37 protein-coding genes are annotated in these 53,077 nt (G+C 65.7%); 17 read left to right on the top strand and 20 right to left on the bottom strand.

Translation table 11 applies throughout. The features are described 5' to 3' along the window. Window positions 1-217 precede the first annotated feature (217 nt). Window positions 218-820, bottom strand: a complete 603-nt coding sequence (locus tag K1X74_20255) for an HAD family hydrolase (protein ID MBX7168680.1) — start codon at window positions 818-820, stop codon at window positions 218-220. Window positions 821-954: 134 nt separating this feature from the next. On the opposite strand from K1X74_20255, the gene K1X74_20250 reads away from it, so the two are divergent. Next, window positions 955-2,118 carry a glycosyltransferase gene (locus K1X74_20250; protein MBX7168679.1) on the top strand — a complete coding sequence of 388 codons (1,164 nt, stop codon included), beginning with the start codon at window positions 955-957 and terminating at the stop codon, window positions 2,116-2,118. Window positions 2,119-2,139: 21 nt separating this feature from the next. Here the strand turns inward: K1X74_20250 and speA are convergent, their stop codons facing one another. From speA to K1X74_20235, 3 genes are all read right to left on the bottom strand, one after another. Further along, entirely contained in the window at window positions 2,140-4,056 is a 1,917-nt protein-coding gene (speA, locus tag K1X74_20245) for a biosynthetic arginine decarboxylase (GenBank protein ID MBX7168678.1), read from the bottom strand. A gap of 263 nt (window positions 4,057-4,319) precedes the next feature. Continuing rightward, a complete protein-coding gene (locus tag K1X74_20240) occupies window positions 4,320-8,045 on the bottom strand; it encodes a beta-propeller fold lactonase family protein (protein ID MBX7168677.1) in 3,726 nt (1,241 codons plus the stop codon). 182 nt (window positions 8,046-8,227) lie between these two features. Beyond that, window positions 8,228-9,337, bottom strand: coding sequence for a hypothetical protein (locus K1X74_20235; protein MBX7168676.1), 1,110 nt, complete (start codon window positions 9,335-9,337; stop codon window positions 8,228-8,230). 360 nt (window positions 9,338-9,697) lie between these two features. Here K1X74_20235 and K1X74_20230 point away from each other — a divergent pair, with 360 nt between their 5' ends. Further along, window positions 9,698-10,597 carry a hypothetical protein gene (locus tag K1X74_20230; protein MBX7168675.1) on the top strand — a complete coding sequence of 300 codons (900 nt, stop codon included), beginning with the start codon at window positions 9,698-9,700 and terminating at the stop codon, window positions 10,595-10,597. A 13-nt stretch (window positions 10,598-10,610) separates the two neighbouring features. Here the strand turns inward: K1X74_20230 and K1X74_20225 are convergent, their stop codons facing one another. Beyond that, a complete protein-coding gene (locus tag K1X74_20225; GenBank protein ID MBX7168674.1) occupies window positions 10,611-11,675 on the bottom strand; it encodes a cyclase family protein in 1,065 nt (354 codons plus the stop codon). A gap of 133 nt (window positions 11,676-11,808) precedes the next feature. On the opposite strand from K1X74_20225, the gene K1X74_20220 reads away from it, so the two are divergent. The 5 genes from K1X74_20220 to K1X74_20200 all read left to right on the top strand — a co-directional run bounded on the left by K1X74_20220 (window position 11,809) and on the right by K1X74_20200 (window position 18,376). Then, window positions 11,809-12,531, top strand: a complete 723-nt coding sequence (locus K1X74_20220; protein MBX7168673.1) for a (Fe-S)-binding protein — start codon at window positions 11,809-11,811, stop codon at window positions 12,529-12,531. A 148-nt stretch (window positions 12,532-12,679) separates the two neighbouring features. Continuing rightward, on the top strand, window positions 12,680-13,144 hold the full coding sequence (locus K1X74_20215; GenBank protein MBX7168672.1) for an Rrf2 family transcriptional regulator: 465 nt from the start codon (window positions 12,680-12,682) through the stop codon (window positions 13,142-13,144). A 49-nt stretch (window positions 13,145-13,193) separates the two neighbouring features. Then, complete coding sequence (locus K1X74_20210; protein MBX7168671.1) at window positions 13,194-13,742, top strand: DUF3365 domain-containing protein; 549 nt, start codon at window positions 13,194-13,196, stop codon at window positions 13,740-13,742. A gap of 198 nt (window positions 13,743-13,940) precedes the next feature. Next, window positions 13,941-15,176 carry an efflux RND transporter periplasmic adaptor subunit gene (locus tag K1X74_20205; protein MBX7168670.1) on the top strand — a complete coding sequence of 412 codons (1,236 nt, stop codon included), beginning with the start codon at window positions 13,941-13,943 and terminating at the stop codon, window positions 15,174-15,176. After that, a complete protein-coding gene (locus K1X74_20200) occupies window positions 15,176-18,376 on the top strand; it encodes a multidrug efflux RND transporter permease subunit (protein ID MBX7168669.1) in 3,201 nt (1,066 codons plus the stop codon). The genes K1X74_20205 and K1X74_20200 overlap by 1 nt, the downstream gene beginning before the upstream one ends. Window positions 18,377-18,385: 9 nt before the next feature. Here the strand turns inward: K1X74_20200 and K1X74_20195 are convergent, their stop codons facing one another. The 3 genes from K1X74_20195 to K1X74_20185 form a co-directional block, all read right to left on the bottom strand. Continuing rightward, complete coding sequence (locus K1X74_20195; GenBank protein MBX7168668.1) at window positions 18,386-18,724, bottom strand: hypothetical protein; 339 nt, start codon at window positions 18,722-18,724, stop codon at window positions 18,386-18,388. Window positions 18,725-18,754: 30 nt separating this feature from the next. Next, on the bottom strand, window positions 18,755-19,471 hold the full coding sequence (locus K1X74_20190) for a DJ-1/PfpI family protein (protein ID MBX7168667.1): 717 nt from the start codon (window positions 19,469-19,471) through the stop codon (window positions 18,755-18,757). 116 nt (window positions 19,472-19,587) lie between these two features. After that, window positions 19,588-21,513 (bottom strand): redoxin domain-containing protein, encoded by a 1,926-nt coding sequence (locus tag K1X74_20185; protein MBX7168666.1) that lies wholly within the window; start codon window positions 21,511-21,513, stop codon window positions 19,588-19,590. A 211-nt stretch (window positions 21,514-21,724) separates the two neighbouring features. Between K1X74_20185 and K1X74_20180 the strand changes: the two genes are divergently transcribed. Then, a complete protein-coding gene (locus tag K1X74_20180; GenBank protein MBX7168665.1) occupies window positions 21,725-22,327 on the top strand; it encodes a TetR/AcrR family transcriptional regulator in 603 nt (200 codons plus the stop codon). Window positions 22,328-22,375: 48 nt separating this feature from the next. After that, window positions 22,376-24,487, top strand: coding sequence for a tetratricopeptide repeat protein (locus K1X74_20175; GenBank protein MBX7168664.1), 2,112 nt, complete (start codon window positions 22,376-22,378; stop codon window positions 24,485-24,487). A gap of 30 nt (window positions 24,488-24,517) precedes the next feature. Here K1X74_20175 and K1X74_20170 read toward each other — a convergent pair whose 3' ends face one another. The 4 genes from K1X74_20170 to K1X74_20155 all read right to left on the bottom strand — a co-directional run bounded on the left by K1X74_20170 (window position 24,518) and on the right by K1X74_20155 (window position 33,786). Next, window positions 24,518-25,951, bottom strand: a complete 1,434-nt coding sequence (locus K1X74_20170; protein MBX7168663.1) for a DUF1501 domain-containing protein — start codon at window positions 25,949-25,951, stop codon at window positions 24,518-24,520. A gap of 126 nt (window positions 25,952-26,077) precedes the next feature. Further along, entirely contained in the window at window positions 26,078-28,117 is a 2,040-nt protein-coding gene (locus K1X74_20165; protein ID MBX7168662.1) for a redoxin domain-containing protein, read from the bottom strand. A 180-nt stretch (window positions 28,118-28,297) separates the two neighbouring features. Next, window positions 28,298-29,560, bottom strand: coding sequence for a DUF1552 domain-containing protein (locus K1X74_20160; GenBank protein ID MBX7168661.1), 1,263 nt, complete (start codon window positions 29,558-29,560; stop codon window positions 28,298-28,300). Between the two features lie 95 nt (window positions 29,561-29,655). Further along, window positions 29,656-33,786, bottom strand: a complete 4,131-nt coding sequence (locus K1X74_20155) for a DUF1592 domain-containing protein (protein MBX7168660.1) — start codon at window positions 33,784-33,786, stop codon at window positions 29,656-29,658. A 250-nt stretch (window positions 33,787-34,036) separates the two neighbouring features. Between K1X74_20155 and K1X74_20150 the strand changes: the two genes are divergently transcribed. Beyond that, a complete protein-coding gene (locus tag K1X74_20150; GenBank protein ID MBX7168659.1) occupies window positions 34,037-34,846 on the top strand; it encodes a fumarylacetoacetate hydrolase family protein in 810 nt (269 codons plus the stop codon). Between the two features lie 343 nt (window positions 34,847-35,189). On the opposite strand, the gene K1X74_20145 is transcribed toward K1X74_20150, so the two are convergent. Next, window positions 35,190-35,891 (bottom strand): transposase, encoded by a 702-nt coding sequence (locus tag K1X74_20145; GenBank protein ID MBX7168658.1) that lies wholly within the window; start codon window positions 35,889-35,891, stop codon window positions 35,190-35,192. A 122-nt stretch (window positions 35,892-36,013) separates the two neighbouring features. Here K1X74_20145 and K1X74_20140 point away from each other — a divergent pair, with 122 nt between their 5' ends. Continuing rightward, window positions 36,014-36,208, top strand: a complete 195-nt coding sequence (locus tag K1X74_20140; GenBank protein MBX7168657.1) for a hypothetical protein — start codon at window positions 36,014-36,016, stop codon at window positions 36,206-36,208. Window positions 36,209-36,465: 257 nt separating this feature from the next. Beyond that, window positions 36,466-38,748, top strand: a complete 2,283-nt coding sequence (locus K1X74_20135; GenBank protein ID MBX7168656.1) for a hypothetical protein — start codon at window positions 36,466-36,468, stop codon at window positions 38,746-38,748. On the opposite strand, the gene K1X74_20130 is transcribed toward K1X74_20135, so the two are convergent. The 7 genes from K1X74_20130 to infC form a co-directional block, all read right to left on the bottom strand. Next, window positions 38,668-40,035: a PQQ-like beta-propeller repeat protein gene (locus K1X74_20130; protein MBX7168655.1), complete on the bottom strand. Its 1,368-nt coding sequence runs from the start codon at window positions 40,033-40,035 to the stop codon at window positions 38,668-38,670. The two genes, K1X74_20135 and K1X74_20130, sit on opposite strands and share 81 nt — an antisense overlap. A gap of 131 nt (window positions 40,036-40,166) precedes the next feature. Next, a complete protein-coding gene (locus tag K1X74_20125; GenBank protein ID MBX7168654.1) occupies window positions 40,167-41,726 on the bottom strand; it encodes a hypothetical protein in 1,560 nt (519 codons plus the stop codon). Window positions 41,727-41,920: 194 nt separating this feature from the next. Next, window positions 41,921-43,939 carry a phenylalanine--tRNA ligase subunit beta gene (gene pheT / locus K1X74_20120; GenBank protein ID MBX7168653.1) on the bottom strand — a complete coding sequence of 673 codons (2,019 nt, stop codon included), beginning with the start codon at window positions 43,937-43,939 and terminating at the stop codon, window positions 41,921-41,923. 49 nt (window positions 43,940-43,988) lie between these two features. Then, window positions 43,989-45,002 (bottom strand): phenylalanine--tRNA ligase subunit alpha, encoded by a 1,014-nt coding sequence (gene pheS, locus K1X74_20115; GenBank protein ID MBX7168652.1) that lies wholly within the window; start codon window positions 45,000-45,002, stop codon window positions 43,989-43,991. 119 nt (window positions 45,003-45,121) lie between these two features. After that, complete coding sequence (rplT, locus tag K1X74_20110) at window positions 45,122-45,478, bottom strand: 50S ribosomal protein L20 (protein MBX7168651.1); 357 nt, start codon at window positions 45,476-45,478, stop codon at window positions 45,122-45,124. A 152-nt stretch (window positions 45,479-45,630) separates the two neighbouring features. Beyond that, window positions 45,631-45,834, bottom strand: a complete 204-nt coding sequence (rpmI, locus tag K1X74_20105; protein ID MBX7168650.1) for a 50S ribosomal protein L35 — start codon at window positions 45,832-45,834, stop codon at window positions 45,631-45,633. A gap of 242 nt (window positions 45,835-46,076) precedes the next feature. Beyond that, window positions 46,077-46,595 carry a translation initiation factor IF-3 gene (gene infC / locus K1X74_20100; protein ID MBX7168649.1) on the bottom strand — a complete coding sequence of 173 codons (519 nt, stop codon included), beginning with the start codon at window positions 46,593-46,595 and terminating at the stop codon, window positions 46,077-46,079. Between the two features lie 288 nt (window positions 46,596-46,883). Here infC and hpt point away from each other — a divergent pair, with 288 nt between their 5' ends. From hpt to glgC, 5 genes are all read left to right on the top strand, one after another. Further along, on the top strand, window positions 46,884-47,420 hold the full coding sequence (gene hpt, locus K1X74_20095) for a hypoxanthine phosphoribosyltransferase (GenBank protein MBX7168648.1): 537 nt from the start codon (window positions 46,884-46,886) through the stop codon (window positions 47,418-47,420). A 5-nt stretch (window positions 47,421-47,425) separates the two neighbouring features. Next, on the top strand, window positions 47,426-48,616 hold the full coding sequence (locus K1X74_20090; GenBank protein ID MBX7168647.1) for a glycosyltransferase family 4 protein: 1,191 nt from the start codon (window positions 47,426-47,428) through the stop codon (window positions 48,614-48,616). Further along, window positions 48,616-49,725, top strand: coding sequence for a glycosyltransferase (locus tag K1X74_20085; protein MBX7168646.1), 1,110 nt, complete (start codon window positions 48,616-48,618; stop codon window positions 49,723-49,725). Before K1X74_20090 ends, K1X74_20085 begins: the two co-directional genes overlap by 1 nt. A gap of 11 nt (window positions 49,726-49,736) precedes the next feature. Next, the gene (gene asnB / locus K1X74_20080; GenBank protein ID MBX7168645.1) at window positions 49,737-51,692 is read left to right on the top strand and encodes an asparagine synthase (glutamine-hydrolyzing); all 1,956 of its coding nucleotides are present in this window, start codon (window positions 49,737-49,739) and stop codon (window positions 51,690-51,692) included. A gap of 190 nt (window positions 51,693-51,882) precedes the next feature. Beyond that, window positions 51,883-53,077: glucose-1-phosphate adenylyltransferase (glgC, locus tag K1X74_20075; protein MBX7168644.1), on the top strand; the 1,195-nt coding region annotated here is incomplete at its 3' end.

Raw genomic sequence — 53,077 nt, 5'->3', positions numbered from 1 at the left:
GCGGTTGCTGCGCCTCGGCTACCGCGGCCACGCCCAACAGCAGCCCCAGCACCCACCCATGCACGCGCAGATTTCCGGTATGCGTCACGAGAACATCCTTGCCCAGGAAAGAGACCGCTTGCCCTGAGAACGACGCGGCTGCGCTCGGCGCGGCCGCGACATTCGGGGCGAGAGTCTAACGATCGCCCCGCGGGCAACCTAGACCGGTTGCGCGCGGCTAACCGGGTCGCTCGAACCATGCCAGCAACGCATCGACGTCGGCCAGCGACGCGACGACCAGGTCGGCCGTCGCGTCGAAGGGGAGCGCCGCGGGATCGCGCCCGCGGGTATAGAGCACGGTGCGCGTGCCGGCGCGGCGGCCGGCCTCGATGTCGAAGACATAATCGCCAACGACGGCCACCTCGTGCGGCACAAATTCCCATTGCCGGCAAATCGTCGCGACCGCCGCAGGATCGGGTTTCGGCGGGGCGTCGTCCCGGGTCAGGACGATTTCGAACTCCAATCCCAACCGCGCCAACGTGGCCAGGGTCACGTCGCGCCGGTTGCGCGTCACCAGCGCCAGGCGCATGCCGCGCTGTGCCAGCATTGCCAGCAGCTCACCCGCGCCCGCCATCAACGTGGCTTGCTGGGCGCCTTCCCATTCGTGCCGCGTGAGCACCGCTTCGCCCCGGACCCGCGCTTCGCCCGACAGCCGCGCCAGACCTTCCAACAGGGGCGTGCCGTCTGGCAGCCCGATCTCGCGACGCATCGCGGCGAAGTCGAGCCTGGAGTCGACCAGCGTGCCGTCCAGGTCGAAGATCACACCGCGAATCGCCGGCATACTGCGTAATACCCGAGAGTGAAGGACGGCACGATCCCGCGAATCGAGCCTGGGCATTCTAGTCGGCACCGCGTATAACTCGAACATGCCCAGTCGCCGCTCTGCACTCGGGCGCACGACAAGGACGTCGGCCTGTGAAGATTGCCTTGGTTCATGATTGGCTGACCGGTATGCGCGGCGGCGAGAAGTGCCTTGCTGCGCTGTGCGAGCAACTGCCCGAGGCCCCGCTCTTCACGCTGGTCCACGTCCCCGGCACGGTCAGCCCGACGATCGCCGCGCGACCGATCCATACGAGCTGGCTCAATCGCTTGCCCGGGGTACGGCACTATTACCGCGGTCTGTTGCCTTGGATGCGCGGCGCGATCCGGCGGTTCGAAATCGCCGAAGACGTCGATTGCGTGCTCAGCCTGAGCCATGCCGTGGCCGCGCAATTCCGCGTGCCTTCCGGCGTGCCGCACGTGTGCTACTGCTTCACGCCGATCCGCTACGCCTGGCATCTGCGCGACGATTATCTGCGCCACGCGCCACGGCTCGCTCGCCCGCTGCAACAGCGGCTGCTCGATCGCGTTCGCGAGGACGACCGCCGCGGCGCCGCCGCCGTGACGCGGTACATCGCGTGCAGCCGCACGGTGTCGCGTCGGATCGCCGAGGCGTACGGCCGGGCGAGCGAAGTCATCTACCCGCCGGTCGACACCGAGTTCTTCAGCCCGGCCGAGGTCGAGCGCGAGGATTACTACCTGTGCGTCTCGGCCCTGGTGCCCTACAAGCGGCTCGACCTGGCCATCGAAGCTTGTTCGCGCACCGGGCGCCGGCTCAAGATCGTCGGCACCGGGCCGCAGCGCCGCGAGCTGGCCCGTCGCGCAGGACCAACCGTCGAATGGCTCGGCTGGTGCGACGCGATCACGCTCCGCGAACACCTGCGGCGCTGCCGCGCGTTGATCTTCCCGGGGCGCGAGGATTTCGGCATCGTCCCGGTCGAGGCACAGGCCTGCGGCGCGCCGGTCGTGGCCCTGGCGGTCGACGGAGCGCTCGAAACGCTGATTCCCGCGCAACACCAGGCGCCCGGCACGGCGGTGATGTTCGACGCGCCCGAGGTCGACGCGCTGGTCGCGGCGCTCGAGCGGCTGGAAAGCGGCACGGCCCGCCTGTTGCCGGATCTGGCGCGCCGGCAGGCCGAGCGGTTTGCCGCGCCGCGGTTTGCCGACGAGGTGCTGCGCCTGGTCCGCCGCACGGTACACGATCAGCGCACCGAGCAACGCGGGCCACGCGCCCGGTTGCGCCAACCGGTCGGGGTCTGACGTGCCACGGGAGCCGGGGCGCTAGTGTTCCGGCTCTTCGAGGTACGTGTAGCCGCCGAGGCCTTCCTCGTAGAACTTGAGAAACTGGCCGGCTTGCTGGAAATCGATCCGGCCTTCGCGGACGGCCAGCTCGACGTCCGTGCGCAATTGGCGCACCAACTGGTTGGAGTCGAACTCCACGTAGTCGAGCACCTCGCGGACCGTGTCGCCCTTGATCACGGCTTCGAGCACGCACTCACCGGCGTCGTTCACCGTCACGTGCACGGCGTTCGTGTCGCCGAACAGGTTGTGCAGATCGCCGAGAATCTCCTGATAGGCGCCGATCAAGAAGGCCCCCAGGTAATACGGTTCGCCGTTGAAGCTGTGCAGCGGCAGCACGCGTTTGACGTCGCGGCGATCGATGAACTGGTCGATCTTGCCGTCCGAGTCGCAGGTGATGTCGCCGAGCACCGCGTGCGTCGAAGGCCGCTCGTTCAGCCGGTGGATCGGCATCACCGGAAACAATTGCTTGATCGCCCAACTGTCGGGCATCGATTGGAACAGCGAAAAGTTGCAGAAGTAGGTGTCCGACAGCAACTCGTCGAGTCCTTGGAGCTCCTCGGGCACATAGTCCATCTGCCGCGTCAGGCGTTGCATCTTGCGGCAAATGGCCCAGAACAAGTTTTCGGCCAGGCACCGCTGTTCGAGCGGCAGGTAGCCGCCGCTGAACAGGTTCATCGCCATGTCGAGCGCCTGCTGAGCGTCGTGGTAGCTCTCCTGGGCATTGCGGACCGTCAGGTTCTTGAACGTGTCGAGCAGGTCGATCAGCGGCTGCTCGGCGTCGTCCGCCACCTGCGGCGGCACACTGCTATCGCCCAGGCCCGAGACGCCCAGCACGTTGAACACCAGCGCACTGTGATAGGCCACGACGGCCCGCCCGCTTTCGGAGACGATCGTCGGGTGCTCGACTTCGCATTCGTCGCAGATCGCCTGAATGTGATAGACGACGTCGTTGGCGTATTCCTGCAGCGTATAGTTGGCGCTCGACTCGAAATTCGTCTGCGAGCCGTCGTAATCGACGCCCAGGCCGCCGCCGACGTCGAGATATTCCAGGCCCGCTCCGCCGCGCTTCAGCTCGCAGTAAATCCGGGCCGCCTCGTTGAGCGCGCCCTTGATGATCCGGATGTTGGGAATCTGGCTGCCCAGGTGGAAGTGCAACAGCTTGAGACAATCGCCCATGCCCCGCGATTGCAGCTCCTGCAAGGCGCGCAGCGCCTCGCTCACGGTGAGCCCGAATTTCGAGCGATATCCGGCCGACGACTGCCAACGGCCGCCGCCGCGGGCAGCCAGCTTGACGCGGACGCCGATTTGCGGACGGACGCCGATCTTTTCGGCGTACTCGAGGATCAATCCCAGTTCGGTGAATTTCTCCACCACTGGGATGATCTTGCGGCCGATCTTCTGGCCGATCATCGCCGTTTCGATGAATTCGGCGTCCTTGAAGCCGTTGCAGATGATCGGTGTCTCGTTGTCGGCCAGCGCCACCACGGCCAACAGCTCAGGCTTCGAGCCCGCCTCAAGGCCGAACCGATACGGCCGTCCGAAATCGAGCACTTCTTCGACGACCTGCCGCTGCTGGTTGACCTTGATCGGATACACGCAGCAGTAGCCGCCGCGGTAGTGGTGCTGCTGAATCGCCTCGGCGAACGCGTCGTGAATCTCGCGCAGCCGGTGCTTCAAGATCCCGGCGAAGCGCACCAGGATCGGCAGATCGATGCCGCGCATCTGTAGCTCGTCGACCAGCTTTTTCAGGTCGATTTGCCGGTGCGACTCTTTGGCCGGATGTACGAGCAGATTGCCCGTGGCCCGATCGACCGAAAAATAGCCCTTTCCCCAACGTTCGACCTCGTACAGCTCGCTGGCGTCGGTGGTTGTCCAGGGCTTCACCTCTTCGATCATCTTCTCACGGCTCCCAGGCCCAATTCGCCCATGGCAACCGCCGCGTAAGCCCGCGGCGGCAAGGAGTTGCGCATCGGCGCGACGAAGCTTTTGAATATAATCCCTCGTGCGGCGCCGTCGATGGCAATTCGCCCCGCGGCCGCCGCCACAAATGGGATGTTCCTGCCTTGCCGGTCCTTCCGCAATGCACCAAGGCGATCGGGAGATGGTTCGACCAATGCGGCGTAGTTTGGGCGTTGAGACCGGCCGCTTCCGGGGCTGATTTACAGCGAACTGACGATTTCGCCGCTTTCCAGGTCGCTGACCTCGAGGTAGCCGAGGGCCTGGTCGTAGAGCATCGAGATGAACCAATCGAGCCCAGCCCCGCCGATCAGCACGTCGACGGAGGTGTCCTCGTGAAATTCGGTGCCCGTGACTTCGATGTCGCCGGTGACGATCGCCAGAATGGCGTCGATGCGGTCGTTATAGGCCGTGGCCACGTCGGCCCAATTGCCGAGCACGTCGAACCACTGCAACTCCCAATCGTAAAACTCGACGCCGCCACCCCACAGCAGGTCGTCTCCGGCGCCACCGTCGAGGGTGTCAATTCCGCGGCCGCCGTACAGCACGTCGTTGCCGTCTTGACCATACAGAATGTCGCCGACATCCGATGACGTGGCCGGACCATCCCAGCCGATCAGATTGTCGTCCCCGCCTCCGCCAAACAACGTGTCGCGTCGGGTGCCGCCGATGATCAAATCGATGCCCGAGCCTCCGTAGACCTGTTGGGCGACGTCTCGAACCTGGCCGCCATAAAACGCGTTGACATAGCCCCCTTGCAAATACGCAATGAGATTTCCCGAAATCGACGCCTTGGGGACGCTGTAGGCGACAGCCGTGGTCAAGAACACCCCATCGGAGGCCAGTACGAACAACTGCAAGTCGGTGCCGTAATCCAATGTGGCGAGGCGGTCATAGCCATCCACTTCAAGGATCGAAGACGAATTCTCATCTGGCTCCGTCCCGCCATACACGGCGTGCGTTAGCGAGCCGTGTGTCTGAGTCTCCCAGATTTGGATCGAGCGCGACTGATTGCTGCTATTCGGCCCATTCGTGCCCGTCCCATCGTTGACCGATACGCTGATCGTGTAGCCGCCGAAATAACGCGTGCCGCTGGTTACCGAGTCGTCGGTGAAGACGTGCGTCCGCGTCAGCGAGTTGGCAGCGCCGTTCACGATCTCGACGCGACTGAAACTGCCGGAGCTGGCCCCCGACACAAAGGCGCGGGCAATCTGAAAAGTGTCCTTGGTCCGATTGAGCACCGTGTAGGTGCCGTTGTAGTACGCGGACACGCTGGCGAGCGTGACTTGTTCGCCGTTTTGCAGGCGGTGATTGGCGCTGGTCACGGTCGTCAACCCGCTCCCGCCATTCGCCAGGTTGGTGATGGTGCCCTGGCGGTCACCCCAGTCGATGGTATAGGTCAACCCGCCGCCGGTGAGGCTGGGGGCGGTGAACGTGAAATCGAGCGGCTGGCCGCGGACGCCCGAGTAGGCGGGCCCCGCGACGTGGGCGCCGAGCAGGTTCGTCGTTTCGATTTTTGAGCCGCCCACCGCGGTCTTCTTCGTGCCCAGGACGAAGAACATCTTGCCGGCCAGGCTCGTGCCGGTGAATGTCTCGCTGATCGCCAGTTGCCCCGCGGCATTCGTGACCTGGTTGGTCAGCGTACGCGCCAGCGCGGGCTGCGTGTTCAGGTCGTCGTAGGCATAGATTTCCAGGTCGAAGACCGCGTTGGCGCCGTCCAGAAACGTGCCGGACAGCACGACGTTGCCCGCGTTGACGGCCGCAGCCAGGCTGGCGCGGGCCGTGGTCCCGCCAGCAATGAACGGCTGCGCTGCGCCGACATTCCACAGCGGGGTATTACCGACGATGACCGTACTGGTGCCCAGCGAATGAATGGCGCCGCCGGTCAGATCGTGAATTTTGCCATCGGCGACGGCCAGGATATCGGCCGGCGCGCCGCCGGCCGCGCTGCCGACTTCCAAGCCGACGGCGAAATTGCGGATCTCCAGGCCCACGACGGCGAAGATCGTCGGGCCCGCCGAGCTGGCAAACCGCAAGCCCGTCGCTCCGCTGAGGCCGGCGCCATCGAGAATCGCGCCGTTGGCCAAAATCGTCGTCTGACCGGTAAGGACCGGCAGGGCGCCCAGGGCCGGATTGAGCGAGAGAACTTTTTGCGAGGCGGTCAGCGTGTCGGCCAGATCGATTTCGATGGTATCGAGCCCGGCATGGGCGTTGGCGTATTGAATTGCGTAGCGGAGCGAACCAGCCACGGTGGCAGAATCGCTCAGCGAGGTGACCACGAGCGGATTGACGGCAAAAGCAGCCAGCGAACCTTCGTCGCCAGCGGGTCGAACTCCTTGAAACGGCGCAGGTACGCCAAAATTCGCAGTGTAGACAAAACGCCCCGTCGGATCAACGGCCACGCCAAAAGTACCGCGCATCTCCGATCGCCGGAACTGAGCGGTGGATTGGTCATTAAGCACATATCCCGAATTGTAATCGTTCTCAAGCTCGAGGGTCTCGGCGTTGCTGGCCGTATTGACGCTTGCAATTCGGTTAATTCCGTCGAACATCCCCGTTCCGGCAATTTCCAGCAAGTCACCTTTTCGAAACGTAAAGTTACCGAGATCGAGTGGGGCAAAAACGCCCGGGGAAATCTCTGTGCCCTTAAGTGTTAAAAGTACCTTTCCGCCCGATGTCGCCCCGTTTGAATCATCGATTGATCGTATGCCATAGGTGGCATTCCGATTCGGCCCGCCAGTTGTGTCCGCAGGTCCGTCGATAAGGTTGCGCCGCTGCACCTGCTCGAATTCAAGTTGCCCGGAAAGCGGGTTTCTCGTGAACACCGATAGCGCGCCACGATCGCCAGTTGGTGCCACGGTCGGCGGCAAGTTCCCCTCGCGATCCGTGTGGCCCGAAACATAGACTCGCGAACCATCTGGGCTGGTGGCAAGGCTGATGCTTCCATCTAATCCGTCGACCTCCTCGACCGGGGCTGGAACCCCATCGGAGTACGTCGCTACATGCGTAAGCTGGCCGTAGGTTGAGCTCAGTGGATTCGTGTCTCGAGCAAAGGCCAACAAGCGACCATCTTCGCCTTGCGGGGTCGAATTGACGGCCGCAGCCGCCACGTAAACATGCTTGCCATCTGGAGAAACGATGACATTGGTCGGCGTGTCCATCGGCATGATCGCGGATGAACTAATCGTTTGTCGCAACGCGAGCAACCCTGTGGTCAGATTCCGTTCGTAGACCAGTACCTTGTCCGCATCTCTCGCAGTGATGTAGACGTGACGCTGGCTGTCGAGGTTGTGGGGGCTCAATGCAATGCCACGTGCGGAATCCAAGTCAGGTGAAGTAACGACACCGCCAATAATTGCCGAAGGCTGGCCAAATGTCGCGCCCGGCGTCGTCGATCGAGCGAAGACCGCAACGGCATCATCGTTGCGTCCCGTCACGTAGACAAACCTCCCATCCGCGGACACACGCACCTCGGCGGCGCCCATGATGCCATCCCCAGAGGGTGACTGGCTGGCGCGAATGGTCCAACTGCTCTGCAAGGTGAGGGTCCCATCAGTCGCGTTGCGATCGAAAGTGAACAATGCCGCCTCGGCCCCCGTCGCGTCGGCGCCTTGGGTCACCACATAGGCCGACAGGCCATCGGAACTGATTGCAAGCGAGTGGGGTCGAAGAAATTGACCGATGCCTGACGTCAAGCTACTGATCGTTTGCTTCGGAAGCCCGGCGGACAATGTAAAACCGCCGCTGGAATTGATGTCATAAATATTGACCTGACTCGAATCCGTGCTGACTGTGTATGCACGCTGGCCACTGGCATCGAGTGTGATGAAGTACGAGGCGCGCGTGAAACTGGTCCCGTCGTACGGGGCGGTTAAGCCTGAAACCCAACCGCCTTGCACATTCGGGAGGTCTGCAAGATGCGCTGCCATCAGGTCGCGGTGCTCCAGGCGTTGAATCGTTGCAGTGCCCAGTCGACCGCGAACGGGTTTCCGAGCCCGGTTTCTCGTTAACTTCCCCTGCAATTGGCTACTCCCCAAAATCTAATTTCCTGGAACATTACGTTTGAGAATCCGCAGTCAATCCCGAAAATTTATTCCGTTCTTCATCGAGATTACGCCGACGCGCCGTGGCAAATGCGATTTGCAATCACACTTGCTATGACGAGAAACCCAAGCAGGGCCAGGCCAAATGCATCGGGCTCTGGCACCGGAACCACGACTAAGTCGTGCAACGAGGTGATCTCATCTCCTGCACCCACGCCACTCCCTGAAATAACCGTTCGATTTCCCGTTGCAACATCGACTTGAAAGAGCGTGCGAGGCCCACCATCAATCGATGTATTGTTGCCGCCAACGATGAGCTGTCCTGGTCGCAATAGGTCGACGTTGTTTCCATCGAATGTGGGGCCTGCTCCTAAAAGCTGCGCGCCTACGATACCCGATATCGGCGTAACAGCACCTGAATTTAGGTCTGCGAAGAACAATGCGTTTGCAAGACTTGGTCCTGCGAGCACGATTGCGATCGAATCGCGCACAATGAAATCACGTTGAATATTGATGGGAAGCGAACCAAGTAAAGTACGGTTTCCAGTCGTCGGGTCGACCTGCACAAAATGTTGCAGTATCGGATCGCCAACCACGATTCCGAGTGCAGTGTCAACGTGAATTCCAATTGGTCCCAAGAGATTTGGGCCAGCGCCCATGTCATTGCTGGAAACGAGAGTTCGATCGCCCGTCAGGGGATTGACCGCGAATATCCGCGTGTCTTCACGCAGGAAGACAGTTCCATCATCCGTAACTTGCAATTGCCCCGGGCCTCCGAAGATGCCGCCGAAGGCTGGACCGGCCCCACGACCAGGGCCAGAAATCAGCGTGCGGTTGCCCGTTTCTGGATCAATGCGAACAATGCGTCCTTCACGCTCCAGGGTGTCTAAGTTGAAGTAGGGATCGGTGACATAGATTTCTCGATTTGGTCCCAGCGCAATCCCGCCGCCTTCGAGCAATGGCAGGCCTGTCCCGACGCCGCGGCCTGATATCAACTCACGATTCCCCGTGATCGCGTCGACGCGATACACGGCGGCAACGTCGTCCACCTGCGGATCAGAAGGCCCCCCTTGGAGTACGAGAATGTCGCCTGGATTGATCGTGGCCGCGTAGAGCGCGATGGTGTGCATCGAAATGAATGTCGCGCAAACGGCCGAACCGAAACAAAATCGTTTCATGGAAAACCTCATCGCGCAGCGCCACCCGGATCGAGCTAACCACCACCGGTGAGCGTCTGCACGAGCGTTGCCAGGAATTGCGCTGCAAGTAGTCAGGCCCAAGCAAACGGGCCGATTCAGAACTGCCGCCTGCGACCTCGAACCGCGCCCCTGTATTTTCCGGCCCAGTACCAGTAAATACTGGCCCAGTCTTCAAATACTGGCCCAGTCTTCGCCCGCCCAAGTGCAGTCATCGAGTCGCTCGCGCAGATGTTAAGGTGCCCCTCCCGCGAGAGTCAAGCAAAAACACCAGGTGGGGGAAGGCGGGAAGGCCGGCCACGGTGCCGCCGCGAGCCCCCGCCGGGACCGGGAGCAGTCCGCATGGAAGCCGTCCACCTCCGCTGGCTGATCCAGCCGCTCGCCGCGGCGCTGCACGTGGCCGACGTCGTGCGCGTGCGACGCAGCGCCGCGCCAGCACCGTCCGACTGGTCCGGGCCGTTGGGCATCTGGGCCGAGCCGCTGGCCATCTTCGACGCCTGGGCGGCGACGGCCACGGTCGAGCAGGGCCCGCTCCTGGAGCAAGCCATCGGCCTGGCACCACGCTTCGAGCGCGAAACGGAGCTCGCCGCCAGCGCGCTGGCCAAAGTGGCCGACCGCTCGCAGGCCGCAGCGCAGGCGCCGGCCTTGGCCCGCGCCTTGGCATCGATGCGCCGCGCGACTCTCGCAGCGCAGCCCGACTTGCTCGACCGGCTTCAGGCCGAATCCGAACCCTTGCGCGCGACCTGGGAACGGGTCGGCGGGCCCTTGCTCGATCACATCGGCCGCTGGACGGCAGAAAACTGGCTCGTGCCGGCGGCCGACGTGCTGCTCGTACCTCCGGTCGGTGGCGGCTTCGGCGCCGCACACCCGGCGGCCAACCTGGCCCGCATCGAGGTTGGCGGGCCAGTTGCCGACGCCTGTCCGCCGCCCACCGTGCAGGTGGCCTGGCTGGTGGCGCAGCTCAACGCCGACTTGCCGGTGTTTCAAGGCAGCCTGACCCGCACGTGCGCTGCCCGGGCCGCGGCCTGGGCGATGCTGGCCATCACGCTCGAGGCGGCGGCCGACGCCGAGCTGTTCGCGCACGACGACGCGACCTGCGCGGCGGCCGCCAGGGCCTGGGGACTCGAACCTGTCGACGCGGTTGAAACCTTGCGCCGGTGGTGGAACGTCTATCGCGATGCGCGGCCGTCCTGGCCCGCTGCCTTGGCGGCCTTGGATGCGCTGCTCGGGGCTCGTCCCTGACAGCCCCTGGCCGTCAACGAATCGCCAGCGGCCGCAGGGCAAAACCAGCCGTCGTGCCGGCAATCTTGTTCGTAGAGGCGATGTAACAGAATTCCCAAGCCTGCTCGCGGGCCAGGTCTTCGAGGAAATGGAACTCGCCGATGTGCACGCCTTGCTCGATGAGCAGGTAGCGATGCACGGGGATGAACGTGTCGGTTGGAGCGGCCGGCGGGTTGACCTCCAGGCCGCTCGTGTCGGCGCCGATCATCATCGCGCCGTGCTGCTCGACCAGGTACCGGGCCGTCTCGAGCGTGATGCCTGCCGAGTCGTGTTCGGACAACACGTCGGCGTCGGCCCCGTCGCGACCCCAGTAGCGCAACACGCCGGTGCGGATCAGCACGACGTCGCCGGGCCGGAGCTCGACCTGCTGCCGCCGGCAGGCCGCATCAATGTCGCCCGGCGAGATCGCATAGCCGTGCGGCAAGGCGTCGACCTGCTTCAGACCAGCCAGATCGAGCAGCACGCCGCGGGCAATGATCGGCGGAATCGTCGTCGCATCGCACTTACGGACACCGAAGTTGCCGCCCCAGTCGCTTTCGCGGTAGCCGTTGTACCAGTGATTGTCGTCGCCGACGGTCACATGGCCCAGCCCGTCGATCTGCGTCCCGACGTTGTCGCTGATGAACAAGGCGCAGCTATGCCAGGCCTGGCCGCTGGGGTTCGCCTCGGGCAGGGCGAACGGATGATCGGCCTGGCGCTTCACTCCCTCGGGTCCCCGATAGGTCATGACTTCGGCCGCGTTGTGGCCGGGCCACTTGTAGCTGTTGCGACTGTAGGTGACGCCCAGGTCGAACACGCGCCCCGTACGCGCCAATTGCAGGGCGGCCCGGACCGAGTCGGGCGTCATGGCGTTGAGCGCGCCGACTTCGTCGTCGGGAGCCCAATTCCAACCCCAGCCCTGGCCGGGTTGCCAGCCTTTGGTCGACGGCTCATCGGCGGCATGCGTCGCCGCTTCGTGCGAATTGCCCAACAGCCAGACGCCGACCAAGAGAGTGAGGCCGGCGCCACAACAGAATCCGCGCAGGGTCGCCAGATGCATGGGTTTACCCGTGAGCCGAGGTCAAGAGCCAAAAAAATCGACGCAGCAAATTGCCAGTTGGTCGAGATTCTAAACTTTCCTCGGCGCGGCGCCCTGCTTTCCGGCCGCGCCAGGGCAACTACAATCGCCCTCCATGCGAGTGGCGCTGATGATCACCTGTTTGGGCGACGTCATCCGGCCGGGAGCCGGCCAGGCGACGGTGCGGATCCTGCGCCGATTGGGCCACGAGGTCGAATTCCCCGAACAGCAGACCTGCTGCGGGCAGCCGTTTTTCAACAGCGGTTTTTTCGATCTGGCCCGGGCCCAGGCGCGGCACACGATCGAGGTGTTCAAGGGCGACCTGCCGGTCGTGGTCCCCAGCGGCTCGTGCGCGGCGATGGTCAAGCTCGAGTTCCCGCACCTGTTCGCCGACGACCCGCCGTGGTTGGAGCGGGCCCAGGAGCTGGCCGCGCGAACGTACGAGTTTTCCGACTTTCTCGTCAATCGCCTCGGGGTGCTCGACGTAGGCGCCCGGTACGACGGTACCGTCACCTATCACTACGCATGCCATCTGCGCGGCCTGGGGCTGGTCGACGAGGCCGAGCGGCTGCTGGCCCACGTGGCGGGCGCGACCCTCGTGCCGCTGGCGCGCCACGACCAGTGCTGCGGGTTCGGCGGCTCGTTTGCCGTGCGCTATCCGCAGGTTTCCGGCGCAATGGTCGACGACAAGGCCCGGGCCATTTGCGCGACGGACGCCCGCTGCGTGGTCGCGACCGACGCGGGCTGCCTGATGAACATCGGCGGCCGCCTGCACCGGCAAGGGCAGGCGATCGAGGTGCTGCACCTGGCCGAGCTGCTCGACCGCCGGCCCGCCTAGCCCGAACGAGGGCCGCCGCCGCGTGCTCCGCGAGCGGATGAACCGATTTTCCGGAATGGAGGAGCGCCCCGGTTTGTCTTGACCTGCGTGGCGGCGCGACCTAAACATTTTAAACCTGTACGAGTATTGCATCTTTAACCGAGCGGCCATGCGACTCGCCCTGCAAACCGATTACGCCCTGCGGACGCTGATCTACCTGGCCGGCAAGCCCGGCCGTGCTCACGTGGCCGACGTGGCCCAGTTCTTCCAGATCTCGGCGCACCACGTCGGCAAAGTCGTCCATCAACTGGGGCGTCTGGGGTTCGTCCGGAGTATTCGCGGCGTGGGCGGCGGGATTGAATTGGCCCGCGCGCCTGAGGCGATTCGCGTCGGCGAGGTGGTCCTGGCGTTCGAAGGCAACTTACATCTGCTGGATTGCGTGGGCGTCGACGCCGTGTGCGTAATCCAGCCGAACTGCCGGCTGCGCAGCGTCCTGGCCGAGGCCGAACGGATTCAGCTCGAGTATCTCAACGGCGTTTATCTGTCGGACGTCGTCCGGCCGGGCAAACAACTGGTCGAACTTCGGCCCGTGCCGCCGAAAGGCAAAAGCCGCCCGCGGCGCGCGGGGCGTTGACGCGAAAACGGGGCATGGTTTTCTCTCCTTCCTTCAGGAGTCAGGCGGAATGAATACGTGGACCAAAACAGCGGGAGTCGCCGGCGCGTCGCTGGCAATCGCGGCGGCGTGCCTGTTCATCGCCGACGGTGCGCTCGTCGCCGCCGACCGGTCGGGCGACGTCGATGCGCAGGCCCTCGAGCGGACCCGCAAGCAAGTGCGGATGCTCGACGACCTCTACAAGACGGCCGTCGTGTTGATCACAACGCACTACGTCAACGACGACGCCGATCTGCCGGCCGGAACCGCCGCTATCGCGTTGTTCGACGCGATGAAGAACAAGGGCTGGCACGAAGCGCGCCTGCTCGACGCGACCGGGCTGCCCACCAACGACAAGAACGCGCCGAGCGACGAGTTCGAGAAGACGGCCATCGCCAAGCTCAAGGCAGGCGCCGCGTATCACGAGGCCGTCGTCGAACGTGACGGGAAGCCCTATCTCCGCGCCGCCACCATCGTGCCGGTCGTCATGGAGAAATGCACGATGTGCCACGATCACTACAAGGCCGCCAAACCGGGCGAGGCGATCGGTGCCTTGAGCTACACCTTGCCGATTGAGTAACGGCGAGCCACTGCACGACGGGCCCCGCCTCGACGATCGCGGGCGCCCCAACATCCGACGCACCTGGACCTCTGCGGCTGGCCGTGACGGCCGCCGCAGAGGTCTTTTTTCCCCCCGCACTTTGTTTGCCCCTGGGCAAACCGCCTTATACTGCTGCGGTGCCGCGCGAGGCATGATTCTGGCTTGGGAGCGTGCGCGATGAACGTTTGTTGCCGTGGACGGCTGGCCGCGTGTGTGCTCGCGCTGCTTGGTCTGGGCAGCGGTTGCCGCGAGGAACCAGCGGCCCTGGTGACACCCCCGCCGCCGGCCGTCAGTGTCAGCACGCCGGTGGTTCGCGCGGTGGCACCGTTCGAGGTGTTTCCCGGGCGGCTCGACGCGGTCGAATCGGTGGATATCCGTGCCCGCGTCAGCGGCTACCTGGTCAAGATCGCGTTTCAGCCCGGCGCCCTGGTGCAGCAAGGCGATCTGCTGTTCGCCATCGACCCCCGGCCCTACGACGCCGCGCTGGCCCGGGCCGAGGCCGAAGTCGCCCGCTGGCAGGCCGAGCTGAAAAAGGCGGCCGCGGACCTGGCGCGAAGCGAGAAACTGCGCCCGACCGGCGCCGTGACTCAAGAGGAGTATGAACAAAACGTCGCCCTCCGCGGCATGGCCGAGGCGTCGTTGCGCGCCGCGCAGGCCACGGTCGAGACGGCCCGGCTCGATCGCGGCTTTACCGAGATTCACGCGCCCATCGCCGGCCGCATCAGCCGGGCGCTGATCACCGAGGGGAACCTCGTCACGGCCGATACGACGTTGCTGACGACGCTCGTCTCGGACAATCCGATCCACTGCTATTTCGATGTCGACGAGCGCACCGTGCTGCGGATTCGCGCGTTGATCGCCGCCGGCAAGCTCGCGTCGGCCCGCGACCGGCGCCGTCCGCTGGGCATGATGCTGGCCGATCAGCAGGAATTCGTGCAGCAGGGTTACATCGATTTCGTCGATAACCGCGTCGATCCCACGACCGGCACCATTCGCGTCCGCGGCATCTTCGATAATCCGGACGGCCTGATGTCGCCCGGCTTCTTCACGCGCATCAAAGTGCTGCTGGGCGAGCCGGAAGACCGATTGCTGGTGAGCGAACGGGCCCTGGGCACCGAGCTGGGCCAGAAATACGTCCTGGTCGTCAACGCGCAGGACACCGTAGAGATGCGGCCGGTCACGGTCGGCGCGGTCGACGGCGAGTTGCGCGTGATCGAGCAGGGGCTCGCGGCCGGAGACCGGGTCGTGGTCGTCGGGCTGCAGCGCGTGCGGCCGGGCATGAAAGTCGCGGCGCAGACCGTACCGATGCCTAGTGCCGGCACGGCGGCGCCGCTGACCGCCGAAGCAGCGCCCAGTGCTACGGCCTCCCCAGCGGCTACCCAGGCCCCGGTGGCGGGGGAGGGCCCGCGGTAATGGCCCGGTTCTTTATCGATCGGCCGATCTTCGCCGCGGTCGTCTCGATCGTGATCACGCTGTTGGGCGCCGTGGCGGTCAACACGCTGCCGATCGCCCAGTATCCGGAGATCACGCCGCCCACGGTGCAGGTGACCTGCATCTACCCCGGCGCGAGTGCCAAGGTCGTCGCCGACACGGTCGCCGCGCCGATCGAGCAGCAGGTCAACGGCGTCGAGAACATGCTCTACATGTCCTCGCAGTGCACCAACGATGGCACGTACGCGTTGACCGTGACCTTTAAGCTGGGCACCAACCTGGACATGGCCCAGGTGCTGGTGCAAAACCGCGTGGCGCTGGCCCTGCCCACCTTGCCCGACGTGGTCAAGGCCACGGGCGTATCGACCAAGAAGAAGTCGCCGAACATTCTGCTGGTCGTCAACCTGGTCTCGCCCGACGGCAGCTACGACCAGTTGCGGCTGAGCAACTATGCCACGGTCTACCTGCGCGATCAGCTTGCGCGGCTCAACGGCGTGGGCGACGTGACCCTGCTCGGGCAGCAAGACTTCAGCATGCGCGTCTGGCTCGATCCCGAACGGCTGGCCACGCGCAACCTCACGGCCAGCGACGTGGTCAACGCCCTGCGCGAGCAAAACGTGCAGGTCGCCGCGGGGCAGATCGGCCAGCAGCCGGTGCCCGCCGGGCAGGAATTCCAGTACACGATGAGCACCCTCGGCCGGTTGACCGAGGTCGAGCAGTTCGAACAGATCATCCTCAAGACCGGCGCCGATCAACAGGTGACGCGGCTGGCCGACGTGGGCCGGATCGAACTGGCCGCGAAGAACCGCGACATCACCTGCACGCTCGACGGCCAGCCGAGCGTCGGCATGGCCGTGTTCCAATTGCCGGGGGCCAACGCGCTGGAGGTGGCCGACGAGATCGAGGCGACCATGCGCGACCTCGCCGAACGGTTTCCCAGCGGACTGGCCTACCAGATCGTCTACGACACGACGCCGTTCATCGACGAGTCGATCCGCGAGGTGTTCAAGACCCTGCGCGACGCGATCCTGCTCGTGGCGATCGTCGTGCTGGTGTTCTTGCAAAGCTGGCGGGCCACGATCATTCCGCTGATCGCCGTGCCGGTGTCGATCGTCGGCACCTTTGCCGCCCTGGCGGCCTTCGGCTTCAGCCTGAACAATCTGTCGCTGTTCGGGCTGGTGCTCGCGATCGGCATCGTCGTCGACGACGCCATCGTGGTGGTCGAGGCGGTGCAGCATCATCTCGAGCACGGCCTGTCGGCGCGCGACGCCGCGCTGAAGGCGATGGGTGAAGTGACCGGGCCGGTCGTCGCCACGGCCCTGGTGCTATGCGCCGTGTTCATTCCCAGCGCGTTTCTCAGCGGCATCACGGGCCAGTTCTTCCGGCAGTTCGCCGTGACGATCGCCGTGTCGACGGTGATCTCGATGGTCAACTCGCTGACGCTCAGCCCGGCGCTGTCGGCCTTGCTGCTCAAGCCACCCACGGCGCGGCGCGATCCGCTCGAATGGGTGCTGAACCTGGCGCTGGGCTGGTTCTTCAAGATCTTCAACGGCGTGTTCGGCGCGGCGAGCGGGTTTTATGCCCGCGTGGTGGGCCTGGCCCTGCGCACGAGCTTGATCGTGCTGTTGCTCTACGGCGGGCTGCTGTATCTGACCTACTACAGCCTGTCGCACATTCCGACCGGCTTTATACCGATGCAGGACAAGGGCTACCTGCTCGTCAACGTGCAGTTGCCCGATGCGGCTTCGCTCGAACGGACGCAGGCCGTGCTCGCGCGGGTCGACCAGTTGGCCCGAGCGACACCCGGCGTCCGGCATGCGATCGGCGTGGCCGGACAATCGATCTTGCTGGGGGCCAACGGCTCGAACTTCGGCTCGGCCTACATCATTCTCGACGAGTTTCACCAGCGCCACGGCGCCGAGCTGTCGGCCGACGCCATAGCGGCGCGGCTGCGTGCGCAGTTTTTCCGCGACATCGCCGAGGCCCAAGTGGCTGTGTTCGGCGCGCCGCCCGTCGACGGGCTCGGCAACGCCGGCGGCTACAAATTGATGATCGAGGATCGCGGCGACCTGGGCTTGGGTACGCTGCAAGCCGTGACCGATGATTTCATCGCCACCGGCAACCAACAGCCCGGCCTGGTCGGCATGTTCACCGCCTTTCGCGCCGACACGCCGCAGCTCTACGTCGACGTCGATCGCACCAAGTGCAAGTCGCTCGGCGTACCCCTGGGCGAGGTGTTCAACACGCTTCAGGTGTTCCTCGGCGGCTACTACGTCAACGACTTCAACCGCTTCGGCCGCACCTGGCAGGTGAATCTGCAGGCCGACGCGCCGTTTCGGCTTTCGCCCGAGGTCGTGCGGCTGCTCAAGGTCCGCAACGCCAACGGCGAGATGGTCCCCCTGGGCACGCTGGCCGAGGTCCGCGACGACAGCGGCCCGGTGATGATCACGCGCTACAACATGTTTCCCGCCGCGGCGATCAACGGGTCGCTCATGCCGGGCGTGAGCACCGGCGAGGGAATCGCCACGATCGACGCCCTGGCGCGGCGCGAGCTGCCGCAGGCCATCTGGTACGACTGGACCGAATTGACCTATCTGCAGATTCTGGCCGGCAACACGGCGTTGCTCGTCTTTGCCGGCGCCACAGTGCTCGTCTTCCTGGTGCTGGCCGCGCAGTACGAAAGCTGGTCGCTTCCGCTGGCCGTGATTCTCGTCGTGCCCGTGGTGCTGTTGTGCAGCGTGATCGGCATCGCCATCGGCGGTCTCGACGTGGTGATCTTCACGCAGATCGGTTTCGTCGTGCTGGTCGGGCTCGCCAGCAAGAATGCCATCTTGATCGTCGAGTTCGCCAAGCAGAAGCACGAACAAGGGGCCACGGCCCGGGAGGCGACGCTCGAGGCCTGCCGGCTGCGATTGCGGCCGATTCTGATGACCTCGTTCGCGTTCATCCTCGGCGTCGTGCCGCTGGTGCTGGCCTCCGGCGCAGGCGCCGAGATGCGCTATGCCCTGGGCCTGGCCGTGTTCTCCGGCATGCTGGGGGTCACGCTGTTCGGGCTGCTGCTCACGCCGGTGTTCTACTACGTGGTGACTCGGCTCTTCGGCCGCAAGCAGCCGCGGCCTGTCGCCCCGACCGATGGACGTCACGTGGACGTCGAGCGCGCGGCAGCCGTTTCGACGGGTTAAAGCCCGGGCTCAGACCGTGCGGCGACCCGCGTCGGGAAAATCTCGCTCCAAGGCGAAGCGAGAATTGACGATTCGCGCGTAGACCGCCGCGTGCAGCCGTTCGATTTCGCCGCGACGGGGCACGACCTGCTGGAAGGCCGCTTCGAGCTGCGCCAGGTCGCGCACTGCGATCTCGACATGAAACTCGCCCAGCGCGTCGGGCCCAAAGCCGAGCTTGCGCCGGCGCAGGCCCCAGCCGACGATCGCTCCCTGATCGCGCAAGTGATTCAAGTACTCGGCCAGGGCCGTGGCCAGCTCGATATCGCTGGCGCCTTCGCGCAGGTCGCACCAGATGTGGTAATAGTCCATCGCTCGCGTCCTTTGCAGGACGCCGTGTGTCTACTTGGCAAATTTGGCGAACGGGTCGTTATCCGGGTCACGGTTCCAGGTGTGCTCGATGCCGTCGGCCACGCGCTCGGCGGTCTCTTCACCGTAGAGCCGCGCGACGACGTGCAGCGCCATGTCGATGCCGGCCGATACGCCCGACGACGTGACCCGATCGCCCGCATCGACCCAGCGGGCCTGTTTGACCCACTCGACCTGATCGCTTTGCGCGACCGCCATCTGGAAATACTGCTTGTTCGAGGTGGCCCGCTTGCCGTCGAGCAGGCCCGCCTTGGCCAGCAGGGCCGAGCCGCTGCAGACGCTCATCATGATCTCGGCCTCGCCCGCCCGCTCGCGCAGCCAGGCGAGCAGCACGTCGTTCTTCAGTTGCGGGATCGTTCCGAACCCGCCGGGCACGAGCAGGTAGTCGAGTTTCGGACAGTCGGCGAAACCATAGTCGGCCACCGACTTGGGCCCCTGAGTCGATTCGACCGGCCCGGCCTGTTCGGCCACCATTACGACCCGCAGGCGGTTGCGTTGCGTGCCGAACACCTCGGCAGGCCCATAAACGTCGAGCAGCTCAAAGCCTTTGTAGAGCAGGATGCCGAGCGTCTTGACCGGTTGCTGGTCGCCGGGCTTGGTCGCCTCCGGGACGTCGCCTTCCGCGGCGCGCGCCGATGCAGCCAGGGCCAACACGACGACGACAACCGCCGGCAGACGCAGGGCGCTCATGGTACGGTCCTTTCCGCGTAAGATGGCCGCAACAGCGCGGGGATCTCCCGAATATTCTCCCGCGGCGCAAAAATATTGTGCCGCGGTCGCTAATCCGGGACAACCGTGCAGGCGGCTCATTCTTCGTCGACGCGGAGGGCCTTGAGCAGCGAGGCCGGGTCTTTCTTTTCGCTGCCGCCGCCGCGAGAGATGAACTGCATCACGTTGAGCATCACGCGCGGATCGTTCAATTGCTGCTGCATGTTGCGGCTGAGCGCTTGCCGGAGCAACTTTTTCTCGGCCGGGTCGGTCGATTCCAGCACCCGCAGCGCGCAGATGCTCATCTCGTCGTTGGTCTCTTCGCCGAAGACGATCCGTTGCGGCGGTTGATTGGGGTTGTACGGGTTGCCCGACGAGTTGTCGAACCACGCTTCGAGATCCAGCCGAGTGCCGGCGGGCAGGTGTACCGGCTCGGCATAGGTGTATTGCTCCTGCCAGTTGAAGTTCCAATCGACCCATACCAGCGGTTGCGTTTGGCCGTCGGGCAACGTGGCCGTGAGCCGCATTTCGGTGCCGAGCACGTGCATGTGCGGCGTGACGTCGAGCACCTCGAGCGGCACGGGCGTCGTGAACGAGTGTTCCATCTTGTGCCGCGCCTCGCCCGGCGGGATGTTCACGTCGAAGTCGACGATCGCCACCCCGCTCAAGTAACGCTCGACCGGCTGCTTGGCAAAATAAATCGCCACCTGCGACTGGTCGGTCTCGGCCTTGCCAGAAGGGTGGTAGTGCAATTGCATCGCCAGATCGCTGCCCTGGGACAATCGCTGACCGACACCAGGCGGCAAGAACCGTGGCGAGTAGCCCGGCGCCCAGAAGCCGAGCGAACCGCTAGGACGAAAGCCGCCGGTCAGAAAGCCTTCGTAGCCGGGCTGGGGATCGTTCGCATCGAGCTGCCGCGCAACGCCGCTGGCGTCGAGATACAGAATCGCGTGATGCACGACCTTCGGGTTGCCGGGCCGGAAATCGACCGCGGCCACGACCTTGTCCTCCGGCAGATCGATCGGAATCACGAAAAACCGGAAAATATCTGCCGCTTCGGCCGGCACCTCGAAGGGCTCAGGCATCGTCAGCACCAGATCGGGCTCGCCCAAGGGCCAGCCGGTCGAGAACTCCGGCACAGGCGGGGCGTCTTCTGCATCGCCCTCGGGCGCGCCGGCCTTGGCCCAGGCCTCGAGCAATTCGAGCTCGCGATCGGTCAGCCGGCGCGCGTGCAGAAACTCGACCTGCCCGGGCCGCGCCAACCACGGAGGCATTCGCCGCTCCTGCGTGAGTTGGCTGATAAACTCGGCCCGTTTCGCGGCATCTTGGTAGGTCAACAACGAAAACGGCGCGACCTCGCCGGGCCGATGGCACTGCGCACAACGGGCATGCAAAATCGGCGCGATCTCACGCGCGTAGGTGACCGGACGCTCGACGCGCGCCGACTCGAAACGGCACCCGATCGGATCGGTCTGCGCCACGGCGGGCGCACGGCCCGCCAGCACTGCGTCGATCGCGTCGGCCAGCTCGCGATGACTCACTTGCGCATTGCGCCGGCCGGGCGCGGCATACTGGTCGTCGATCCGCCCGCGGTACGCCATTTCGCCGCGCGGGGTGAGCACGAAGGCCTCGGGCACATGCGTCGGCCGGCAGGCGGCCGCCAGTTCGCCCGTCGTATCGACCACCAGCGGAAAGCTCAGTTTGTACTCCGCGGCGTGCCGGGCGATCGCCGCACGGCGCAGCGATGGGTCGGCAACCACGCCGTAAATCTCCACCGCCGGAGGATAGGCCTCGCGCAGATGGTTCAGCTCGGGGGTGTACTGATTGCAGATCGGGCACTCGGGCGAAAGGAACACCAAGACTACGGCCCGGGCGGTGTTGTTGTCGGCCGGGTGGATGACTTGGCCCTGCACGTCCAGAAACGCCAGGTCGCGGATCGGCACGCGTTCGGCCGCACGGGCGAGACCGGGGACCATGCCCAGAATCAGCAACCGAGGCAGGAGTTTCAACAAGCACCGCAGCATGGCAGACCTCTCGATTCCAAAATCGAAGCAGGGAGACATTCAGACTGACTGACCAGTCAGTCAGCACAATAGCCAGTGTCTGGCTTCGTAGCAAGCGAGAAAAGCATTTGGGGTATATTCCTGGATTTATTCTGAGATTTTCCGCACATCTACAGCCGTACGACGAGTACGCTAGGATATGACTAGCAAGTCATTCTCGACGAGGCATGCGATGAGTACCGCCGCACCCACCGCCAAGCGAGACGCCATTCTGCGCGAGGCCGTCCGGCTGTTCGCCGAGCGGGGCTACGCCGGTACGGAGATGGATGCCATCGGGGCGGCCGCGGGGGTGGCCAAGGGCACGCTGTACCGCTATTTCGCCAACAAGGAAGAGTTGTTTCGAGCGGCGGTTGCTGCGGCCTTTGCCGGACTGGTCGAGCACGTGTTCGAGACGATCGCTTGTCTCGACGATCCCGTGGCCATCATTCGGACCTCGTTTCGGGCCTTGGCCCGGTATTGCCAGAAGCATCCCGAGGTGCTGGACCTCTCGGCGCAGGAACGCGCGGCAAACCCGACGGCGCCGGCCCGCACACATTTGCTCTATCGCTCGGAAAACAATGGTTACTTTGCCGAAGTGGTGCGGCGGGGCATTGCGGCGGGCCAGTTTCGCGAGATCGATCCCGTGTTTGCGGTGAATGCATTCGCCTACATGATGTACGGCCTGCTGTTCGCCAGCCGCACCGAGGGGCGGCTCGCCGACCTCGTGACCCGGGCCGATCAGGCCTGCGACCTGCTCCTGGCCGGCCTGATGAACCCCGCGCGGCCGGCTTGCTAAGATTGACACCTCGTAGAGCAAGTCTTCGTCGCCCGATCGGAATCGTGCATGTCGCCCTCGTGGGCCCGCCGTGTTAGCGAGGCAGCCGCCGCGGCGTTGCTCTATGCGCTGGCGACATTCGTCGTCGCGGTGATTTTCGTGGGCGACCCGCTGATGCCGCTGGTCGGTGGGGGCGACACCAACCAGTTCGAATACGCCAGCGTGCATTTCGCCCAACACTTGCGGTTCGCCCCCTGGCCGCAGATGCAGTTGTTCTCCAACGACGTGTTCTATCCCTATGGCGTCAAGCACGTGTTCGAGACCTGGGCGTTCGAACGCGACTACCTGGTGGGCTTCCTCTGGCAGTGGGTGGGGCCGGGCCCCTGGATCAAGTGGCATTGGCTGGCCGGGTTGTTCATCGGGGCAGCCGGCATGTACCTGCTGGCCCGGCAGCGAGTCGGTTGGCTGCAGGCCGTGGTGTTCGGCTTCCTCGTGTCGTTCGCCAATTTCTACCTGTTTCTGAAGTATCCCGACCACATTTGCTATGCCGCGTGCCATTGGGCGACTCTGGCCATCGTGGTCGATCACCTGTTCGTCCGTGCCGCGCTCGTCGAAGGACGGCTCTCGGCGCCGCTGTTGGCACTGCGGGCCATGCTCACCCTGTTGGCGCTGGGGCACGATCTGGCTTACACGGCCGCGACCAGCTTGCTGTCGTTGGGCGTGCATGGAGCCTGGATCGTCGGCTGGCTCGTCGCGCAATTCGTGAGGGGCGCCGCCGCGCGGTCCACGGCGCGCGCGGCGCTGGCCGGCCTGGTGGGCGGGCTGCGGCGGCCGTCGCTGGCGATGCTCGTGGTTGGCATCGTGACGCTCAAAGGCATCTATTTTTACGTCCCCCTCGCGGCGCAGCTCGCGTACGAATCGTCGAATTTCCCACATCACGCCGACCAACAAGTGTTGGCCGACTTGCGCACGATCGTGCTCGATCCGGTGCACCTGGCACGGATCGCGCTGCCGTACTTTCCGCACTGGAACCCGCGGGAGCCGCACCTGATCTTTCGCGACAATCCCGAGCAGCCGGGAATGGGCTCGGTTGGATGGCTGTTCTTGATCCTGGCCGGTGCGGGACTGTGGCGCGATCGCCGTTGGCTGGTGGTGTATGCCCCAACGCTCGCGCTGCTGCTGTTGTGCTTGACGTTTTCGCCTTATTTCCAGGCGCTCAAGCTGTTGCCCTGGATGCAGTTCACGCGGATCTGCGGCCGTGCCACGTCGCTCTACCCGGCGATGCTACTCGTTTGCGCGTTGGGTTGGCGCTGGAGCTGGCCCCGCACGATTGGCCATTGGGGAATTGCGGCCGCGCTACTCGCGTTGGGCGGCGTGGAGTTCGTCGTCGGGCACCGATTGTCCAGCGAATGGTCGCGACAACCGAGCGTGGGACCCGAGTTCTACGAGTTCATGGACGTCGTCCGTCAATCGCCGGGCGAGGCAGTGCTCGATTGGCCGTTCTGCATCACCGGCGGCAGCGGCACCTGGGCCACGCTCAACTCCTTCTACGCGACCGACGCCACCTTCTCGACCTATCGCCGGTTTCATGGCAAGCAGGCCATGGGGCATTATTTCGGGCGACTGCTGCCGACCCAGGTCAGGTCCTACCTCGAGGCCGGTTGGGATCAACTCCTGATGCCGGCCCGCAAGGTGATTTATCAACCCAACCACCAGCAGCGATCGTTCGACGCCACGCAATGGGAGTTCTTCACCGAGTTCTACGAGCTGAATGATTTCTGTGGGCTGGTGCTGCACGTCGACCGCCTGGCGCCGGGCGACGAGGCCGAATTCATCCGGCGCTTTGGCGAGCCGACGGCGAGCACCAACTTGCCGTGGGCGGGCAAGCTGCTGTTCATCCCGAAGCCGGCCGAGCAGCGTGCCCGCGTCGATCGCGTTCGCGGGCGTGAGCTCAAACTGCGTACCGCGCCGGTCTACCAATATTGCGGAACGTGGTGCCTGGCCGATGGCGATTGGCAACAGGCGATCGACTACTTCGAGCAGGCGCTGGCCCTCGAGCCCGATCGGGTCGACGCCATCCTCGGCATCGTCACGGCGCAGACGCAGCTCGGCAATGCCGCCGCAGCCGAGGAATATTTGCAGCGTGCGCAGCGCGCCTCGCAACCGGCCAGCATGCCGTGACTTGGCTGCGCGACCGGGGGCCGCCTGGGTTCAGAACAAGTCGACGACCGGCGCGCCGTCCGCGACGCGCTGCGGCCGCCCCAAGCGATCGTACACCTCGGTCTCCGGCCGGATTCCCAGGGCGTGATACAGCGTGGCGGCAAAGTCGCCGGCCGAGACCGGCCGTTCGGCCGGGTAGGCGCCAATCGCGTCCGAGGCGCCGTACACCTGACCACCACGAATGCCGCCGCCGCACAGCAGGGCCGAAAACACGTTGCCGTAATGGTCGCGTCCGCCATCGCCATTGATCTTGGGCGAACGACCGAATTCGCCGGTCACCGCAACGAGCGTCTCGTCGTACAGGCCGCGCGCGGCGAGGTCTTCGAGCAGTGCCGAAAGCCCCAGGTCGAGCGGCGGAAGATTATGGTCCTTGAGGCGCGGGAAATTCGGCGTGTTGCCGACGTGGTAGCCGTGCGTGTCCCAGGCGGCCACGGCCACCTTGTCGATCGTGCCGTTGTTGTTGAAGGCCTCGGGCTCGGAGCGATCGGGCCAATAGACGACCGTCGTCCGCACGCCGGCTTCGACCAGCCGCCGCGCCAGCAGCAGGCTCTGCCCGAACAGGTTCTGGCCATAGCGCTCGCGTAGCGGGGCCGGCTCCTGCTCGACGCGAAACGCGTCGAGAAAACGGGGCTCGAGCAACAGGTCGAACGCCCGCTGTTGGATCGTCGCGAAATCGCCGCCCCACGTCGCTTCGGCGCCGGCCATCTGATCGATCAAGTCGCGGCGCCGCGACAACCGGGCCGGGGAAACACCCTCGGGCAGCGCCGCCAGTGGAACCTCGAACACGCGCCCGCTTTGCTGGCCGGGGGCCACGCTCCACGGGTCGAGCGACGCGCCCAAGAAACCGCCTGTCTGGCCGGGAACGACGTTGGTGCTCGTGGCGATCTTCCACGGATAGGCCACGAACGGCGCCACGCCCGGCGCAGTGGGCTGCAAGCGGCTCAGCACCGCGCCGTAGTGCGGATAGTCGTCTTCGCGCGGCGGCACTTCGCCCAGGTTGCGCGGGCGACGGCCCGTGAGCATCGTGTGCGACGCCGAGCCGTGAGCGCTGTCGCCGTGCGAGAGCGAACGCAGAATCGCGTAGCGATCGGCCATGCGCGCCAGTCGCGGCAGATGCTCGGTGATCTCGATGCCGGGCACGTTCGTGGCGATCGGCCGGAACTCGCCCCGGATGCCGGTCGGCGCGGCGGGCTTCATGTCCCAGATGTCCAGATGACTGGGACCGCCGAACAGGTAGACCAGAATCAAATGCTTGGCGCGGCCAAAACCCTGGCCGAGGTCGCCGGCGTCTGGCGGCGCGGCTGCGCTGTACGCCCCGGCGCCGAACTGCGCAAGCCCCGCGCCCCAGGCCAGGCCGACGCGCAACACATCGCGCCTCGACCAGGCGCGACGAGTATCGGGCGAGCTTCCGCGGATGGTAAACATCGGCAGCTCACGGGGCAGAGCAGGTGTCGCATCGCTCGGCCGGCGCATGCCGGGCCGCCGCGAGCCGCGACCGCCTTATGCTAAGGGGCGGCCCTCGCGAGCGTCAAACTTCGCCCGGCGGGCGGCCTAGTTCGAGCTTTCCTCGGACGCCTCGGCGGTGTCTGACTGCTTGTCTGGGCGCTGTTTGCGCTTCGACTTGCCGGCATTGCCGAACGCCTTGAGAAACTGCGAACCCTGGGCGCCGAACAGCTTGCCCGCCTCCTCGACGATTTGGGCCCGGCCTGCCTCGTCGATCGGCGAGCGCTGCCAGGCCTCCATGAAGCTCTTCATGAAGGCCATCCGGACTTTCATCTGGTCGCGCTCGCTCTGGGCCACGACCTGGAACAGGCCGAAGCACATCTCGTCGTCGCTCTCGTTGCCGAACAGGACCCGCGCCGGCGGCGTGCTGGGGTTCGAGGGATTGGCCGACGAGTTGTCGTAGCGGGCCAGGACGTCGATCTGCGTGCCGGCCGGCAGGGTCAGCGGCTTTTCGTAGACGTAATTGTCCTGCCAGTAGAAGTCCCAATCCTTGATCCACATCAGCGATTGCTCGCTGCGGTCGGGCAGCGTCGCGGTGATCTTGAACTCCTTGCCGACCAGGTGCAGATGGGGCAGCAGCGAAATCAGCGTCACGTCGGTGGGCAGCGTCACGCTCGAGCGAACCTCGTGGCTCGACGCGCCGGCCGGGATATCGATCATCAGGGTGCCCACCACCATAATCGATTGCGCGGCCGTGATTTTCTGGCCCTCGTCGGCGTAGTACAGCGCGACCGACGATTGGTCGGTCTCGTCCTTGCCGGTCGGGTGCAGGTGCAGTTGCAGCACCAGGTCGGTGCCCGGCTCGACCGGCATGCCGATCCCCTCGGGATAGAACCGCGGCGTCATGCCGGGCGTCCACACGCCCAACATGCCGGCGACGGGGATATCGATCGACCCGGAAGTCGTGTATCCCGGCTCGGGCGTGGCCGCGTCTTTGGCGCGCGCGGTGCCCGAGCGGTCGAGGAACAAGATCGCATGATGCACGATGGCCGGATTGCCGGGCCGGAATTCGAAGCCGACCACGGTTTTGCCCCCGGCGGCCTCGAGCGGGATGATGAAGTGTTGGAAGACGTCTTCCGTGCCGGCCTTGAGCGTGTAGGGCTCGGGCGCGGTCACCACGAGATCCGGCTCGCCCAAGCGCCAGCCCGACGCGAACTGCGGCTGCGGTGGCAGATCCGCGGGATCGCCCTGCGGGGCGCCGGCCTTGGCCCAGGCCTCGAACAGGGCGAGCTGCGCTTCGGTCAGGTGACGCTCGCCGACGAACCGCGCGCCGCTGATTTCAGCCTTCCACGGCGGCATGCGCCGGCTGCTCGTGACCTGGTGCAGAAAATCGGCCCGCTTGGCGGCATCTTCGTAGGTCAACAAGGAAAACGGCGCGACTTCGCCCGGCCGATGGCATTCGGCGCATTGCGCGAACAGGATCGGCGCGATATCGCGATTGAAGGTCACTTCGCTCGAGGTGCCGGCGACGGTCCGCTTTTCGAGCGGGCAGCCGACCGGCTCGGTCACGGCCGTTTCCACCGGCCGTCCGGCGAGCACCGCGGCCACGGCATCGCTCAGGTCGTGCACGGTCGGCTGCGGACGCTTTTGCCCAGGCGCGGCATACCGATCGTCGATCCGGCCGTGGTACGCCAGTGCGCCGTGCGGGTCGAGCACGAAGGCCTCGGGTACATGCGTCGGGCCGAGCGTGCTGGCCAGATCGCCCGAGGCGTCGAACAAGACGGGAAACTCGATCTTGAAGTCGGCGGCGAACTTGACCGCAGCCGTCCGCTTGACCGTACGGTCGGCCAACACACCGTAAAACTCCACGTGCTTGTCACAGAATTCGGCGGCCAGACGGTTCAACTCAGGCACATACTCGGGGGCGATCGGGCACTCGGTGGTCATAAAGACCAGCACCGTCGCCGCGCGATGCGGATCACCGGCCAACCGATGCGCCCGACCTTCGAGATCAAGGGCCGAAAGGAACCGCGCCGGCTCGTCGGCCGAACGCAGCTCTGCCGCTTGCGCGGCGCCACCCACAAGCAACACGACGGCCATGGGCAGACCGAAGTTCAACCAACGACGACGAGGGGCGCGAATCGTCATGACAAGAGACTCCAGGAGACCCACCGCGCTTCGCGATACAACGCAAACACCCTATTCTGCCGGCAGCAGGCAAAATGATAGTGTGCAAACGATAGTTGTCCCTGGCAAGACAAGCCGGGACAAGAGTTCGGGTTGCGCCGTAAGCCATTTTTGGTAACGCGGGAATTACGGCCGCCCGCACTACACTTCGGCCAGGCGTTCGGTCGCATCGCCAAAGCGTTTGAGGTGCACCCCGGCCTTGTCGAGCAGCGACATGTACAGGCTGCACATCTTCCGCTCGGGCTTTTCGAGATAGTTGAGCACCCGGCCGCCGGTGATCTGGCCGCCGCCGCCGCCCACCATGATCACGGGCAACTGCGTCGCGTCGTGCCCGCCGGTCATCATGCTCGACAGGAACAGCATCATCGAATTGTCCAGGGCCGTGCGCTCACCCTCTTGGATCGCATCCAGCTTGCGGGCGATGTACGCGAGCTGCTCGACGAAGAACTGGTTTACCTTGAGCCAGTCGGCCGTGTCGGAATGGCTCAGCAAGTGGTGGATCATGTAGTCAACGCCCAGGTGCGGGAACCGCAACGAGCTGTGGTCGTTGTTGAGCTTGAGCGTGCAGATGCGCGTCGTATCGGTCTGGAACGCCAGCACCAGGATGTCGCACATCAACCGCATGTGCTCGGCGATGTCTTGCGGCAGGCCGTCGCCGGGGCGCGGAATGTTCGGTTCGGTGAGCGTCGGCCGCCAACCTTGCAGCTCGTTCCGCTTGCCGGCCTGGGCAATCCGCTGCTCGACCTCGCGTACCGAGTCGAGATATTCGTCGAGCTTGCGCTGATCGGCCGCACTCACCTGGCGGCGAAAATCGTGCGCGTCTTCGAGCACTGCGTCGAGCACGCTCTTGTCGCCGCGGCCTACTTCGTCCTTGAACAACCGGTCGAACGCCAGCGCCGGGTACAGCTCCAAGGGCGTGGGCGTCGTGGGGGACGACCACGAAATGTGCGAGCTGTAGAGCATCGAGTAGTTCTTGTGCACCGAGGGGTTCGACTTTTCGCACCCCAGCACGAGGCTCGGCACCTTGGTCGTGCCGGCTTGTTGCTGCGCCATCACCTGATCGAAGCTGGTGCCCGAGCGAATCTCGCCGCCCGAGGCCAGCGGTGCGCCCGACAGCAGATTGCCGGTCTGCGAGCTGTGGATGTTGCCCTTGAGGGCCTCGTCGTTGTAGAGGCCGCGGATGAACAGCATCCGGCGGTTGAAGTCGTTCAGCGGCGCGAGCACCTGGCCCAACTCGAGTCCGGCGGCCGATTCTTTGGCCCACCACTCGCGGCTGTGAAAGCCGTTGCCGGCGAACAGCACGGCCAGGCGGACCGGCGGTTGATTGCTGGCTGCCGCCGGTGCCGTGGCTGCTCCCGCGTCGGCCCCCCAAACGGCCCGCGATTCGAGCCAAGGCAGAGCCATCGATACGCCTACGCCGCGCAAGAATGTGCGACGCGAAAGGGCGGCGGCATGCATGTTCGAAATCTCCTTGTCCGGCGTCAGCAAATTGTCCGGCGTCAGGGTGCCGGGCGGTCGGGGGATGTTTGAGCCGTCGCCGTGGCCAGCGACGCCTGTTGCGGGCGGATCATGCGGAACTGCGGGCTGCGGACGATGGCCTCGATGGCCGTGGACATATGATACCCGCCTGCGGCCAGTTGGGCTCGCAGATCGGCCAGCAGCCGCCGATCGGCCAGTTGCACGCTGCGCCCCAAGGAATATCCGAGCAGTTTCTTGCAGAACTGGCCGATCACGTCGTCGTGCCGGGTCGAAATCAGGTAGATTCGCAGCCCGGCTAGACCGTCGAACTCGGTGCCGTCGCGCAAACGGGCATGCACGTCGATGGGGCGGTTGCCCAGGTCGCGCTCGCGCCGCCGGCCGATGGCGTCGTAGCTTTCCAGGGCGAAGCCCAACGGGTCGATCCGCTGGTGGCAATTGATGCACTTCGGATCGATCGAATGCGCCTCGATCAGTTGGCGCACGGTCAGGCCTTCGAGCGCCGCTTCGTCCTCGGGCAACACCGGCACGCCCTTGGGAGGCCGAGGCAGGCGCTCGCCGAGCAGCACTTCGGAGACCCAATTGCCGCGCAAGATCGGACTGGTGCGCGAGGCGCCGGATTGCTTGGCCAAAGTTGCGCCCAGGCCGAGCACGCCGCCGCGGCCAAGTTGCTGCGCATGGTCAATGCGGCGCCACGACGAATCGGGAACGGGCGTGCCGGAGTCGAACGGCACTCCGTAAAACGCGGCCAGGGTTTCGTTGACCAGCACGTGATCGGCGTTCCAGATCTCTTCGACCGAGCCGTCGCGGCGCACCAGATCGGTGAAAAACTGGATCGCCTCTTCGTACAGATCGTCGCGCAGCTCGGCGAACTCTGGAAAGTGCCGCGGGCTCTTTTCGTCGAGCGAGGCAAAGTCGTAGATGTGCAGCCATTGGCAGGCGAACTCGGTCGCCAGCCGCCGCACCTTCGGATCGCGCATCATCCGGCGGGCATGGCCGGCGAGCACGTCGGGATCGTGCAGCCGCCCGGCGGCCGCGTCGACCTTCAGGGCTTCGTCCGGCGCGCTCGACCAGAGGAAATAGCTGAGCCGGTTGGCCAGCTCCCAATCGCTGACCGGCGCCGGACCTTCGCCGGCGGCCGCGGCCTCGAGCTTGTAGAGAAACGCCGGTGCCACGAGCACCCGGGCCAACAACAGCCGCAGCGCCTCGTCGTGCGGCAACTCCTCGGCGCGAAGCTGCGCGTAGAGATTGTGCAGCTCGCTCCGATCCGCATCGGTCAGCGGCCGGCGATAGGCCTTCTCGGCCCAGGCCAGCACCGCGTCGATCTGCACCGGCTCGGTGGCGAGCAGCCACTGGCGATATTCGTCGGCCTGGCGATAGATCGATTCGCGCAGCGGCTCGAACAGCCGCGGGTCGCTGTCCTGCGAGGCGTATTCGAGCAACTGGCCGAAGGCATCGACCGTGATCAGGGCGTCCTGGCTGATGAACCTGAGTTCGCTCCACAGCCTGTCGAGATAAGCCCTTTGCTCGTCGTCGAGCATCAGCCGGGCCAGGGCATCTTCCTCGCGGTGGAACAAGGTCAGCGTAATCACCTCGTCGACCGGCACGATGCGGCTGTAGCACAAGGCCGCGGGAAACCAATTGCGGAATTCGGCCAGCGCGGTCTCGATTCGCCCGTGCGCGGCGCTGCCCGGACGGGCCAGCACCGGTGTATCGGGACGCAGGGCGCGCAGATCGCCCGGCGGCGCAGGCAGAATTTGCGCCTGGGCCGTGCCTTCGGCCGCGGTCTCGTCGAGCGTGACCGTGGCCACCAACTCGCAACCCGCGATCAGGTCGGAGGGGAGCCGCACGGCGAGGGCCGTGGGAGCCGCCAGGCAGAGGTCGGCCGCGTCGATTGCCGAACCGTCAGGTCGATGGCCGCACAACGCCGGATCGATTCCCCAGTCGGCCGTGCCCGAGGTGCTCGGAGCTTCGAGCGGTGTTCCTTTCGCGGCCGAAGCCGCTGCACTCGCTAACAGCGGCCCGCCGAGCGAGGCCAGTTGTCGGTAGAGCACCGCATCGGGATGCTGCTTGTCGGCCGGCGGCGCACCCGTCAGCAAGCTCTGCAGTTCGCCGGCCAGTGCTCGCTTCTCGTCGGGTTTGTCGGTCGCCTGCCACCGCGCGAGCAACGACCCGGCCGGGATCACCGGACCCGCCTTCGTACCGTCGACCTTCTCGGTATAGAAATGCCAGATATTGGGCTGGCCCTGGGCGTCGGCGTGGGGATTGCTGGCGAGGATGTCGCCGGAGACATCCTGGCTCAAATTCCACGTGCGGTCGCCCGCCTTGATCGTCAACTCGATGTCGGTCAGATCGCAGGAATGGTTGCCGTCGCGCGGGCCGACGACGAGCGAGATCAGATCGCCCTCGCGAACGGCCAAATCGTCGAGCGGTCCGAACGGCACCGGTGCGCCGCCTTGCGCCACACCGGACGCGAGCGTTTGCCGCGTGCTGCCGCGCCGCAGCTCGACGGCCCACGTGACGCCGTTGCCGCACTCGGGATGCGCATGGGTCACCTGGCCGGTGATGTGAATCATGCCGGCCAGCGGGCTGCGCCAGCCGGTGGCGATATTCAAAGTCGGCGACGGGTGCACGCACACGCCGCGCCCCTTCATGTTGCCCGGAATACGAATGTGCTGATCGGTCGAGTTGGCGACGATGCTCGGCGTCTCGGGCGAACCCCAACCGCGGACGAAATCGTATCCGCCGGTGCTGGTGAGCGCTTGCGTCAGATAGTCGAGGCGCAGGGCCGGCGCCGCATTCAGTCCGAGATAATCGAGCCACGCGCTGAGCGTCTCGGCGGCCACTCCGTGCCGCGCGGCGAGCTCCGCGACGTCGACCGTTTGGCCCGCCGCCGCGGCTTCGCCGGCCGCGTCGAGACACGCCGCCGTGGCGGCGAACAGCTCGCTCCGGTGGGCTTCCAAGGCACCGGCAAACTGCCGCACATCGCGCAGCAGCAGTTCGGGCCGTCCCGGAATCACCAGTCGCGGGCGGCGCCAAACGACCAGGTCGTGCTCCGAGCTGTCACCCCCGGCGCTGGCCACCAGGTGCACGGTGATCGGGCCGGCGTCGGCCGCATCGGAAAACTTGAACCGCAGCTCTTGCTCGGCGACCACCGGGTCGACCACGACGACCCAGGGCTTCATGTGCCCGACGTTTTGAAAGCGAAACAGCGCCTGCTGCCAGCGGGCGACCTCGGCCACGAGCGCCGGCGCATCGTCAGGCTTCGCCGTGCGCCACGCCGCGCGCAATCCGGCCAGGACCGGCGATGCATCGTCGGCGTTAAGCAGCCGCACGAGTTCGCCGAAGTAATGGGCATTCAACCCCTGGGCGGCCGCGACCTGGCTGGGCGTCTGCGCGCCGCTGGCGAGCGCATCGCGCGATGCGACGGCGGCGCCGAGGTACTTGTCCCAAGGCAATTTCCCTTCCGGGTCGGCGAACCCGGCGTAGAACCGTTTGATCTCGGCGACGATTTCGTTGGTCCAATCGCGTCGCGTCGTGGCCGGCGAAAACCGCACGCCGGTGGGCAGGGGCACCAGATGCGCGGCAATGCCCTTGGCCGCGTCGAAATACTTGGTCAACAGCGCCGGCGACATGACCAGCGCATTGCCCGTGTTCGTAAAGCCCTCGCCCGCCGCGCCATCGACGGGAAACTCGCGCGCCGGCTGCAAGTCGAGGCCCGTCAGGTCCTGAATTGTGTATGTGTATTCGGCGTTGCTCAGGCGCCGCAACACGACCGGGCCCGGGTCGCCGGCCAGCGCCTGCGACTCCGCCTCGAGATAGCGCTCGATCCATGCGCGGAGCTGCTGCTTCTCCTCGGGGGCGAGCTGATCCGAGTCGCGCGGGGGCATTTCAGCCTGGTCGAGCATCTCGGCGATCTTGGGCCAGCGCTCGGCCTCCTGGCGCAGCTCGACGAGCGTGTGCATCTGCTCGAGGTCGAGTTCGCCTTCCTTCGTTTCGGCATCGTGACAAGCGATGCAGTAGCGCTCCAAGAGCGGCCGCGCGACCCGCAGATAGTCGGCGGCAATCGGGTCGAACGACTGCGGTTCGGCGGCCCGGCACCACGAACAACCCGCCACAAACCCCAGCGCAATGAACAAACCGGTACGCATCACGTGGCAGGTTCCTCTCGGGCAATCCAAGGTGGGTCGCCGCCGGCTGTTGCTCGGCGCGTGGCGGCGAGTATGTTGGCGGGCAACCCACACTGTAATTGCCCGCCAATTTGCCGGTCAAACAAACCGGTGGCCGACGGGCCGCGGGCATCGTCAACCGGGGTGGGCGGCCGAGCACGCCTGTGCCCGATATGCTCACCGCATCACCGAACCCTGCTCACCGCATTCCTGAGCCGAGGAGCCGTTTTTGCCCATGAAGATCATTCGTTACCAAGACCGCAGCGGCGCGGTGCACTTTGGCCGGTTGCACGGCGACGGGCGCACGACACGGCTCGAGGGCAGCATCCTGGCGGCCCCGCGCGACTCGGGCGAGGCGGCCGACGTGCACAAGCTGCTCGCCCCGATCGAGCCGCGCGACATTATCTGCATCGGCCTGAACTACCGCCGCCACGCCGCCGAAGGGAATCAGCCGATCCCCGAGCAGCCGGTGGTGTTCATGAAGAACTCGGGCACGTTGACCAATCCCGGCGACCCGATCGTGCTGCCGCGCAAGCTGCGCAGCGACATGGTCGACTATGAATGCGAGTTGGCCGTCGTACTCTCGCGGGCCTGTTACAACGTCAGCAAGGCCGACGCGCTCGACTATGTGCTGGGCTACACCTGCGCCAACGACGTGAGTGCCCGCGACTGGCAGATGAAGTGGGGCGGCAGCCAGTGGTGCCGCGGCAAGACGTTTGCCACGTTCTGCCCGTTGGGGCCCTGCCTGGTGACGGCCGATGAGATCGCCAACCCCAACGCGCTCGCGATCAAGACGGTGCTCAACGGCCAGACGATGCAAGACTGGACCACCGAAGACATGATCTTCGACGTGCCCACCTTGATCGAGTTCCTCAGCGGCAGCACGCGCTTGCAGCCGGGCACGGTGATCCTGACCGGCACGCCGCACGGCGTGGGCGGCGCGCGCAAGCCGCCGGTGTTCCTGCAACCGGGCGACCGGATCTCGATCGAGATCGAAAAGATCGGCGTGCTCGAAAACCCGGTGATCGAAGAAACGTTCGGTTAGCGCCGCGAAAGAGGCCGGCTCCAGCCGCCCGCAATTCGACAGTTCATCCAAAGCCGTGGTAGGTAGGATTGACACGGGAGAAACGGGCCATGTCCAACGTCGAGCGCATCGAAAGAGATGTTCAGAGCCTTTCGCCAGACGAGTTGGCGGACTTTCGCAAGTGGTTTGCCTCCTACGACTCGGCGCTCTGGGATCAGCAGTAGGAGCGCGATGTCGCGTCGGGAAAGCTCGACGCGTTTCGCAATGAGGCAACCGCAGAGCACGCGGCTCAGAGGACCAAAGAGCTTGAAGCACTTCGCTTCCTCCCGTTTCTGGTCGCACCCACAAACCGGGTCAGAACTGTTTATTGCTTCCTCGGCGTGTCCTTGCGCGGTCGCCCCGGCGGCCTGATGGTCAATTCCAAGTCGAGCCGCCGGGCCAGGCGCTGCAGCCATGCCGCGTCGCCGTACGGCAATCCGGCCAGGTTCGAGCGGCGAATCGCTGCCAGCGTCGGTTCGCGCTGCGGCGCGTGCACCTTGCGGGCCCAGATCGCCTGCCGCCGGCCGGGCGTGGCGGCGAGGGCCTCGTACTCCGGCAGCCGGTCGAGGAGCGGGTCCGGCTCGCCGAGGCCGTGCGCACAAAAGCTGCTCCAACGATAATCGCCCGCCTGGCGAACGAGACCGGCGCGTAGCGGATTGGCCTCGATGTAGCGCAGCACGGTGAGCAGGTGTTCGCCGCTTTGGATCACGGGGCTCTTGAACCGCCCCTGCCAGACGTGGCCGCCGGAGCCGTGGTGCTTGTGATAGCGCTGCGTGTGCGAGATGAGCAGGCTCTGCATCAGGCGGCTGATCGTCGTCTCGCCCGACGGCTGCAACAGCAAATGAACATGATTGTGCAACAGGCAGTAGCCGAACAGCTTGAACGGCCGCCGCTGCTTGAGTTCCCCCAGGGCCCGCAAAAACGCCGCGAAATCATCGTCGCCATGAAAGACGGGCTGGCGATTGTTGCCGCGATTGATGACGTGATACGTTAGACTGGCGCCGACGGGTCGCAGGGGACGAGGCATACATGGCAAGATAGCGGCCCGCGGCGGCCGTGTCTAGAAACCAGTTCTGACCCGGTTTCTGTTTGCCTGTAACGCGACTTCGTTGCTTTTGATCTTTTCCTTCCTGGCCTAGGGAAGTATGCATGTTGTCGATTAGGTCGTTTGAAGTGAGTTCGTCGATACGAGGCATCGGTTTGGGAGTGATCCTCGGCGGGGCGATGAGCCACTGGGGAGTTGCGCCAATTATCATCCTGATTGTTGGTGGCTTTGTACAAATGGTGGGCCACGGCACGCGTGATCGCTGGTTTCCAAAAGGACGCACCCATCCGCAAGAATGAAACAGAAACCGGGTCAGAACTTGTTATCAATTTCTTGTCGTTATAGTCACGCCGCGTCACCGTGCAGCCGACCCGGCCGCGTTCGAGGGGCGATATCGTGGTCGCCGCGAACGACGACGAACCGGCGACTATTGCCGCGATGAATGGCGTGGTACCTTGGGCTGTCGCTCACCGACCGCAGGAGACAGGGTGTACGCGTCGGGCCCGCGGCCGTTCGTGACGGTCCCCAGAAAACAGTTCTGACCCGGTATTTCAAGATGCGCACCTGGTTGCTTGGCGCGGTCGTGGGGGTGGTTGTCGTGCGGGCGGCGGTGGCCGCGGAGCCGCTGGCGACGATCGATCTGGCCAAATTGCCGGCGCGGTCGGTTCCCGAGCTGTGTCCTGATCGGCCGGTGCCGGACTGGACGCGCACGCACTGGCGCGTCGGCCATCTGCCCGGCGATTTGCCGATGGCCCAGGCGTTCCTGCAGGCGGGCTACAATGTCGTCACGCTCAACGCGTTGACGCGCTGGGACATTGTCGGACCTTCGGCCTCGCTGTATCCGGCCGAACGCGTACGCGAGGCCGAGCAGTATCTGCGGACGCACGTCGAGCGCTGTCACGCGGCCGGCGCGAAGGCCATCTTCTACATCGGGCCCGTCCAGGTTCCGGTGGGCAATCCGATTTTCTGCGAGGCGCATCCCGACTGGCTCAAGACCCTGCCCGACGGCAAGCATCAGGACCCGCCGAACTTTGCCAACATTCGCACCGGCTACGCCGAATGGCTGCTGGAGCAACTGGCGTATGTGACCCGCGAGTTCAAGGCCGACGGCTACTGGTTGGACGGCTATGCGCCCGTCCATTTGCACACGTATGACGAGGCCACGCGGCGGGCCTTTCGCGAGTTTTCCGGCGGCGCCGAGATTCCCACGCATTTCGACCCGGTGCGCGACCCGGTGACGCGGAAGTACCTGGCCTGGCACAACGCCCACTTCGTCGCGTTGGCCGACCGGATGCGGGCCGCGATTCGCGCCGAGCGTCCGGAGGCCGTGATCTACGTGAACCACTCGGCCAATCGCACCTGGTACTACCCCGACATGTACATGGGCGAGTATCCGTTGGACTACGCCGCGGCGGTCGATTTCCCGTCGGTCGAACAATACTGGGACGTGCCGGGCGATCCGCTGTACCAGCAGTTCGTGTTCGCCTTTATGCAGGGCATCTCGCGCGAGCGCGGGGCCAGCGTCTGGATTCAACCCTCGGCGCACGGCATCTCGGGCATCTCCTCGCCGGTCGAGATTCAATTGCGCGGGCTCGAATGCCTGCCCTGGGGCGTATGCCCCGAGTTCGTCGAATCGACCGGGCGCGAAGAATACTTGCGGCTGCACGTGGCCAACATCGCGGCGCGCGAAACGTGGCTCAGCCACACCGAGGCCATCTCGCACGTGGGCATCGTGGCCTCGGAACAAACGCGCACGCTGTACGCACAGGGCGCGCTGCCGATCTATTTCTCGCACACGCTGGGCGCGTTCAAGACGTTTCTCGAAAAGCATGTGCCCGTGCGCGTGCTGACCGAGCAAGACCTGGAAGACGGCCAGTTGCGCGGCGTAAGGGTGCTGGTGCTGCCGAACGTGGCCTGCATGTCGCCGCGCGCCGCCGAAGTCGTCCGGCGATTCGTGGCCGGCGGCGGGGGGCTCGTCGCCTCATTCGAAACGTCGCTCTACGATGAGCAATATCAACGGCGCGACGATTTTGCCCTGGGCGACGTGTTGCGCGTCCGATATCGCGGCACCGCGACGGTCAATCAGCGGGTCGAGAACTTGTACCTGTCGCTCGACGACGACCAGCACCCGGTCGTCAACAGCCCGGTGATTCGCGACAAACAGAACACGGCCTGGCGCGTGCCCGGCGGAACACCGCCGGCCAAGGGCACGCTGGCCCTGATCGCCAGCGCCACGAAGGTCGAGCCACTCGAAGGCGGTCACGTCGTGGCGACCTACAACGTCAACCTGCCGCAGGACGAAGCCAACATCCGGCATCCGGCCATCATCACCTCGGAGTTCGGCCAAGGGCGGGTCGCGTATTTTCCCGCGTCGGTCGACAAGGGGATGTTCTTCTATCCCGACGCCTACATGCGCGAAATGCTGTTCCGCGCGGCGCGGTGGGTGGTGCGCGACGTGCCCCCGGCCGTCGAGGTCGAGGGGCCCCTGATGCTGACTGCCACCTTCCGTCGGCAGACCAATTCCGGACGGACCATCGTCCACCTGCTCAACCAGTCCAGCAGTTGGGGAATCCACTCGATCTATCAGAAGCTGGCCCCCTTGCCGGAAGAGCTGAACAAGCAGTGGGGCTTTCCGAATCAATCCGAGCTGCGCGGCACCTGGCCCGTGCGCGAAGAGGTGATCCCCCTGTCGGGACTGCGGGTGCGGTGTCGCGTGCCGGGGGTGACCAAGGCCACGCTCGAACCCGGCGGCAAGCCGTTAACGCTCGAACACACCGACGACGGCGTCGTGGCCACGGTCGACGACCTGGGCATGCACGCGATGGTCGTCTTCGAGTGACCCAGCCGGCGCGGCTGGCTGCGCGCCTGCGACGCCGGCCCGAGTGAACTTCAGCGCCCGCAGCGCCTTCAGCTCGCGAACATAGATCTCATCGCCGGCGACGGCCAGGTGTCCCCAGGTTTCTTCCTCGCTCAGCTTGCGTCGCTCGACGAGGTCGAACTTCTCCGGATTGGCGCGGATCAACAACAGCTCGCCGGTCTGATCGAGCGCCAGGATCATCTCGCCCGCGGCAACCAGGCTCCAGTACTCGCCGAACGGTGTCGTCGTCCAGGGGCTTTCGCCCGTTGCCAGATCGATGCAGGTGAACCGGCGATTGCGAAGATGCAGATAGACGTGATCCCCAACCACCACCGGCGATGACATGTATCCCTGGGTCTTCTGCTGCCAGGCGACCGTCGACTTTTGTGCCGCGCCGTCGTTTTCAATTCGCAGCAGTGTCGACTTGCCCCCGTAGGCGCTGGTGAAGACACAATCTCGCCAGATCGTAGGCGTGAGGATGTTCATGCCGCGGAACGCCTCGATCTCGTGCTTCCAGAGCACCTCGCCGCGCTCGGGTTCGACGCCGGCCAGATGCGTGCGCGTCTGCACGACCAGCTGCTCGCGCCCGGCCAGGTTGGCCAGGACGGGCGACGAAAACGCGCTGCCCCACATGCCGCCTCCATCGTCGAGCGTGCGCCAGACGACCTCTCCGTTGTGTTTGTCGAGCTTGACGAAGCCGCCGGCTGCCTGCACATAGACGAAGTCGCCGACGACCAACGGCGAGCTGGCGAAGCCGAAATCGGGCGGCGCGGTCTTAAGTTGCTGGGGAAAATCGACGCGCCAGCGTTCTGCACCGGTCACCACATCGAGAGCCACGAGCACGTCGAGCATGCCGGCAACGTACAACGTTTGCCCATCACAAGCCGGCGTCGCGCGAATCCAATCGCCGTTGCGCTTGGCAAAGAAGGGGACCTTCATGGCCCCGGGCCAGGCGACTTCCCAGAGTTGCCGGCCCGTGGCTCGATCGAGGGCCCGGACCACCTCGTCGCGCTCGTCCCGGGTCTCGGCGACGAACACCCGATCTCCGGCCACGATCGGCCCGGGGTAGCCTGGGCCGAGCTCGACGCGCCACGTCTCGACCAGTCGATCGATCGCGAGTGAATCGGGCAGGGTCCCGGCGGCGAGCTGCCCATCACGAGCAGGTCCGCGCCATTGCCGCCATTCGGCGGCATCGTCGCCGCGCACCTCGGAATGTGCCATTGAGGCCAAGGCCAGCGTACCGACAAAGACCAGGCGCAGGACAAGCATCGGGCGCGACTCCTATGCGAACAGGCTGCAGAATTCAGGTCGCATAGGGAGTATAGCGCGCTAGTCGATCGCGGCGAGTGGCCGCAAGCGGCGGAAAATATGCGCTTGGCGATGGCCGGCGGCCTGAAAGACTACACGGCCAGCAACCGCCGGGCCTCGTCCATGCCGGGCGCCGGTTGGCCGGCTTCGCTCGCGGTCACGCGGGCGAGCGCGACCATTTGCCGCCAGCGGAAACGCGGCCGCGTGCGGTCGAATTCCTGGGTGGCGGTGCGGAAATATTTCTCGGCGTGCAGCGCCCCATCCTGGCTGACGGCGTAACGCAACAGCAATGCGCGCAGCGGCTGCGGGTCGTGGGCCGCATGGCCGTAGACGTGCACCAGGGCGCAGGCCCGGGCCTGGTCCTGCTGGCGAATCGCATCGTCGAGGGCGGTCAACAGCATCGCTGCGTCGCGAGTATCGATCTGTTTGAGATGCGCGGCGTCGGGCTGCGGCTCGTCGTAGAGCTTCTGGCCCCAGCTCAACCCTCGATCGCGGGCCACGGCCCATCCGGAGAGCACCAGGCTCGCCGCGCGATTGTGCCGGTTGCTCACGGCGGCGATGTTGCGCCAGGCGTTGGCCGCGTCGCTCGCATGCACGCCGATCGAATCGCCGTGGACGCTGCCTACCGGCTTGTTCGGCCGCGCGTTGCTCTCGGTTCGGCCCGGATCGCGGAGCACGAGCTGATTGGCGGCCAGGGCAATGGCCTCGGCCACCGAATCGCCGCTCAGCCCTTCGGCCAGCGCGGCGGCCACGGCATCGGCCGCCTGCTCGGGAGTCGCCGTGAGGAACAACTGGCACATCGATGCGAGCCAGTCGTCGTCCGCCGCGCGCGTACCGGCCTCGATCCGTTCGAGCTTGTAGGTATCGAGCACCTTGGGCAGCAAGCTGCGCACCTCGGCGTATTGCTCGTCGTAGCTCGCGTTACAGTTGTGCACGGCATAGTGCAGCGATTGCCGCAGCATCGTGCAGGCGTGCTCGCGGCCCACCAGGTCGAGCAAGTCCCAGGCGCGATAGGCAAGCACCGTGCGGTGCACCTCGACGCCGTCGGCCACCGCGGGCAGGATGGCGTTGTAGGCCTCTTCGGGCGAGCGCTGCGCTGCCGCGGCGAGCAGCCTTTCGGCGCGTGGCAGGTCGTGCTGCCGGACGGCTTCGCGCAGCCGCTCGGCGCTGACCTCTTCCGGCTTGTCGGCCGCCAACAGCGGTCCGAGCACTTCCAGGCCGGCATCGCCGCGCTCGTGAATGCGCGCCGTGTTGCGATACAGCACCTTGAGCACAGGCAAGGCCGCTTCGTTCGCAGGCAGCTCGGCCGCCATTTGCCATGCGGGCGCCAGGGCCATGAAGGTGTGAAATCCGACGTAGTCTTCGCCACCAAAACTCCGTGCGTTGGCCAACGCGCCGGCGGCCACCAGCTCGCGCAGCTCGACGCCGGCACGGAGCTTTTCGACCAGCAGCGGCAGCAGACGATCAGGTGGCGTCTCTTGCAACAGTTGAATCAACGGTTCGCGCGGGCCAAAGCTCAAACGCAACGGGGCCGAGTCGTCGGCCACGGCCGTGGTCAGGCCCAACTCGACAGCCGCCGTATAGCCCAGCGTGGCGGCGAACACGCTCTGACCGACCTCAGAGAGAAACACGCGGCGATTGTAGGCAGACATCGGTTGGCTCCTCGGGCGAACAAGAAGATGCCCCGAACGAAGCAGGCCAACGCCGGGTGATGACCGCGGCCACGCGATGAGTTGATCCGGCCGCACTCCTCGATCACCCAGCCAACAGGCTAACGCGCCGCGCAGGCGCAGGGAAAGAGATCAAGCGATTTGGGCAGGCTCGCACGACCGACCCCCAGGGAACATCAGCCCAGGCGAAGCTTGGCCCCCAGCCGATCGGCGCAGACCGCGACGACGCGGTCGCGCAGGGCGTCGGCCTCGGCCCCGGTCAGGGTCGCCTGGGGGTCGCGCAGGGTCAACCGGAAGACCAGGCTCTTGCGATCGGCGCCCAACCGCTGGCGGTCGCGATAGGTCTCGAGATAGTCCAAGGCCTCGAGCTTCGGACCGCACACTTCCTCGACGACCGCCGCCAGTTGGGCCCAGCGGACGCTTTCGGCCAGTTCGAGGTTGATATCGCGCTGGATGGCCGGCTTGTCTGCCAGCGGCACGAACGGCCGGATCAACTGGGCCGCCGCCGCCAACAGCCCGAATCGCAGCTCGGCGACCGTCGTCGCGCCGCGCAGATCGAACGCCTTGCGGGCCTCGACGCTCACTTCGCCCAGGTAGCCCAGCGTTTCGCCGTCCAGATGCAATTGCACGGCTCGCCCGGGCGCGAACAGCGCGTGACGGTAGTCGCCGACCGTGACCCTGGCCGCGGGATTCAAGCGCGCCACGAGCTCTTCGACCACCCCCTTGAGCGCGAGGAAATCGCCGCCGGTCGTAAGGCCGACCAGCCGTTCTTCGCGCGGCGGTCCTTCGCTGCTCGGCAGGTAGGCCGAGGCAATCTCGAACAACTCGATCGTCGGATTCGACAGCGCCTCGTTGGTGCGCCGCACCGCGAGCAAGCTCGGCACCAGGCTGCGGCGCAGCAGCGTCGCCCTCCGCAGGATGGGCATCTGCGTACGCAGGGCAGGCAGATCGGACCAAGGGCTGAACGCTTCGGAAACCGGTTCCTCGACGACCGATAAGGTCAACGCCTCGTCAAAACCGGCCGCCGTCAGCGTCGCGCGGACCTCGCCCAGCACGCGATCGGCCGGCGTGCGCGCCGAACGGGCCATCGGCACCAGCGCATCCTCGGGAATCTGCTCGTAGCCGTGAATCCGCGCGACCTCTTCGATCAGGTCGATCTCGCGCGTGAGATCGCGGCGCCAGGTCGGCGGGGTCACCTCGATGCGTTCGCCCGTGCGCTCGCGCCGGCGATGGCCCAGCGCTACGAGGATCTGTTCCACCTCGTCGGCCGGTACCTCGATGCCGAGGATGCGCTTGAGTTGTGCAAAGCGGAGCACGATCGGTTCGCGCGCGACGGGCGGGGTGCCCACGTCGAGCACGCCGGCGGCCAGCTCGCCCCCGGCCAGCTCGAGGATCAACTCGCAGGCGCGGCGGCTGGCCCAATCGACTCCGTGCGGATCGAGCCCGCGCTCGAAGCGATACGACGACGGGCTGTGCAGGTTCAGCGCGCGAGCGGCGCCGCGAATGGCCAAGGGGTCGAACTGCGCCGCCTCGAGCAGCACGTCGGTCGTCGCGGCCGAGACCTCGGTTTCGGCGCCGCCCATCACACCGCCGATGCCCACGGGCCGCTCGGCGTCGGCGATGATGCACATCGCCTCGTTGAGCTCGTAGACGCGATGATCGATCGCCTCAAGCTGTTCGCCGGCCCGCGGGCGGCGAACGACGATCGCCCCGCCGCGCAGTCGGCCGAGATCGAAGGCGTGCAGCGGTTGGCCGCATTCGAGCAACACGTAGTTCGTGATGTCGACGATGTTGTTGATCGTCGCCACGCCGACTGCTTGCAGCCGCGCGGCCAGCCATGCCGGACTCGGCCCCACGCGCACGCCGCGCACGACCCGGGCCGTATAGCGCGGGCACAAATCGGGGCATTCGACCGTCACGCGCGCGAGGACTGCGACCGGATGCGAACCCGGGCACGGGTCGGCCTTGGGCAGGCAGATTTCGCGCCCCCAGAGCGTGGCGATCTCGCGGGCAATACCCAGGTGGCCCAGGCAATCGGCACGGTTGCTGGTGACCTCGAAGTCGATCACGACGTCGTCGCCGGCGCGCGCGGTCGATTCGTGGTTGAGGCCGGCCATCATCAGCCGGCGCTCGACCTCTTCGACCGGCATGTCGAGCCGGACGTAATCGCTCAACCAGCTCCACGAAACAAGCATCGGCGGCTACCTGCGCAATCGTACGACGCGACCGGACCGGCGGGCGCGTTCAAAACTGGTGCAAAAACCGGACGTCGTTCTTGTAGAACTCGCGGATGTCGGTGACGTTGTGGCGGCGCGCACAAACGCGCTCGACCCCCAGACCAAACGCGAAGCCGCTGACCTGCTCGGGATCGTAGCCGACGGCCTGCAGCACGTGCGGGTCGACCATGCCGGCCCCGCCCATCTCGATCCAGCGATCGTTCCAACGCATGTCGACTTCCACGCTCGGCTCGGTGAACGGGAAAAACGACGGGCGGAAGCGAATGTGCACGTCGCCCCCCAGGAAGCTGCTGGCGAACAAACGCAACACGCTTTTCAGATCGGCCATCGTCACGTGGCGATCGACCAGCAGTCCCTCGATCTGATGAAACATCGGGTAATGCGTCGCATCGGCTGTGTCGGGCCGGTAGACGCGCCCCAGCGAGATGATCCGCACCGGCGGTGGCGTGCGCTCCATCACGCGAATCTGGACGGTGCTCGTCTGACTCCGCAGCAGCCACGGACCTCCGGTGCGCTGCGCGGTGGCCAGGTAAAAATTCTCCAGCGGATCGCGCGCCGGGTGCGACTCGGGAATGTTCAACGCTTCGAAGTTGTGCCAGGGGTCTTCGATCTCGGGCCCCTCGGCCACGGTAAAGCCCAGCCGGCCCATGATCTCCTTGAGATCTTCCATCGTCTGGGTCAGCGGGTGCACATGGCCGCGGCGCGGACGAGTTCCGGGCAGCGTCGGGTCGAAGGCCTCGACGTCGGCCTGCGCGGCGCCGCTCGCCAGCCGGGCCTGAGCCGCTTCGAACGCCGCCTCGATGGCCTGCTTGACCTCGTTGAAGCGCTTGCCGGCCGCCGGCTTGTCGGCGCCGGCAACGGTGCCCAACCCCTTTTGCGCTGCCTTCAATCGGCCGCTCTTGGCGCCGAGAAAATCGATGCGTGCCGCCTCGAGGGCAGCCGCATCGGCAGCCGTGTCAAAGCCGGACTGGGCCGCGGCGAGCAGTTCATCGAGCTCGGCAAGGAATTCGGCCAGAGCCACGGCCAGATCCTTCCATCCAGGGCGGCGGGGGTTGCCCAACCGAGCACCCCGCGATGAAGTCAACCGGACGAGCGCGTGACGAAGTCCGTCGGACAAACTGCCGCCTGGCGCCGCGCGGACTACGACTGCAGCGCCTGTTTGACCTTCTGAACCACGCCTTCGAATGCGGCCGGGTCGTTCACGGCCAGATCGGCCAGGATCTTGCGATCCAGCTCGATGTTGGCCTTCGCCAACCCATGAATGAATTCGCTGTAGCGCAGATCGTGGGCCCGAACCGCCGCGTTGACGCGGATGATCCAGAGGCGGCGGAGATTGCGGCGTCGCGTGCGGCGGTCGCGGAAAGCGAACTTGCCCGAGCGGACCAGTGTTTCCTTGACGGTCCGCAGCAGCCGGCGACGACCGCCGACGAAACCTTCCGCCTTTTGAAAGAGCCGCTTCTTCGCTTGATTGCGAGCGGCGCCTTTACGCGTTCTCATGACTCGTTCTGCCTGTCGTGCGAAAGCAAGGCCCGCCTCAATCGAGGCGTGTTGGGTGCCCGTTTCGGTGCTGCCGCGTCGGCGCTACGGCCGGCCGGGCAGGGGGTCGAGAGCGATTCACCAAGTGTACCGCGACGAGCGTGTCGCAGCCGCTAGTAGCTGTAGTTACCCAGCAGCTCGTGAATGCGCGCGTTCTCGACCTTCGCAAGGACCGAAGTCCCGCGCAAGTTACGGATCCGCTTTTGCTTGATCCGCGAGTTCAAGTGGCTTGTCCCGGCCGAGCGGTGCTTGACCTTCCCGGTCGCGGTCAGGCGAAAGCGCTTCTTGGTGCCTTTGTGAGTCTTTTGCTTGGGCATCGGAGTCGGCCGCTCAAAAAATGCGCCGTCGTCTGGTTAGGGCGACTGAACCTCGCCCCAGGGCCGGGCGGCCTTGCTGGCAGGAACAATCCACTGGAAACAAGACCAGTCAGTATATCGCCCTCGCAGCCCCGCGAAAGGGCGCATTTTTTTCGCAAAAGACACGCCTGCCAGCAGGTAGCAGGCCCGCGCCGGGGGGCGATACCGGGGCCGTGGCCAACAGCCAGGGCCCCGGCCATGTCTCATCGTGGCGACAGAATGCAGACGATGCGCTTCCCCTGCTGCTGCGGGGGGGACTCGACTTTGCCGAAGGTCTCCAGCTCCTTGATGATCTGATTCACCACGCGCTGGCCTTCTTCGACGTGCGCCAATTCGCGTCCGCGAAAGATGACGGACACGATCACCTTGTCCTTGTGCGTCAGGAAGTCTTTGGCCCGGTTCACCTTGACCTCGATATCGTGATCGTCGGTCTTGGGGCGAACGCGAATTTCCTTGATCTTGCTGTGGTGGCTGTGGCTGCGGTGCTGGCGCTTCTTTTGCTGATACTTGAATTTGCCGAAATCCATGATGCGGCAAACGGGTGGCCGCTCGTTGGGAGCCACCTCGACCAGGTCCGCGTCGACGTCGCGCGCCATCTGCAGGGCCTGCTCCGTGGGGACAATTCCAAGCTGCGCTCCGTCTGCGCCAATCAACCGGATGGGTGTGATGCGGATTTGCTCGTTGACACGCTGCGAACGTTCTATGACTCTCGCTCCTTGCAACTGAACTTTGAAATTGGACCGAGGGCGCGCTGCACCCTCTCAACAATCATTACCTCACGAACGCCCCCTGGGGACCGACATCGCCTGCCAGACACCCAGGGAACGACGCGCTTTTCAGGGGACGTACCCCCCTCACTGAACGGCAACATGGTATCTTGTCGCCCGGAAATCGCAGCGTCAACTGCGGTTCGCAAAGTGCGGCCGCCGTAGGGCGGCCGCTCGACACGCCCGTCCCGTCGGGCCCCAACAGCTGGCCCGGCGGATCTCCCTCCGTCCTTGCCCAAGCGCATGAAAACACTGCTGACCGAGGCCCAATTACGCGAGGGAATCGAGCGGCTGGCCGCGGAAATCGGCCGGCACTACGGCTCGGACCCCCTGACCGTGGTCGGGGTCCTGACCGGCAGCATCATCGTCCTGGCCGACCTGATCCGCCGGCTCGACATGCCCTTGTCGGTCGGCCTGGTCCAGGCCCGTAGCTACCGTGGACCGGCCACGACTCCCGGCGAACTGACCTTGCACGCCGAGTTGCTGCCCGAGGTGCGCGACCGTCGGGTGTTGGTGCTGGACGACATTTTTGACACCGGCCAGACCTTGGCCCGGCTGCTTGACGAAATCCGGCGGCTGAAACCATCGACCTTGCAGTCGGCCGTGCTGCTGCGGAAACGCGGCCGCAGCCGGGTGTCGTTCGATCCCGATTTTGTCGGTTTCGAGATTCCCGACGAGTTCGTCGTCGGCTACGGGCTCGACTATCAGGACGCCTACCGCAATCTGCCGTACGTGGCGGCGCTCGAACCGGCCGATCTGGCCGCAGGGCGGGAGAGTTGACCCGGATGCGCCTGGTGCTGGTGACGCGATCGTTCTGGCCGCGCGTGGGAGGAGCCGAAACGGTCATGGCGCGACTGGCCGGCGAGTTTCAACATCAAGGTGCGCAGGTGACCGTGCTGACGGCGCGCTGGAATCCGCGCTGGCCGGAGACAATCGACCACCGCGGCGTGCGCGTCGTGCGACTGGCGCAACCGGGACTGCGTTTTTGGGGCACCTGGCGCTATATGCGCAAACTCGACGCCTGGCTCAGCGCGCGGCGCGCACAATTCGACTTGGTTTACGTGTCGATGTTCAAGCACGATGCCTATGCGACGCTCGGGGCGGCCCGCCGCGCGCGGTTTCCCGTGGCGCTGCGCGCCGAGGGCGCAGGCCTCAGCGGCGACATGCATTGGCAGCTCGAAGCCCGCTTCGGACGACGGATCAAGCAGCGCTGCGCGACGGCCGGCGCATTCATCGCGCCCAGCCGCGCGATCCAGGAAGAGTTGATCGCGGCCGGCTATCGTCGCTCGCGGATTCACCTGATTCCCAACGGCGTCGCGGTTTCGGCCGACGGCGAAACCACGGCCACGCACCGCGCGCAGCGGCGTGCGCAGGCCCGCCGCGAACTGGCTCAATCGAACCACGAGCTGGCCTTCGTGGGCGAGGCTCCGCTGGCCCTGTACACCGGCCGCTTGCACGAGGCCAAGGGCCTGATGGACCTGGTGCGCGCGTGGCCCGGCGTGCGCGAACGCGTCCCGGGGGCTTGCCTGTGGCTGGCCGGCGAGGGGCCCTTGCGCACGGCCCTGGCCGCGGAGATCATCGAACAAGGGCTGGCCGGCGCCGTGGTCCTGGCGGGTTCGTTCGACGCGGTCGACGACCTGCTGACCGCGGCCGATGTGTTCGTCTTGCCGTCGTATGAAGAGGGTATGTCCGTGGCGCTGCTCGAAGCCCTGGCCGCGGGCCTGCCGGTCGTGGCCAGCGACATCCCGGGCAATCGCGACCTGGTCGAGCACGAAACGCACGGGCTGCTCGTCGCCCCCGGCGACGCGGCAGGCTGGGTACAGGCGATCGCCGCGACGGTGCATGATGCCGAGGCGGCCGCACGGCGCGCGGCGGCGGCCCGGGCGCGGGTCGCGGCCGAGTTTTCGCTGTCCCGCGCCGTGAGGACCCATTGGGAACTCTTCGAGCGTTTGATCCACGAGGCGCCGCCAGACTGATGCCGCGAATCCTGCACGTCATTCCCACGCTCGATCGCGCAGGCGCCGAGAAGCAGTTGGTGCTGCTCGCCGGCGGACTGGTCGAGCACGGCTTCGACGTGCGCGTCGCGGCGCTTACGCGCGGAGGGCCGTTGCTCGACGAGTTGACCGGCGCCGGCGTGCGCTGCGAGGTGCTGGGCAAGCGCTGGAAGATCGATCCGTTCGCGTTGCGCCGCTTGAGCAGCCTGATGCGCCGCGAGCGGCCCGCGCTGGTGCACACCTGGCTGTTCGCCGGCAACTCCTACGGTCGGGCGGCGGCGCTGTGGAACCGCGTGCCGCACCTCGTGGCCACCGAGCGCTGCGCCGATCCGTGGAAGGTGTGGCACGAGCTGGCCATCGACCGTTGGCTGGCCCGCCGCACCGACCGGATCGTCGTCAACAGCACCGGCGTGCGTGAGTTCTATCTCGCCCAGGGACTGCCGGCCGACAAGCTCCTGGTCATTCCCAACGGCATCGGGCCTGCGCGAACCAGTCGCTACACGCGCGCGGCGCTGCTCGCGCAGCTCGGGCTGCCGAGCGAGGCCCGGCTGATCCTCGCCGTGGGGCGGCTGTGGCCTCAGAAGCGGGTCAAAGACCTGATCTGGGCGGCCGACCTGCTGAAGGTCATCCGCCCCGACGTGCATCTGCTCGTCATCGGCGACGGTCCCCAGCGCGAGCTGCTGGAGCGCTTTCGCCGGCAGGTCCAGATCGAAGATCGGGTGCACCTGCTCGGCGAGCGGAGCGACGTACCGGACTTGCTGCCGCATGCCCAGGCGCTGTGGCTGGCGAGCGAATACGAGGGGCTCCCCAACGTCGTCATGGAGGCGTTCGCCGCGGGCGTGCCGGTCGTGGCGACCGATATTCCCGGCACGCGCGACCTGGTGACGCACGATGAGACAGGGCTCTTGGTTCCCGTCGGGGACCGGGCCGGGTTTGCCCGGCAAACGCAATTCCTGCTGACCGAGCCGGAGCTGGGCCCCCGGCTCGCCGCGGCGGCGCGGCGTAAAATCGAAAGTGAGTTTTCGATCGCACGCATGGTATCGGCGCACGTGGCGCTGTACCGCGAACTGCTGGGCGAGCCCAGCGCCTGACGAGATCTTCGATGTGCGGTATTGCCGGCGCCGTCTGGACCGCGGCCGGTCCGCCCCTGGACGAACACGTCCTGCGGCGGATGACCGACTTGCTCCGTCATCGCGGACCGGATGACGCGGGCCATTACCGCTCGGCCGTGGTGGCGCTCGACGGACAGGCCGGCGGCGGCGTGGCCTTGGGACACCGCCGGCTGTCGATCATCGACGTCGCCTGTGGACATCAGCCGCTGGCCAACGAGGATGAGACGGTCTGGATCGTCTTCAACGGCGAGATCTACAACTTTCGCGATCTGCGCCGCCGCTTGGAGGGCGCGGGCCATCGGTTCCGCACCACAAGCGACACCGAGACGATCGTCCATCTCTACGAGGACGAGGGCATCGACTGCTTTCGACATCTCAACGGCATGTTCGCGCTGGCCATTTGGGACGCGCGCCAGCGACAGCTCGTGCTGGCCCGCGACCGGCTGGGCAAGAAGCCGCTGTTCTATCGCGCGGACGCCCAACGGCTGCTCTTTGCCAGCGAGCTCAAATCGATCCTGACGGTGCCGGGCGTGCCGCGCGAGGTCGACCCGGCGGCCATCGACGCCTACCTGACGTATCAATACATCCCGCATCCGCGGACGATTCTCCAGGGTGTGGCCAAGTTGCCGCCTGCGCATTGGGCCACGTTCCGCCAAGGGCGCGTCGAAACAGGCTGCTACTGGCGCCCCGATTTCCAGCGCGAAATCGATCGGCCCGCGGGCGAATATCGCGAAGAGCTGCAAGCCACCTTGCGCGACGCGGTGCGGCTGCGCCTGGAGAGCGAAGTCCCGTTGGGCGCGTTCCTCTCCGGCGGCATCGATTCGTCGATCGTCGTGGGCCTGATGCAGCGCGAGATGACCCGGCCGGTCAAGACCTTCTCGATCGGCTTCACGGTGCCCGAGTATGACGAGACGCATTACGCCCGCGCGGTCGCCGCGCGGCTAGGCACGGAGCATCACGAGTTTCGCGTCGAGCCTCGATCGCTGGAGGTGTTGCCGAAGCTGGCCTGGCATTTCGACGAGCCGTTCGCCGACAGCTCGGCCATTCCCACCTGGTACGTCGCACAGTTGGCGCGCGAGCAGGTGACCGTGGCACTGACCGGCGACGGCGGCGACGAACTATTCGCCGGCTACGACCGGTACCAGGCCGTCCGTTTGGGTAGCTGGTTCGATCGGCTGCCGGCCGGCTTGCAATGGCCGCTGACGACGTCGCTCTGGCAGCGCCTGCCTGTCGACGGCAGCCAGCGCTCCTGGCGGCGGCGGTTCAAGCGGCTGGTCGGCGCGCTGGCGCTGCCGCCCGGGCGGCGCTACCTGGAGTGGATCGCCATCTTCGGCGAGGCGCGCCGCGCGGCCCTCTACACCGATGCGTTCCTGGCCGCGCTGCCCGACGCCGATCCGTACGGATTTCTGGACGCGGCGCTGGCCCGCAGTTCGCGGCGCGATCGCGTGACGGCCACGGCCCTGGCCGATTTGACCACCTACTTGCCCTGCGACCTGTTAACCAAGGTCGACATCGCGGCGATGGCCCACGGGCTCGAATGCCGGCAGCCGCTGCTGGACTATCGGGTGGTCGAACTGGCGGCGGCGATGCCGTTGCGCGACAAACTTCGCGGTCGGCGCGGCAAGGCGATTCTGCGGGACGCGTTTGGCGACTTGTTACCCCCCGACGTGCTGCGGCGCCGCAAGATGGGCTTCGGCGTGCCTTTGGCCGAATGGTTCCGCAAGGAGCTGAAAGACTACGCCTACGACGTGCTGCTCGCCGAGCGTGCGCTGGCTCGCGGCTATTTCCGGCGAGATTCAATCGCCGCACTCGTCGACGAACATGTTCGCGGCGTGTTCGATCACGGTTACCGCCTGTGGGCACTGTTGGTGCTCGAGCTGTGGCACCGCGAATGGATCGACGGGCCTGCCACGCTACAACCGGCACCGCAGGCGCTGTTTACCTAAGGGTCAAGTTTACGCTGGCCGAGCGCCGATACCGAAGCTCGCCGTGGCGACGGCGACGGCGGCGTTTCGTCGCAGGTTGCCGTGCTCCGGCGTGCAGCGTCGTACGTGCGCCGCTTCTAACTCTTCGCGGCAATCGTTAAAATCATCATCAGGGGCACGCCGCTCGGGCCCGCGCGGAGAATACTTGCGGATGGAAAACGTCCTCGCCGTAGTCCTGGCTGGTGGAAAAGGTTCTCGTCTCGAGCCGCTGACCCGCGATCGCGCCAAACCTGCGGTCCCATTCGGCGGAGCCTACCGGATCATCGATTTCACGCTGTCGAACTGCCTCAACAGCGGCCTGCGCAAGATCCTGGTGCTGACCCAGTACAAGGCGATGAGCTTGGATCGCCACATCAATCTCGGCTGGCGCGGCTATCTCTGCCGCGAACTGGGCGAATTCATCGACGTCGTCCCGCCGCAGCAGCGCATCGACGAGCACTGGTACCAGGGCACGGCCGACGCGGTCTACCAGAACATTTACACACTGGAGAAAGAACGGCCCGACCTGGTGGTGATCCTCGCCGGCGACCACATCTACAAGATGGACTACGGCCGGCTCGTGCAGTTTCACAAGGACTCGAACTCGGAGCTGACGGTTGCCGCGCTGCCGGTGCCCGTCGCCGACGCCACGCAGTTCGGCGTGATGCAGATCGACGAAGAACAACGGATCGTCGGTTTCCAGGAAAAGCCGCGGCAGCCGACGCCGATGCCCGACAACCCGCACATCGCGCTGGCGTCGATGGGCATCTACGTATTCAACGCCCGGTTCTTGTTCGAGCAGTTGTGCCTCGACGCCAACCGCAACGACAGCCAGCACGATTTCGGGCGGAACATCATCCCGTCGATCATTGAGACGCACCGCGTCATGGCCTACCCGTTCCTCGACGAAAACCGCAAGGGAAGCGCGTACTGGCGCGACGTCGGTACCTTGGATGCCTACTACGAAGCGAACATGGACCTGATCTCGGTCGACCCGCTCTTGAACATGTATGACGAGCACTGGCCGATCCGAACTTATCAGCCCAACCTGCCACCGCCGAAGTTCGTCTTCGGCGAAGAAGGCCCCCACGGCCGCCGCGGCGAGGCGATCGACAGCATCGTCTGCACCGGCTCGATCATTTCGGGCGGCCACGTGATCCGTTCGCTGCTGGGCAACAACGTCCGCGTCAACAGCTATGCCCGGGTCGAAGACTCGATCGTCTTCGAGGGCGTCGACATCGGCCGGCATGCCAAGATTCGCCGCGCGATCATCGACAAGGGCGTGAAGATCGCGCAGGGCATCGAGATCGGTTACGACCTCGAACAAGACCGGGCCCGGGGATTCTCGATCAGCGACTCGGGCGTGA

It is taken from the genome of Pirellulales bacterium (assembly GCA_019694435.1).
Lineage (GTDB): Bacteria > Planctomycetota > Planctomycetia > Pirellulales > JAEUIK01 > JAIBBZ01.
Note: the sequence above shows the minus strand (reverse complement) of the source record. Positions and strands in the feature narration are given on the sequence as shown.

What these genes read in the sequence shown, in the direction of transcription:
- K1X74_20195 (MBX7168668.1), bottom strand. Translation starts at nt 18,724, where the DNA reads ATGGACTATTACCACATCTGGTGCGACCTGCGCGAAGGCGCCAGCGAT.
- K1X74_20090 (MBX7168647.1), top strand. Translation starts at nt 47,426, where the DNA reads ATGCGCCTGGTGCTGGTGACGCGATCGTTCTGGCCGCGCGTGGGAGGA.
- K1X74_20085 (MBX7168646.1), top strand. Translation starts at nt 48,616, where the DNA reads ATGCCGCGAATCCTGCACGTCATTCCCACGCTCGATCGCGCAGGCGCC.
- K1X74_20130 (MBX7168655.1), bottom strand. Translation starts at nt 40,035, where the DNA reads ATGCTTGTCCTGCGCCTGGTCTTTGTCGGTACGCTGGCCTTGGCCTCA.
- K1X74_20235 (MBX7168676.1), bottom strand. Translation starts at nt 9,337, where the DNA reads ATGAAACGATTTTGTTTCGGTTCGGCCGTTTGCGCGACATTCATTTCG.
- rplT (MBX7168651.1), bottom strand. Translation starts at nt 45,478, where the DNA reads ATGAGAACGCGTAAAGGCGCCGCTCGCAATCAAGCGAAGAAGCGGCTC.
- K1X74_20240 (MBX7168677.1), bottom strand. Translation starts at nt 8,045, where the DNA reads ATGGCAGCGCATCTTGCAGACCTCCCGAATGTGCAAGGCGGTTGGGTT.
- K1X74_20125 (MBX7168654.1), bottom strand. Translation starts at nt 41,726, where the DNA reads ATGTCTGCCTACAATCGCCGCGTGTTTCTCTCTGAGGTCGGTCAGAGC.
- K1X74_20220 (MBX7168673.1), top strand. Translation starts at nt 11,809, where the DNA reads ATGCGAGTGGCGCTGATGATCACCTGTTTGGGCGACGTCATCCGGCCG.
- K1X74_20160 (MBX7168661.1), bottom strand. Translation starts at nt 29,560, where the DNA reads ATGGCTCTGCCTTGGCTCGAATCGCGGGCCGTTTGGGGGGCCGACGCG.
- K1X74_20230 (MBX7168675.1), top strand. Translation starts at nt 9,698, where the DNA reads ATGGAAGCCGTCCACCTCCGCTGGCTGATCCAGCCGCTCGCCGCGGCG.
- K1X74_20135 (MBX7168656.1), top strand. Translation starts at nt 36,466, where the DNA reads ATGCGCACCTGGTTGCTTGGCGCGGTCGTGGGGGTGGTTGTCGTGCGG.
- K1X74_20255 (MBX7168680.1), bottom strand. Translation starts at nt 820, where the DNA reads ATGCCGGCGATTCGCGGTGTGATCTTCGACCTGGACGGCACGCTGGTC.
- K1X74_20180 (MBX7168665.1), top strand. Translation starts at nt 21,725, where the DNA reads ATGAGTACCGCCGCACCCACCGCCAAGCGAGACGCCATTCTGCGCGAG.
- K1X74_20200 (MBX7168669.1), top strand. Translation starts at nt 15,176, where the DNA reads ATGGCCCGGTTCTTTATCGATCGGCCGATCTTCGCCGCGGTCGTCTCG.
- rpmI (MBX7168650.1), bottom strand. Translation starts at nt 45,834, where the DNA reads ATGCCCAAGCAAAAGACTCACAAAGGCACCAAGAAGCGCTTTCGCCTG.
- K1X74_20165 (MBX7168662.1), bottom strand. Translation starts at nt 28,117, where the DNA reads ATGACGATTCGCGCCCCTCGTCGTCGTTGGTTGAACTTCGGTCTGCCC.
- K1X74_20170 (MBX7168663.1), bottom strand. Translation starts at nt 25,951, where the DNA reads ATGTTTACCATCCGCGGAAGCTCGCCCGATACTCGTCGCGCCTGGTCG.
- asnB (MBX7168645.1), top strand. Translation starts at nt 49,737, where the DNA reads ATGTGCGGTATTGCCGGCGCCGTCTGGACCGCGGCCGGTCCGCCCCTG.
- K1X74_20145 (MBX7168658.1), bottom strand. Translation starts at nt 35,891, where the DNA reads ATGCCTCGTCCCCTGCGACCCGTCGGCGCCAGTCTAACGTATCACGTC.
- K1X74_20210 (MBX7168671.1), top strand. Translation starts at nt 13,194, where the DNA reads ATGAATACGTGGACCAAAACAGCGGGAGTCGCCGGCGCGTCGCTGGCA.
- K1X74_20225 (MBX7168674.1), bottom strand. Translation starts at nt 11,675, where the DNA reads ATGCATCTGGCGACCCTGCGCGGATTCTGTTGTGGCGCCGGCCTCACT.
- K1X74_20175 (MBX7168664.1), top strand. Translation starts at nt 22,376, where the DNA reads ATGTCGCCCTCGTGGGCCCGCCGTGTTAGCGAGGCAGCCGCCGCGGCG.
- K1X74_20190 (MBX7168667.1), bottom strand. Translation starts at nt 19,471, where the DNA reads ATGAGCGCCCTGCGTCTGCCGGCGGTTGTCGTCGTCGTGTTGGCCCTG.
- K1X74_20215 (MBX7168672.1), top strand. Translation starts at nt 12,680, where the DNA reads ATGCGACTCGCCCTGCAAACCGATTACGCCCTGCGGACGCTGATCTAC.
- K1X74_20185 (MBX7168666.1), bottom strand. Translation starts at nt 21,513, where the DNA reads ATGCTGCGGTGCTTGTTGAAACTCCTGCCTCGGTTGCTGATTCTGGGC.
- K1X74_20140 (MBX7168657.1), top strand. Translation starts at nt 36,014, where the DNA reads ATGTTGTCGATTAGGTCGTTTGAAGTGAGTTCGTCGATACGAGGCATC.
- K1X74_20205 (MBX7168670.1), top strand. Translation starts at nt 13,941, where the DNA reads ATGAACGTTTGTTGCCGTGGACGGCTGGCCGCGTGTGTGCTCGCGCTG.
- pheT (MBX7168653.1), bottom strand. Translation starts at nt 43,939, where the DNA reads ATGCTTGTTTCGTGGAGCTGGTTGAGCGATTACGTCCGGCTCGACATG.
- hpt (MBX7168648.1), top strand. Translation starts at nt 46,884, where the DNA reads ATGAAAACACTGCTGACCGAGGCCCAATTACGCGAGGGAATCGAGCGG.
- speA (MBX7168678.1), bottom strand. Translation starts at nt 4,056, where the DNA reads ATGATCGAAGAGGTGAAGCCCTGGACAACCACCGACGCCAGCGAGCTG.
- K1X74_20150 (MBX7168659.1), top strand. Translation starts at nt 34,037, where the DNA reads ATGAAGATCATTCGTTACCAAGACCGCAGCGGCGCGGTGCACTTTGGC.